Source organism: Coprobacillus sp., from assembly GCF_984815275.1.
The window spans coordinates 57,672-110,350 of sequence record NZ_CFJNYH010000004.1 but is presented as its reverse complement, the minus strand read 5'-3'; the positions used below and the strand labels follow the sequence as shown (position 1 = coordinate 110,350).

Annotated in this window: 43 protein-coding genes (1 of these 43 only partly in view); 5 read left to right on the top strand and 38 right to left on the bottom strand. The window is 31.2% G+C overall.

What is annotated here, in order from left to right; translation table 11 throughout:
- Positions 1 to 224 precede the first annotated feature (224 nt).
- The 22 genes from AC5M21_RS02895 to AC5M21_RS02790 all read right to left on the bottom strand — a co-directional run bounded on the left by AC5M21_RS02895 (position 225) and on the right by AC5M21_RS02790 (position 29,921).
- Positions 225 to 1,415 carry an alginate O-acetyltransferase AlgX-related protein gene (locus tag AC5M21_RS02895; protein ID WP_008787342.1) on the bottom strand — a complete coding sequence of 397 codons (1,191 nt, stop codon included), beginning with the start codon at positions 1,413 to 1,415 and terminating at the stop codon, positions 225 to 227.
- A gap of 9 nt (positions 1,416 to 1,424) precedes the next feature.
- Positions 1,425 to 2,852, bottom strand: coding sequence for an MBOAT family O-acyltransferase (locus tag AC5M21_RS02890; RefSeq protein WP_008787341.1), 1,428 nt, complete (start codon positions 2,850 to 2,852; stop codon positions 1,425 to 1,427).
- Complete coding sequence (locus AC5M21_RS02885) at positions 2,852 to 3,328, bottom strand: hypothetical protein (RefSeq protein ID WP_008787340.1); 477 nt, start codon at positions 3,326 to 3,328, stop codon at positions 2,852 to 2,854. Before AC5M21_RS02885 ends, AC5M21_RS02890 begins: the two co-directional genes overlap by 1 nt.
- 8 nt (positions 3,329 to 3,336) lie before the next feature.
- Positions 3,337 to 5,505 carry a glycosyltransferase family 2 protein gene (locus tag AC5M21_RS02880; RefSeq protein WP_236916421.1) on the bottom strand — a complete coding sequence of 723 codons (2,169 nt, stop codon included), beginning with the start codon at positions 5,503 to 5,505 and terminating at the stop codon, positions 3,337 to 3,339.
- Between the two features lie 286 nt (positions 5,506 to 5,791).
- Positions 5,792 to 6,610, bottom strand: a complete 819-nt coding sequence (locus tag AC5M21_RS02875; RefSeq protein WP_008787338.1) for an HAD family hydrolase — start codon at positions 6,608 to 6,610, stop codon at positions 5,792 to 5,794.
- Positions 6,611 to 6,686: 76 nt separating this feature from the next.
- Positions 6,687 to 7,349: a hypothetical protein gene (locus tag AC5M21_RS02870; RefSeq protein WP_008787337.1), complete on the bottom strand. Its 663-nt coding sequence runs from the start codon at positions 7,347 to 7,349 to the stop codon at positions 6,687 to 6,689.
- Positions 7,350 to 7,769 (bottom strand): hypothetical protein, encoded by a 420-nt coding sequence (locus AC5M21_RS02865; RefSeq protein ID WP_008787336.1) that lies wholly within the window; start codon positions 7,767 to 7,769, stop codon positions 7,350 to 7,352.
- Positions 7,770 to 7,829: 60 nt separating this feature from the next.
- Positions 7,830 to 8,387: a TetR/AcrR family transcriptional regulator gene (locus AC5M21_RS02860; RefSeq protein WP_017143933.1), complete on the bottom strand. Its 558-nt coding sequence runs from the start codon at positions 8,385 to 8,387 to the stop codon at positions 7,830 to 7,832.
- 108 nt (positions 8,388 to 8,495) lie between these two features.
- Complete coding sequence (locus AC5M21_RS02855) at positions 8,496 to 9,359, bottom strand: MurR/RpiR family transcriptional regulator (protein ID WP_008787334.1); 864 nt, start codon at positions 9,357 to 9,359, stop codon at positions 8,496 to 8,498.
- 100 nt (positions 9,360 to 9,459) lie between these two features.
- Complete coding sequence (locus AC5M21_RS02850) at positions 9,460 to 10,356, bottom strand: ROK family protein (RefSeq protein ID WP_008787333.1); 897 nt, start codon at positions 10,354 to 10,356, stop codon at positions 9,460 to 9,462.
- A 36-nt stretch (positions 10,357 to 10,392) separates the two neighbouring features.
- Positions 10,393 to 11,715, bottom strand: coding sequence for an FAD-dependent oxidoreductase (locus tag AC5M21_RS02845; RefSeq protein WP_054325311.1), 1,323 nt, complete (start codon positions 11,713 to 11,715; stop codon positions 10,393 to 10,395).
- 3 nt (positions 11,716 to 11,718) lie between these two features.
- Positions 11,719 to 12,366, bottom strand: coding sequence for a hypothetical protein (locus tag AC5M21_RS02840; RefSeq protein ID WP_008787331.1), 648 nt, complete (start codon positions 12,364 to 12,366; stop codon positions 11,719 to 11,721).
- A gap of 16 nt (positions 12,367 to 12,382) precedes the next feature.
- On the bottom strand, positions 12,383 to 14,527 hold the full coding sequence (locus tag AC5M21_RS02835) for a hydantoinase/oxoprolinase family protein (RefSeq protein WP_008787330.1): 2,145 nt from the start codon (positions 14,525 to 14,527) through the stop codon (positions 12,383 to 12,385).
- A 21-nt stretch (positions 14,528 to 14,548) separates the two neighbouring features.
- Positions 14,549 to 15,829 (bottom strand): TRAP transporter large permease, encoded by a 1,281-nt coding sequence (locus AC5M21_RS02830; RefSeq protein WP_008787329.1) that lies wholly within the window; start codon positions 15,827 to 15,829, stop codon positions 14,549 to 14,551.
- Between the two features lies 1 nt (position 15,830).
- Positions 15,831 to 17,195 (bottom strand): FAD-dependent oxidoreductase, encoded by a 1,365-nt coding sequence (locus AC5M21_RS02825; protein WP_008787328.1) that lies wholly within the window; start codon positions 17,193 to 17,195, stop codon positions 15,831 to 15,833.
- A gap of 180 nt (positions 17,196 to 17,375) precedes the next feature.
- Entirely contained in the window at positions 17,376 to 20,801 is a 3,426-nt protein-coding gene (gene mfd / locus AC5M21_RS02820) for a transcription-repair coupling factor (protein ID WP_008787327.1), read from the bottom strand.
- A gap of 11 nt (positions 20,802 to 20,812) precedes the next feature.
- Positions 20,813 to 21,367: an aminoacyl-tRNA hydrolase gene (gene pth, locus AC5M21_RS02815; RefSeq protein WP_008787326.1), complete on the bottom strand. Its 555-nt coding sequence runs from the start codon at positions 21,365 to 21,367 to the stop codon at positions 20,813 to 20,815.
- Between the two features lie 8 nt (positions 21,368 to 21,375).
- Entirely contained in the window at positions 21,376 to 23,469 is a 2,094-nt protein-coding gene (gene pulA / locus AC5M21_RS02810; RefSeq protein ID WP_008787325.1) for a type I pullulanase, read from the bottom strand.
- A 691-nt stretch (positions 23,470 to 24,160) separates the two neighbouring features.
- The gene (locus AC5M21_RS02805; RefSeq protein WP_008787324.1) at positions 24,161 to 26,557 is read right to left on the bottom strand and encodes a glycogen/starch/alpha-glucan phosphorylase; all 2,397 of its coding nucleotides are present in this window, start codon (positions 26,555 to 26,557) and stop codon (positions 24,161 to 24,163) included.
- Positions 26,558 to 26,571: 14 nt separating this feature from the next.
- Complete coding sequence (glgB, locus tag AC5M21_RS02800) at positions 26,572 to 28,443, bottom strand: 1,4-alpha-glucan branching protein GlgB (protein ID WP_008787323.1); 1,872 nt, start codon at positions 28,441 to 28,443, stop codon at positions 26,572 to 26,574.
- A gap of 144 nt (positions 28,444 to 28,587) precedes the next feature.
- Positions 28,588 to 28,791 carry a helix-turn-helix domain-containing protein gene (locus AC5M21_RS02795; RefSeq protein WP_008787322.1) on the bottom strand — a complete coding sequence of 68 codons (204 nt, stop codon included), beginning with the start codon at positions 28,789 to 28,791 and terminating at the stop codon, positions 28,588 to 28,590.
- A gap of 146 nt (positions 28,792 to 28,937) precedes the next feature.
- Entirely contained in the window at positions 28,938 to 29,921 is a 984-nt protein-coding gene (locus AC5M21_RS02790) for a nucleoid-associated protein (protein ID WP_008787321.1), read from the bottom strand.
- A gap of 82 nt (positions 29,922 to 30,003) precedes the next feature.
- On the opposite strand from AC5M21_RS02790, the gene AC5M21_RS02785 reads away from it, so the two are divergent.
- Together AC5M21_RS02785 and AC5M21_RS02780 are read left to right on the top strand one after the other, a co-directional pair.
- Positions 30,004 to 30,702, top strand: a complete 699-nt coding sequence (locus AC5M21_RS02785) for a YaaA family protein (RefSeq protein ID WP_017143935.1) — start codon at positions 30,004 to 30,006, stop codon at positions 30,700 to 30,702.
- Positions 30,703 to 30,854: 152 nt separating this feature from the next.
- On the top strand, positions 30,855 to 32,186 hold the full coding sequence (locus AC5M21_RS02780; protein WP_008787319.1) for an MATE family efflux transporter: 1,332 nt from the start codon (positions 30,855 to 30,857) through the stop codon (positions 32,184 to 32,186).
- A 724-nt stretch (positions 32,187 to 32,910) separates the two neighbouring features.
- On the opposite strand, the gene AC5M21_RS02775 is transcribed toward AC5M21_RS02780, so the two are convergent.
- The 3 genes from AC5M21_RS02775 to AC5M21_RS02765 all read right to left on the bottom strand — a co-directional run bounded on the left by AC5M21_RS02775 (position 32,911) and on the right by AC5M21_RS02765 (position 34,578).
- Positions 32,911 to 33,456 carry a DJ-1 family glyoxalase III gene (locus AC5M21_RS02775; RefSeq protein WP_008787318.1) on the bottom strand — a complete coding sequence of 182 codons (546 nt, stop codon included), beginning with the start codon at positions 33,454 to 33,456 and terminating at the stop codon, positions 32,911 to 32,913.
- Entirely contained in the window at positions 33,434 to 33,877 is a 444-nt protein-coding gene (locus AC5M21_RS02770; protein ID WP_008787317.1) for a DUF2871 domain-containing protein, read from the bottom strand. Before AC5M21_RS02770 ends, AC5M21_RS02775 begins: the two co-directional genes overlap by 23 nt.
- 95 nt (positions 33,878 to 33,972) lie before the next feature.
- Positions 33,973 to 34,578 carry a hypothetical protein gene (locus AC5M21_RS02765; RefSeq protein ID WP_017143936.1) on the bottom strand — a complete coding sequence of 202 codons (606 nt, stop codon included), beginning with the start codon at positions 34,576 to 34,578 and terminating at the stop codon, positions 33,973 to 33,975.
- A 110-nt stretch (positions 34,579 to 34,688) separates the two neighbouring features.
- On the opposite strand from AC5M21_RS02765, the gene AC5M21_RS02760 reads away from it, so the two are divergent.
- On the top strand, positions 34,689 to 35,870 hold the full coding sequence (locus tag AC5M21_RS02760) for an AI-2E family transporter (protein ID WP_008787315.1): 1,182 nt from the start codon (positions 34,689 to 34,691) through the stop codon (positions 35,868 to 35,870).
- A 151-nt stretch (positions 35,871 to 36,021) separates the two neighbouring features.
- On the opposite strand, the gene AC5M21_RS02755 is transcribed toward AC5M21_RS02760, so the two are convergent.
- The 6 genes from AC5M21_RS02755 to AC5M21_RS02730 form a co-directional block, all read right to left on the bottom strand.
- Positions 36,022 to 36,966, bottom strand: coding sequence for an ABC transporter ATP-binding protein (locus AC5M21_RS02755; RefSeq protein WP_008787314.1), 945 nt, complete (start codon positions 36,964 to 36,966; stop codon positions 36,022 to 36,024).
- A complete protein-coding gene (locus AC5M21_RS02750; protein WP_008787313.1) occupies positions 36,956 to 38,050 on the bottom strand; it encodes an ABC transporter ATP-binding protein in 1,095 nt (364 codons plus the stop codon). The genes AC5M21_RS02755 and AC5M21_RS02750 overlap by 11 nt, the downstream gene beginning before the upstream one ends.
- A gap of 3 nt (positions 38,051 to 38,053) precedes the next feature.
- Positions 38,054 to 38,980, bottom strand: coding sequence for an ABC transporter permease (locus AC5M21_RS02745; RefSeq protein ID WP_008787312.1), 927 nt, complete (start codon positions 38,978 to 38,980; stop codon positions 38,054 to 38,056).
- Between the two features lie 2 nt (positions 38,981 to 38,982).
- A complete protein-coding gene (locus tag AC5M21_RS02740; protein WP_008787311.1) occupies positions 38,983 to 39,927 on the bottom strand; it encodes an ABC transporter permease in 945 nt (314 codons plus the stop codon).
- An 81-nt stretch (positions 39,928 to 40,008) separates the two neighbouring features.
- A complete protein-coding gene (locus AC5M21_RS02735; protein ID WP_008787310.1) occupies positions 40,009 to 41,637 on the bottom strand; it encodes a peptide ABC transporter substrate-binding protein in 1,629 nt (542 codons plus the stop codon).
- A 309-nt stretch (positions 41,638 to 41,946) separates the two neighbouring features.
- On the bottom strand, positions 41,947 to 42,681 hold the full coding sequence (locus AC5M21_RS02730; RefSeq protein ID WP_017143937.1) for a nitroreductase family protein: 735 nt from the start codon (positions 42,679 to 42,681) through the stop codon (positions 41,947 to 41,949).
- 112 nt (positions 42,682 to 42,793) lie between these two features.
- Between AC5M21_RS02730 and AC5M21_RS02725 the strand changes: the two genes are divergently transcribed.
- The gene (locus tag AC5M21_RS02725) at positions 42,794 to 44,161 is read left to right on the top strand and encodes an aminopeptidase (RefSeq protein ID WP_008787308.1); all 1,368 of its coding nucleotides are present in this window, start codon (positions 42,794 to 42,796) and stop codon (positions 44,159 to 44,161) included.
- A gap of 32 nt (positions 44,162 to 44,193) precedes the next feature.
- Here the strand turns inward: AC5M21_RS02725 and AC5M21_RS02720 are convergent, their stop codons facing one another.
- From AC5M21_RS02720 to AC5M21_RS02690, 7 genes are all read right to left on the bottom strand, one after another.
- Complete coding sequence (locus AC5M21_RS02720; protein ID WP_008787307.1) at positions 44,194 to 45,435, bottom strand: MFS transporter; 1,242 nt, start codon at positions 45,433 to 45,435, stop codon at positions 44,194 to 44,196.
- Between the two features lie 2 nt (positions 45,436 to 45,437).
- Positions 45,438 to 46,397 (bottom strand): ABC transporter ATP-binding protein, encoded by a 960-nt coding sequence (locus AC5M21_RS02715; RefSeq protein WP_008787306.1) that lies wholly within the window; start codon positions 46,395 to 46,397, stop codon positions 45,438 to 45,440.
- Entirely contained in the window at positions 46,397 to 47,401 is a 1,005-nt protein-coding gene (locus tag AC5M21_RS02710) for an ABC transporter ATP-binding protein (RefSeq protein ID WP_008787305.1), read from the bottom strand. The genes AC5M21_RS02715 and AC5M21_RS02710 overlap by 1 nt, the downstream gene beginning before the upstream one ends.
- Before the next feature lie 6 nt (positions 47,402 to 47,407).
- Complete coding sequence (locus AC5M21_RS02705) at positions 47,408 to 48,376, bottom strand: ABC transporter permease (RefSeq protein ID WP_008787304.1); 969 nt, start codon at positions 48,374 to 48,376, stop codon at positions 47,408 to 47,410.
- Between the two features lie 4 nt (positions 48,377 to 48,380).
- Entirely contained in the window at positions 48,381 to 49,325 is a 945-nt protein-coding gene (locus AC5M21_RS02700) for an ABC transporter permease (RefSeq protein WP_008787303.1), read from the bottom strand.
- 196 nt (positions 49,326 to 49,521) lie between these two features.
- Positions 49,522 to 51,168, bottom strand: a complete 1,647-nt coding sequence (locus AC5M21_RS02695) for a peptide ABC transporter substrate-binding protein (RefSeq protein WP_117598750.1) — start codon at positions 51,166 to 51,168, stop codon at positions 49,522 to 49,524.
- Between the two features lie 221 nt (positions 51,169 to 51,389).
- On the bottom strand, positions 51,390 to 52,211 hold the full coding sequence (locus AC5M21_RS02690; RefSeq protein ID WP_008787301.1) for a mechanosensitive ion channel family protein: 822 nt from the start codon (positions 52,209 to 52,211) through the stop codon (positions 51,390 to 51,392).
- Positions 52,212 to 52,348: 137 nt separating this feature from the next.
- Here AC5M21_RS02690 and AC5M21_RS02685 point away from each other — a divergent pair, with 137 nt between their 5' ends.
- Positions 52,349 to 52,679, top strand: partial view of a DegV family protein gene (locus AC5M21_RS02685; RefSeq protein WP_008787300.1) — the 5' end (the start) only. The gene runs 542 nt beyond the window's last position; the window shows 331 of its 873 coding nt (coding positions 1–331); it begins with the start codon at positions 52,349 to 52,351; its stop codon lies beyond the right edge, outside the window.

The window sequence follows — 52,679 nt, the reverse complement described above, 5'->3', positions numbered from 1 at the left end:
TAAGCAGAGATAGTATCTATAAACAATATACCACAACAATTGCTTAAAGTAAACACTCAAAAAGATTCCCCTACTTATATATTCATCATTTCTTTGCTATTTTTCTTCTATTATTTATAAAAAAGTGAATTTTATTTAATTGAGATGTGATCTTGACAAAGGCCAAACAAAAAGAAACTATTGTTGCCAATAGTTTCAAGAAATAACTTTTTCTGGATTTATAATTATTCTTGATAAAACAGAAATGAATCTTCATAAATAAGATCGGGAGATATAGATACAAAAACGTAATCAAACGCATTTTCATGAAAATATTTATCTATATTTCCATCATAATAACGTGGATCAATAATCTCAATCTCACTACATACTTGACTAAAGAATGTGATTAATGGTAATGAGTAAGAATCTTTATAAAATGCTACCTTCAATCCAGTAGGATTATTATTATTCACAATTTTTGCATAGCTACAATTATAATCCAAATAAGCGGCATAAAAATCATATTGTGGGCTTAGATAATCTTTTCTAATGTTTACAAAATAAGATGGGTTAATTAAGGTATCATCCATTCTTCCCTCTCGATGAGTCGTTTGACCATAATGATTCATATCATACACAAATGAAGTTTCATATTTTGGATATATGAGTGTAAAGTCCTCAACACCACTATATAGTTTACCCGTCTTTCGCCCTAATGAACCTATATAACTCTTCTTATATGTCATTTGATTGTAGTTGTTTATATCACGATAATAATACTCTGGATCTAAATTTAATGAATCCTTTTCATTTAAGTAATTAATGAGTTCATGAGTCGCTAAGAATGCAGACTCTATTTTCCAATGATGGTCTGTTTGATAAAAAATATCTTGAATAGATAAAGAACTTTTTTGAAAATATTCTCTATAATCTAAGACTTCAATCCCTTTATCTTTTAAACCTTGTACATATCTATCAGCTGTCTCATTATTAAATGAAGATGGATATCCATCTAAAGAAGCTGACTTCCCTTCTAAATATTTATCTGGAGGTACTAAAGTCACAAGTTGTCCATTATTATTCTCAACAGCATCTTGTAGACGTTTCATTCTTTCCACAATGATGGAGGTATCCCGTGGCTTAGTCTGCTGACTTGTTAAATATAACATGTTATCAGTACCTTTTATCACTTCAAAATTATTAAATTCTCTTTTTCCTAATACGGATTGTATAAATCCATAACTCTCTATGTATGAATTTTTTTGATAAAGATCATTATTCATTTTTGTTTCAATATCTTGGGTTGATATTGTTGATGTCAATTCTTCTTTTAAAAAAGGCCATGAATAGATACAATTTATAACTGAAAAAGTAACAAGACTAATGATAAAAATAACTGCAGTTATTTCTTTTTTTATAAAAAACTGTTTCATAGGGACCTCCTAAAAATGAAAATAAATAAAGGGATTGTATGTTCCCTTAATAATATAAGTGACTGAAACATAAAAGAGAAGCATAATAACAAGAGGATACATAATACTAAATAATTTTTCTAAATGATACCATTTCTTATAAACCAAAAAGTAATTTATTCTTTTAGCAATAGGAGTACTGAATATTATACCTGCAACAATAAAAATCCAAAACTCTTGAATAATCATTATTGTAGAAGAACATATCAAACCGATAGTTCGAAAGCCAAACATTTGTGATATATAAACACCTGCATCATATATATCTGGTGCTCTAAAAATAACCAATCCAATCGTAATAATAAATAAAGCATAGAAATGTTTCAATAAAGGATACTTTTTTCTTTTTTCAAAATGAATAAGTTTTTCAGCAAAGATAAATATGAAATTATATAACCCCCAAATAATAAAAGTCCAATTAGCTCCATGCCATAAACCTGTTAAACTCCAAACAACCAAAAGATTACGCACCATTATACTGCTATTGGCTACTCTAGAACCTCCCAATGGGAAATAAACATAATCTTTAAACCATGTTGATAATGAAATATGCCAGCGTCTCCAAAACTCTGATATAGATTTTGATATAAAGGGATAATTGAAATTCTCTTCAAACTCAAAGCCAAACATTAACCCTAATCCAATCGCCATGTCTGAATATCCACTAAAGTCATAGTAGAGTTGTAAACAATAGCAGATTGCTCCTATCCAAGCCAAAGTCACTGATATATCTAAATTTGCAGATGCTTTGAAACAATAATCCACAACAATGGCTAATGAATTAGATAATAAAACTTTTTTAGCTAACCCAACAATAAAACGACAGACTCCAACAGCAAACTTTCGCATATTGATTTTTCGATTTTCGATTTGATCTGCAATGCTTGTATATCTCACAATTGGTCCAGCAATAAGCTGAGCAAAGAATGCTATATACAATCCAACATATATAATATTTTTTTGTGCCTTTGCTTGTTGACGATAGATATCTATCACATATGATAGTGCTTGAAATGTAAAAAATGATATTCCAATCGGTAATATTATTGGCTGTAATGAATAAGAAAAACCAAAAAGATGACTCATTGTTGAAATAGTGAAATATAAATATTTAAAAACAAACAATAATCCAGTATTCAAAAGACATGCAATCATTAAATAAAACTTTTTTCTTTTAACTCGTTCATGATTTCTTTGAATAAGTAATCCTAAAATATAATTAAAAACAATTGAACATAATAACAAAAGAACATAATAAGGCTCTCCCCATGCATAGAAAAAGATACTAACAATAAATAAGAATATATTCTGTAATTTTCTTGAAAAAGATAATAAATAATTTATACAGAAAACAAAAGGAAGAAAATAAAACAAAAAGATTGTACTAGAAAATAACATTAATCTTTCTTCCTCCTTTTCATGAGATATGCGATAAAAACAAATGCACTTATCCCTAAAATCAAATATCTAACACTTTGAATAAAAAATGTATTGGTTAATAATTGAGGTAACGTTATTGGTTCAATCGAAGATTTCATTTGATACTTTTTAAAATCAGCATTTTGTCTAGACCATGAATAGCGAAGATGAATTTCTTTTTGATATTTTTTCTCTTGATAAGTTGAAGAAATTATTAAGGTCTGTTCAGTTGCTTCACTTGTGATAGTTAATAAACCATTATCATCTAATTGGATTCCTGGTAATGTGAATGTTTCAAATATATATCCCTCTAAAGTTTTGTATTGAGATATACTTTCTCCAGCATTAGGAATAAGAACCTCATCTGCACCTTGAATAGCTTCTTGAGCATGTAGATATGAAAATGTAAAGAGAATTGTTATGATGAGAGTGACTGATATAACTATTTTTTTCATTATTCCACCTAATAATATAACCTTTCATCGAATTCTTTTTCATCTTGTTTGATTTTATCTTTTTGCTTCTTGATCTGCATAAAATGTTCCTGTGACCAGTCATTTATTATTGTTTGAAACTCTGGATTTTTAACTAATGATAAATAATTAATCACTTTATACAATGTACCTTGTTCATATTCTTTCTTCCTTTCACACTGAAGAAAAAGATTATCATTCATTCTTATTTCTAAATAATTCTCTAAATGCTTACCTTCAATCAATAAATATTCATAGTTAAAGTTCTTACATATAACTTTCTGGAATGTGCTTGTTTCCAATATTTTATTTAACTCAAGTCTGGCGAGTTTTCTATTATATGTTATGCCTTTTTGAGTACGTCGAATAATATTATGGGATAACTCGTCAAAGAAACTATGGTTTTTGGATATCCTCGAAGGTAATGTTGGTTCTCTATCATATAGAAGATGAATATACTCCTGCTTCATTCCTGGCAAAAAGGAAGTTATTTCAACTCCATATTTCCATTGAGAATGACAACAAGATACATGTTTAATTTGACCTTTAAAAATAATATTATTGATTTGAAACTGTATTATTTGATCTGGAGATAAATAGTGTGGATAATCACAGACAAAAGATAATCCCATATCTGATAAATCTTTTGTAATGCACTGATTTTGAATACCTTCAACTTGAATTGGCAATTCTATTGAAAAACGTTCTGAATCTCTTAGATACTTTCTCCCTAACATAAAAAATATAGCCATTAACAAAGAATACATATTAACAACTGTCCAAAAGAAAACAATAATATAAGCATTCTCATTCCCTAAGAATATCTCTCTTATACAATTGATTAAAGAGATAAGACTTAATATAAATAAAAGGATATGTACAAGAGAATGTTTCAACTGATAGCTACTATCACTATCAACTTTCTCTTTACTTGTGACAGAGAATTTCCTTTGAGATATCCCAAATGTTTCAAGGAATACAGCCGGTAACAATGAGGGAAAAAGAATCGTATCATAGATATTACTTAATCGATTTGTTCTAATATTTTTAGAAAATTGTTTAATAGCATATTGATATACCAAATATTGTGGTAACCACCATAAAAGCAAGTCCAAAAACGAGCATTTCACAACCTGAATACCAAAAACAGCAAATAAAATTGGAGACAATATATACATAGCCCTTCTTAAAGGGGTATACCAATAGAGCAGAGATGAAAGATAACTGATTTTTTGTCCAATTGATAAACCTTTCCTTGTTAAGACATTGACTTTTCTTAATGTTTGTATACAACCACGAGCCCATCTTTCTCTTTGTTTAATCAAACTTTTCAAATCAGTCGGAGACAACCCTACTGCCAGAACATCTCTAATAGCATAACAAGTATATCCTTTCGCCTGAATTGAGATACCTGTGGCAAAATCTTCTGTAATAACACCCGTAAAAAAGCCTCCTATTTCATCTAATGCAGCTCTTGAAATGACAGTATTTGATCCACCATAAATTGCTGAGTTTGTTTTATTTCTAGCAAGTTGAACATCGCGATAAAAATAATCTTGTTCATTCGGAACATTCTGTTCTGAAAAAAGATTATATTGAAATAAATCAGGATTATAAAAGCATTGTGGAGATTGGATAAATCCAATTTTAATACTCTTTTTCTTTTCACGTCTTTGCCATTGATTATTAATATATTCATAGTCTGGTAAAAGAAAATAAGGAACAGTTTTCAAAAGAAAATCAGATAAAGGAATCATATCAGCATCAAAAGTTGCAACAAGTGGAGAATGCGTATGTTGTAAAGCATTATTCAAATTACCTGCCTTTGCATGTAAATGCTCTTCACGTGTGATATATCCTACTCCCATTCTTTGTGCCAATTCTTGAACTTCTTGACGATTGCCATCATCTAACAGATAAATATGAACCTTACTTTTATCTGGATACTCCATATATAGACACCCATTCACTGTTTTATATAATAATTCACAAGGTTCATTATAAGTAGCAATAAAGACATCAATATCTGGATAGTCTTCATCTTTTATTTTTGGCAACTCAGGAACAAGTTCCTCGCCCATTCCATAACAATGCTGAATGGTTTCAATAGCTCCAAGGGTTTCTGAAAAAAACAGCAGTAACCCAAATATACAATTCAAAATACCTAGCTCTAATGGTATAGTGAAAAGCGCTCGCCATATAATATATGTGAGCGTCGTTACAACAACCGCTATATATAAAAGTGTTGTTCGATTCATCTTTTTTTGAGTTTGTATATTTACCCACTCCTTCTATAAACGATATATGTCCTACTACGTACAAGGTTTATATTACCATATATTGGTATAAAAATTCAACCTATGATTCATAACTAACATATAAAGTATTGCCATGCTTTTCTATACAATACATGTATTTTTTTATGTAAAATAAAAAAGAAAGCATTTATCTGCCCTCTTCTACTGGTATTTCAAAATATTTCTCAAATGTCTTTGCAATACCATCATGATCTACAGTATCTGTAATCTCCGATGCTACTTTTTTGAGTTCATCAATAGCGTTTCCCATTGCTATACCATGCTGAACAAGTTGTAACATCTCAACATCATTAATACCATCGCCAAAAGCATAAGTATTTTCATATTCAATACCTAATTTCTTATAAAGATATTCACATGCTGTTCCTTTGGTAAATCCTTTGCAATAGACATCCATACGAATCAAACCTGTTTCATAAGGAACCATAGTGAACTCATTTTCTAATTCATGATAAGCTGACCACATGTCTTCTGCATTATCAAACAATACGCAGCAACTCACAGCCTCAATATCCTTTGCATCAAATTTTTCATAAACATTTTGAGGTCTTTCACTTGTTCCTTGGAACATTTCACGATGTTTAACGACAAGTTCATCGTCTAAACATGAACACCACTCTCCATTATGTCCATAAAACATACTGCGTCCATTATACTTTTGATAGATATCTAATTGTTTTTGAACTTGTTGATTATTAAAAAGTTCATCAATCAATATTTCTCCTTCAAAACGAATATAATGTCCATCACTACAAATATATCCATCAAATTCAATATCCTGTACACTCTGAGGAACCTCTCCTCTTGCCGTTGCAATCACTATCTTATGTCCTTGATTTTTAAATTCATTTAATGCATGTATTGTCTGATTTGTTGGATGCATCAATCCATTAGGAACATTGACTAATGTTCCATCAATATCAAAGAAAGCTATTTTTGTATCCATAATAAAAACCTCCTATGCCTATTATAAACAAAATTTTGATAATTTCTAAAAAATATCAAAATATGAAAAAAGGCAATTACTCATTACTTTTCATAGCACTATAGCCAATCCATACAGTCCATACATATGCACAGGTTTTTGGAATCATTAACATGCCTACTGCTGGAATTGTATCTGCAAACAAGACAACTGGAATATAAAATGCAAAACTCAAAACAATAGTTAACCACATATAACGAAAAGAATGATCATTCTTCTGTTGACTACTTTGAAAAAATAAAACGATAACTAACAATCCCAACAAGGCAAACGGAATATTTCGATAAATCCCCCAAGATAATGGTGCATGAGCACTTAGCCATTCATTTTGTGGGAACATACATAAAACAATACGAATGATTGCAAATATATATACTGCAAATGTTAATCCTTTATGTTCTGTCACCTGATAGCGAATTCTCCATACATAATATAAAATGACATAGAAAACAGTCATTGTAATAGAAGTTATCCATTTTCCAATTCCTAATGCCACTGTATAATCTTGTAAACCTGTTGTACATAGTGCTATAGCACGTGGAACCAAATGGAACGAATCACCTAACCCTAATAGTACTGCCATAATCCCAAATAAGAAATATTGTTTATTACCACGATTTCCTTTCATCATTAAAATTCCTAATGTGATAACAGTTGTTAAATAAACAATATCAAATAATGTTTCTACTATTGCCTGCATCTATTTTTCCTCCTTTATATTTAGATAAAATTGAACTAAAAATAATATTCCTGCACACAGCAAAGATACACCTAACCCTGTATAAAATACAGCGATAAATATATCTGGGACAAGATGAAAAGCTCTCAAACTTATACCCATTGTCATCATAAATGCCATAATACAAAATGCCTGAATATCAAAAAATCTGATAAATAATTGTAATTCTTCTTCATAGGATATAATTCTATTGGTATGTTTTTGTACCATTTTATAGAATACAAACTTCATAAAAATCCCAAATACCAATAAAGATAATATAAAATTAATAACACTTATGTATGGAGGATAAGCTTCAAGCCCTAATTTTAGGATATTAAAACCAGCAACTGCCCACACAAAACCAGCTATTAATAATAAATATTTCTTTTGAACTTTCATAATTCAACTCCAATCTGAACAATGTTCATTTTAAATCGTTTATAAACCCACTCATGTGGGCTAATAAATAACTTTTTTGATGATTTCAATTAAGACCTGACAAGATGCTTGGCGATGTGACAAAGCAGTTATCATATTTGAAAAAACAAATTCAATAAAATCTTCTTCTTTTAAAGAATCATCAAATATATGTCTTTTAACCAGATGATCTTGTCTTAATACAGTATGTAAGTTTTGATACATATGTTCAAAATATTTCAGCATTTCCTGTTTTCCTAATTCTTTATTTTCTTTCTCAAAAGCATCAGAATGAATAAAGAAAAAATCAGGATACTCCTTTGTTCCTCTTAACATTTGTTGATATAACCATTCTATACACTCTATGAAGTTCTTAAAACGCAAACAGTCATGTGTATTATGGAATATAATTAACCAAATAGATTCAACAGTAGCTGTTATAAGTTCTCCTTTAGAAGGAAAATAATTATAAATTGAACCAACTGCAACATTGCATTCTTTAGCAACATTACGCATATTTATTGCTTTTAACCCTTGGGTTGCAGCTATATTACGACTCACATCTAAGATTGCTTCTTTAGAGGTCACCACTTTATTCATCTTATCACCACCAAACTGAACAATGTTCATATTACAACTTTTTTATCTCATTGTCAAATTATAAATAGAAAAAGTTGACTTTCTAAAGTCAACTCTAAGAAATGATTATTACATATTAAAATAATAACTATTAGAAATCTGATCAATTTCAAATACTGCATCACTATTCTTTTTCTCATTCATAAAATCTTCATCTTGTAATAAATAAGAAAATAATAAATCAATAATAAATACAAAAGCCATCTGGTCAGTAAAAGCATCTTTATTTTTAATATATAATTTATCAGCACTTACAATTTTAACATCTGATACTTCTGCCATCTTTTGAGAATCATAACTTGTTATGACAATATTTCTCCCTGATTTTTGATTAATATTAGATAATGCATCTATCATGGCAGTTGAACACATTGTATTAAAGAAAGTTATAAAGACATCTTGACTTTGACATTTTGAACAATATAATTTCATTGAAGTCCAATCATTAATAATGATTGCATCAACCCCTATTGTTTTTAATTTTTGCTGTAAACATTTTCCAATATTTAAAGGGCTATGATTGTCAAAGATATAAATTTGACGACTTTCTTTTATATATTTAACAATTTGTATAAAACTCTCTTCTTTCATCATGGCAAATGTATTATCTAGAACTTTTTTATAATCAGAAAGCATTGATACAAATAAAGATTGTGGGGCATCAGTATGATCAGATTGGATATCTCGATAAAGACTTCCCTGCACCATAGCAATTTTAAAATCTTGAAACCCTTTATAACCTATCTTCTTACAGAATCTATTAATACTTGTTTCAGAAACACCCACTTCATTTGCAATATTAGTAATTGTATTATTGACAATAAATTCTGGATTCTTTAAAACAAAATTTGCAATCTCGTTTTCTCTTAATGTCATATCATTTCGTCTTGATGCAATATATGAAAAGACTGCTGGAATTTTATTATCATTCATTACATACCACTCCCCTTATTTTCTTTCTATATGCATACATTTGTATACATTATACAATACTTTCCTACTATTAATCTATAAAAATTAGAAATATTTAACATTATACACTTGTTGACTTTGTAAGATAATGAAATAAAGCACCTATTAAATTAGCATCATTATGATACTGACAAGTAAGAATAATTGGTCTCACATGCGCATGTGTAAAAGTTTTGAATATAACATCTAATCGTTGATTGATTTCATCAATCAGATCATCTCGCATACTAATTCCACCGCCAATGACAATTTTTTCAGGATCATATGCATACTGTAAATTATATATTCCATTAGCCATACTCCAATAATATTCATTTATATATTTTTCATAAATAGGATCATTATGATAATGATCAAAAATATCTTTAGCATCTAATAAATGAAAATCTATATTTTTTTCTTTAGCTATATCTTTTAAAATATTCACTGTTGATGCATCAGACCATGTTTTTATTGGTCTTTCATGTGCATCTAACTTAGAAATCATATAACCAAATTCACCACCATGGAGGTGAACACCTTTATGAATTTTTTTATTCTTCACAATTGCTCCACCAATGCCTGTTCCACTGACAATAAAACAACAATCATTCACATCACTAGCCGCACCTTTCCAGACTTCTGCCAAAGCTGCACAATTTGCATCATTCTCTATTTCAACTGGAATCTTAAACTTTTCTTCTAAATCTTTTTTTATGTTTGGACCGTGAATATAATCATAGGCACTTGAACCTCCAATCACTCCTGATTCACTATCAACTGCCCCTGGCATACTTAATGCAATTCCTTGAAGATGAAAGTCCTGATATTGATAATAAGCATTTGCAAAGACTTCATACATTTCCAGCAATGATAAAGGTGCTTTCACAGATTGTGTTTGAATAATATGTCCTTCTTCATCTAATAATCCGTATTTGATTGATGTTCCACCAACATCTATACATAAATAATGTTTCATTACTCTCTCCTTACCAAAAAGAGGTGTTGATAACACCTACTTCTTTCTTAAAATCCAAGCTCCTTGACTTATTAATAAATCTTGAAGTTGTTGAATATCAATACTTCTATAACCAACATTTTTTAAAGCAGCTAAATAAGCTGCAACACCTGCTGCCTGCCCCATTGTAAAACAATTAGGCATCACACGCAAAGCACTATTTATAAGACGATCAGAGCCAATAGTTCGACCTGCTACAATTAGATTTTCCATTCCCTGAGGCAATAAACTGCGATAAGAAATCCCATGAGATTCACCCTCTGGTAAATATTCCATCACCATTGTACTCTCCTTATTAGGTAAATGAACATCAATAAAGTAACAATTTCTAGCAATTTCATCTTCAAAACTTCTTCTCTTTTTAAAATCTTCAACACTCATCATATAGTCAGCAACAATCCTACGACTTTCTCTAATCCCCACCTGATCACCTGTTGAAATCAACTGTGCATTTTCAAATCCAGGTACATATTTTCTCAAAAAATCTGTATATACTTTAGCCAATTGACGACCTTTAATATTTCCTTTCGTTAATGAAATTGCATCTGTTCCATCAACGCCAAAGACATGACCAAAATTAAATGATGCAGTCGTATCTGTTAACCAAGAGAAAGATGAGACACGTTTTCTTCCTTCAGGAATATCGCCTTTCTCTTGTGCCAATGTAACAAGTTGAGAAAATTGATCATCATCTTGAGAAGCTATATAACTTAACGTTTTATCTTTATCAATACCTGATACAACAAAACACATTGTTCCAGGCTGAACTGTAGGATCATCTTGATCACCTTTTAGAGTAGGAACTCCAGCCATATATGCAATATCGGCATCTCCAGTTGCATCAATATAAGCCTTTGCTTTAATAATACTGCGTCCATTTTTATTAGCAATAACCAACCCTTTCATAAAACCATCTTCACATAAAACTTGTGTACACAATGTATGAAATAAAATCTCAACTCCACTTGATGTTAACATTTCATCACAAACACGTTTATACACTTCAGTATCAATTGTAACCCAGTCTAATTTATCCTTATTCATTCGTTGGCACTCAGCATTGCTTTGTTTCTTAACCTTATCTAATATCTCATAAGCAATTCCTTGGCTTACAATATGAACACCATCTGTATATGGACAAAAAGCAGGAATAGGCATAAATGCACCTGTTCCACCAGCAAAACCACGTTGTTCTATAAGCAATGTTTGTGCACCATTTCTACTGGCTGCAATTGCAGCACTTATCCCTGCTGCACCACCACCGATAACAACAACATCTACATCATAAATAACCTTGAGTTCTTCTTGAGGTATTAACATTTTTTATTCTCCTATTTCTCGACGCCATTGTTCTTGTAATGTTTGGAAACCATCTATAGTCATTTCTTTTTGATGAATGAGTAGTATATAATCATAAACGTTTGGGAGGTCATTTAAATGAAGCAGTTCTTTTGCAAAAGCATGTGCTGCTATTTCACAACTACTCATAACAGTAGAATGTAACTTTATTGGTCCTAAATGAAAACGAACAATGCGATCTAATCTTTCATTTGTGGGTTGTTGATCAATATATTCATAGAAATGAAAGAGCTCATGTGCTAAATGAATTTGAACAATATCTTCAAATGTTATTTGCTCATCAATATATTTTTGACTTGCCTCTAACATCTCGCATAGCGAATCCGTATACAAGATTATTTTTCTATAATCTTTTTTTAATTCAATTTGAGCTCGAAATTGAACTCCATAAAATTTTCCACTTTGCTTATTATAGGATATTTCAATATGATTTTTTTGACAGAGTTCTTCAACACTCAAATATTTATATGTTTTCGCTTTTTGTTTTCCTAATTTTAATGATTCATTAATATAATAGAGATAATTTTCTTTAGGTATTTTATGAAACAATAAATCATTCTTAAGGGTTCCATAAGCTAACAGTTGATCATCCACATGAGTCCATTCAATCACTTTTCATTTCTCCTTTCTATTGATATGCAACAGCTATAATCTGGTCATCTTCTAAAACAAATTCTAACTCTACTTCCATAATTGATAAAATTTGTTGAAGAGATTGTATCCCAGTTAAATCTAACATTTTTTCTTTATAAAACAAGAATAATTTAGGTATTGTATCATTCGCATCTGAATAAACTGTATAATCATTCATAAAATCTATAAAATCACTCTGAATTGCTGATTTAGGAAAAACGAGATAATAAGCACCTTCTTTTCGTAAACGTGCAACACCTTCTCTATCTAAGACACAGAGACGATTCATATTTTTTTTCATCAAGCCAAATAAACTCTTTTTTTCTATTGGTGCATTAAAGAGATTCCATCTAGCTACATTCTGAATAAATTGCATAGAATCTGTATCAATATTCATAGCTTCACTAGCTTTTTTGGTCATTTGTTCTATGGTTAAAGCTGCTTGATTTAAGTCTTTAGAACGCATTTCTGTTGAACCAGTTGCTATGGCAGAAAGAATATTCTTTTGTGCATCAATTTCAATCATAACATCAACTGTATCTTCATTTGCACCTGATTTAACAATTTTTTCAATAACTTCTGCTCTTATTTTTTTTATATCTTCATCAGTTGGGTTGACAACAGTTTTTTCTATCTGTTCTCTAACCATTGCTAAAGCTACTCCTATAGTTGAAATATAAGGAGCATTTTTAGCAATCTGTACTTTATGCCCAGATATTTTTCCTAATGCATATGTTAAAACAGATGCACTTCCACCGCCTCCAACGAGAGTTACATAATTCCTATCCAATTCATATTCATCAATTAACATATTGACAACTGTCATAACTTTTTCACAAGCAATTTTGATAACTTGTTGAGCAGCTTCTTCAGCAGTCATACCACAATAATTGCCTAATGCATTCCAAGCTTTATAATTCGCTTCTTTATGACCATAAGCATAATCACCTTCAGGAACATAACCTAATAAATTAGCAGCACCTGCTAATGTAAATGAATATTCTTGACCTGTTTCGCTTACAACAATAGCATGATCTTTTGAATCTCCTTCTTTTGGTGAAATAAATTGAATTGTTGGATTAACTAAATTTTTGGCATCTGTAAAACATTCATACTCTTTTCCAGCTATGTGAGCACTTCTTGGTCCAACGTCTACAATTTGAGCATCTTTCACAATAACCATACTACCACCAGCAATCCCCAATGTTCTGACATCAAGTGATTGTAAATAAGTATGATGTCCACCAACTTGAGCATTTTTAATCATAACTTTTCCATCTTTAATAACAGAAATATCTACACTTGTTCCACCAACTTCAAAGAAGATACCATCAGTGACTTTCTCATACATGAGTGCTCCTGCAACTCCTGCTGCCAATCCTGACAACATTGTTAAAATAGGACGTTTTCTAACCTCATCAATACTCATAACACCACCATCACAGCGCATAATCATTAATTGTGTTTGAATATTTGCATCTTTTACTGCCTGTTCTGTCATATTTGCTGTTTCCATCATCTTTGGAATTAAACTTGCATTAACAACAGCTGTTCTGGTTCTGACCTTAAGTCCATAAAGTTGTGAAATCTCATGTCCACCAGTCGCAAACATTTCTTTTTGATTCGCTTTTTCTATTACCTTTAACTCATTGGTAGGATCATCAACACTATAAGCCTCAGAAGCAACAATGACTTCTGCTCCTTCTGATTTTAATTCTTCAATTGATTGCTCAATAAGAGCTTCATTTAACTTCTTTGAGTCTACAAAACGATTATAAACTTTTAAAAATTTTCCTTGTGCTAACTCAATATCTTCTGTATGTGTTCCACTCTTAGCAGTACTGCTATCAATACCAGTTCCCATTCCAAGAACTCCTACTTTTGCAACATCACCTTCTAATAGCGCATTTGTTGCCTGTGTTGTTCCATGGGCTATAAAGTTAACATCAAGAGGTGAAATGTTATTATCTTGTAAAATTTCATTGATGATATTAACGATACCTGTGGCAACTCCACCAACTGCATCATGTGTTGTTGGTATTTTCTTTTTTGCAATAATTTCATAGGTATCATTGTCAATAACAACCGCATCGGTGAATGTTCCACCTACGTCTATACCAATTCTTACTTTTTTACTCATTTCTTATTTCCTTCCTATTTTTTAAAAGAACTGGAAGCTAGCAATTGTTAGTGAAACAATAACAGCTGCAACTGTCCATAAAATAGTTCCTTTTGTTAAATCATTAACTTCTGTCTTTGTAAAGTCTGCTGACCATACATTATGTGTATTTGTTGGATCACATGTCCCTTGAACCATTCCTTCAACTCTCAATGCAACCATTGCAGCCATTGGATTCATTCCAGATGCAACTAAGATAGCACCAATTCCACTTCCGAGTCCCCACATATTCATAGGTCCACGATATAAAGCCAGTGGTGCTAAAACAGTAAAAATCAATACATAAGCAATAGGTGAAGTTGGAATAATCATCTTAATAACAGGTTGAATAATTGTTGCAACTTGTGGAGCCATAACAGCATTTAATAAAATACCAATTCCAATCATCAATCCCATTGCACCTGCAACATCTTTTAAACCTTCAACAAATGAAGCTGAAATAACTTGTAGTGGTTTTCTTGGCAATGTTAATAATAAAGCAACTGCAATTCCAATAATAACTGCTGGAACAATTGATAAATTCATCGTAAAAACTAAAACAACTGGAACAATTGGGCTTAATAATGCCAATGGATTTACATTTTTTTGTCCACGTGCACCATCACCTGTAGGCATAGCCCATGATTTCTTTAAAATACTTTTTCCTTTGACATGGTAAAGTATAAATGCTAAATATGCAACAATCATCGGTACCATAATTAATAAGTTTGTTGATAAAATCTTTTGAATATCTAAATTGAATAAATCTACATACATAGCTAAACCTGAAACATTTAATGTTCCTCCAGTCGTATTCGCTAATAATAAGATTGAAGCACTTGCAAAAGGACTTATTCCTGCTGTTAACATGATTGGAATAATAATTGTACCAACTAAGATAACCATTCCTAAGCCATTTGAACCTGCAAAGATAACTGATGCAGCTACATATAAAACCAATGCAATAATTAAAGGCTTATCACCAGCCAATTCAGCTGCCTTTTTAATAATACCTTTCACTATCCCAACACGATTTAAAACCTGTCCAAAAAATGAACCAAATACCAAACCAGCAATAGCTGAACTTAATCTCATTGCTCCTTGTTCTAAAACATTATTAGCAATTGTATAAGTCTCTGGATTATTTGAAATCAAAGGGACTCCAGCTACCAATGCAATTAAAATTCCCATTAAAGGCAATGCTATAATTGTCTGCATTTTCTTTGTCATCATTAAAGCTGCAAATGCAAAGAAAATAACTAAAATCAAAATTCCTTGTACCATCTTACTTCTCCTTTATATTTAAATATGCATTTTGTTTTAATAATTCTTTTTGTATCAAATGAACATTAATTTCATCTGGATATTGATTATATCTTGCTGATAAAGCTGCAGCAATACCAACACTATGTCCAATTGCCCCCACCGTTGGTGTTGTACGAATCGCTGCTTGTGCTTCAAAAGTTGCACTCACACATCTCCCCGTTACCAATAAATTGTGAATAACTGGATTAATAACTATTCTATAAGGAATAGAATAATACTTTCCATCTTGTAATCTTTGATGATATGTTCCTTCTCCATCAGGACTATGTACATCAATAGGATATGCTGAATGGGCAATCACATCATCAAATATTTTCGCCAGAAGAATATCTTCTGAAGTGAATTGATAATATCCTTTGATTTGTCTTGATTCTCGAACGCCAATACTTGGGCCCGTAGAGATCATATGAATATTCTGAAAACCTTCTAAATCACTTTTCATGAACTTTTCTAACTCTTGGCATTGCTTTCTACCCTCAATTTCTGCTAAACTAAGACTGTAAGGATCATTTGGATCACAATCTCGTATTCTTGTCGTATTCACAATGAACTCACCAGGTTCATTTGTTTCAAAAAGCAATACATCTTCGCGTTGAATATGAATTCTACCTTCTTGTTTTGCACATTCAAATTCCTTTTCAAAACCAATAACAGATAGCCTTGGAACTTTTGTTATGGTTGAAATATCATTGTGCATACGCTTGAAGTTATCAGGATGTGTTTGAATGTAGTGGACGAGCTTTTCTCTATTCACTCCATTAATTTTCATATTTAATGTCATAGGTTGTGTCTTATGATCTTTTTTTCTACCAACATCACAGGGAACACCAGATTTATATGCCAAATCTGCATCTCCAGTTCCATCAATATAGACACGGCCAGCAATTCTTTCTAATCCTGCTTTATGGCAAACAGTTACACTTTGAATACATCCATCCATAACTTCTACATCCGCCAGCATAGCATGATAAAGAATTTTTCCCTGACTTTCTAAATACATCGTTTCTAATTCATACTTCATTGCTTCACTATCAAAAGGTGTTACTGAATATGTGTAATTTGTAGAGTCATAAATATGACCTACTGATTTGTCTTTTGCTTGTAAACGTTCAATTAATTCACCAGTAATACCTTTAATAATTTGTTGTTCATTAACATGAAAAGTCATCATCGGCCCTACACCTGCAGATGTTAAAGCACCACCTAAATAACCATTCTTTTCAATAATGAGAGTTGAAGCTCCTGTTCTTGCAGCCGCTATCGCAGCGATAGTCCCAGAAAATCCTCCTCCCATAATAACAACATCATAAATTATTTTCCTCACCCTCCTTTGCAACCGTTTACAACCATTATTATAAATATCATTTTCATAAATGTAAATAGTTTTAGAATATTTTTTTCATTATTTTCTGAAAATATTGGATATTTATAGTTTTAATATATAATATTTCAATAAAAAAGAAGTCAATTATTCATCATTTTGACAAATTATGACTTCTTTTTCTTATACCATTTTCTTTAATTCACTTAATAATTCTAAAGCATGAGGTAACCAATGTCCAACTGTTGGAAACATAATGACAATTTCATTTTTCATATACTTCAATTGTGGTTTTGTAAATAACCTATGAACAAGTTCAAATAAAACATCTCCTTGAATATGAGCAGAGAATTCAGATGTTAACATAATCTGGATGTTTTCTCCTGTATCCTTGACCACATCAATAAATGGTTCTGTACATAAAATCTCATACTTACGTTTCAATACAATATTATTAACTTCTCTTGGTAATGTCCCATACAAATCTTTTAAATCACTTTCTAATGATTGAATTTGAGAAAGATGCTGAGCTTTATAAATCCTTTGATAAAGATTCAATTTCTCTATATCACTCTCAACGTAGTTTTCAGGAATATAACCCTCAATATTAATATTTTGAATTGGAACTTCTTTTTCTTCAGGTTTTTCACCTGTCTTTTCGTCTATTGCTTCTTGCAAGATTTTCATATACATATCAAATCCCACACTATCAATAAATCCTGCCTGTTCCCCACCAAGAATATCTCCCGAACCACGTATAGATAAATCTCGCATAGCAATCTTATAACCACTCCCTAATTGTGCAAACTCTTTAATTGCTTTTAAACGCTTTGATGCTTCCTCATTCATTTGCTTGTTTTTAGCATATAATAAATATGCATATGCAACCCGTTCACTTCGACCTACACGACCTTTTATTTGATAGAGTTGTGATAATCCGAATCTATCGGCGTCTTCAATAATAATCGTATTAGCATTAGGAATATCAATACCTGTCTCAATAATTGTTGTACATACTAAAACATCATATTCTTTATCTACAAAGGCTTGCATAACATCCTCTAATTGTTCTTTATTCATCTTCCCATGACCAATGCCTACTTTCGCTTCTGGTACCATGCGAGCAATATGATTAGCAACTGATTCAATATTTGATGTTTTGTTATAGAGATAGAAGACTTGTCCTTTTCTTCCTAACTCTCTTTCAATAACTTGCTTGATTAACTGCTCACTTTTTTCCATAACATATGTTTGAACAGGTAATCTATTAAGTGGTGGTGTTTCAATTTGTGATAAACCTCTAATACCCATAAGTGACATTTGTAAAGTCCTTGGAATTGGAGTTGCAGTTAAAGTTAAAACATCGATTGTTTCTCTCAACTGTTTAATTTGTTCTTTTTGTCTTACACCAAATCTTTGTTCCTCATCAATACATAATAAGCCCAAATCCTTGAATACAACATCTTTTGATAAGATTCTATGTGTTCCTACTAAAAGATCGATTTTTCCATTTTTTAAATCTTCAAAAATAACTTTTTTTTGTTTCAATGTTGTAAAACGATTTAATAAAGCAATTCGAACTGGGAAATTTTCAAATCGTTTGATCATTGTATGATAATGTTGAGCGGAAAGAATTGTTGTGGGACATAAGAAAGCCACTTGTTTATTTGCAAGAATTGCCTTAAAACACGCACGTAATGCGACTTCCGTTTTTCCAAATCCTACATCCCCACATAAAAGACGATCCATTGGTCTTGGAAGTTCCATATCTGCTTTAATTTCTTTGACTGCTTCTTGTTGATCAGGAGTTAACTCATACCCAAAGCATTCTTCAAATTGAATCTGTAATGCATCATCTTTAGGATAAGCAAATCCAGCCTGTTTCATTCTTGCTGCATAAAGTTCAATAAGTTTATCAGCTAAATCATCAACCTTCTTACGAACACGTTGTTTTGTTTTTTGCCATTCGGAACTATTCAGAGAATGAATCTTAGGAGATTTTCCATCACGTGAAGCATATTTTCGAACCAATTTAAAGTTCTCTACTGGAATATATAAAGTATCATTACCTTTATATGCTATATACAGGTAATCTTTCTTTGCCCCTTTTGTTTCCAAAGTTTTAATACCCATATATTGTCCAATACCATGTGTATCATGAACAACATAATCACCAATATTTAATTCTGTATAATCATTAATGATTTTTGCATCTTTATATTTAATATAACCTTTCTTTTTCTGGGAATTAACTTTAAATAATTCCGTCTCTGTTAACAAAACAATATGTTCTTCATAGAAATCCATACCAGTTTTAAATGAACCCATATAAATATTAACACCATTGTAGATATTTTCATCATTTCCTACCATAGTATATGGGATAGCATTTTGATCTAATAACTCAATCATCATTTGTATTTGATGACTATTATCTAGACACATTAATACTTTGTTTTGAATTAAATAATCTTTAATCTGCTGAACCAATTGTTTTTCATTAAGTAAAGAGAGTTGAACTTCTCTTGTTAAAAAAGAAATTTGTTTATCATTTGTTCTAAAATCAAGAAAGTCAATTTGTTTTTGAGATAATAAAGGTATGATTTCCTGATAAAGAATCAAACCTTTTATCATTTTTCCAACACCTTGTAACTCGTGAGTATAATAAAATGTTTCTTCAACATATTGTTTGTAAACATTTGTAATTTTTTCATAGCTAGAGGTCATCAAAAGAACATGATCAAAATATGAAGATAGTGTTGTTGTTGAAGAAAATAAACTTAAATACTGATATAAACGAGTTGAATAATCATGGCCCTTTAATGCTTCTATATCAATAGAAATTTCTTCCTCTAAATTCTCTTTATACTCTTCACATTCTGTTTTATCTTTCAATGTTTCAATAACTTTTATAGCCTCTGGAATTTCCTCTTCTCTATAGAGAAGATCTGTTGCAGGCAAAATGGTCACTTCTTGAACTTTTTCTAGTGACCTCTGAGTATTTTTATCAAAGAATCTTAAACTTTCGATTTCATCATCAAAGAATTCAATACGAATTGGATTATCATATTGAATAGAATAAACATCAATAACACCACCACGTTTAGAATAATAAAAAGGTTCATCAACCCTTTGAATCATTTGATATCCACTATGTACTAAACGTTGACGTAACTCAATAGGTTCTATAACCATACCAGTTTTTAAAGACAAAGTATTCTCCATAAACAAATCACGATTAGGAATATGACGTATAACACTATGTGTATGACAGATAACGACCATATCTTGAGATTTACATAATGCTGCTAAAGCATTAATTCTTTCTCCCATGATTTCTTGGGAAGATGCAAGTGCCTCTATTCGCAAAGATTCATCACATGGAAAAAAAGCAACTTTGTTTTTTAGAATAGGATATAGTTCCTGATATAACAATTGAGCTTGGTATAAACTCTCTTTGACAATCAGCATTGGCCTTTCAGAACTGAAAAAAGCACTAGCAATGAGGATTGCCTCATCACTAGCGTGGGATACCACTATCTCGCCTTTTCCCTTCATTAAAGCAAGATAAGCTGGATTATCTTTTAATATTTGAATAATCTTTTTCATTTTTATCTCCTCTAATTATATACATTCATAGCAGCAACAAAACCTTTATTCAAGTATGTCTCAATAGCTTTGACTGCATCTTCAACTCCTTGATCAATCAGGGGCTGCTCATCTTTTTGAAAACGCCCTAAAACATAGTCGACAACCTTGATTCGAGGATGTTTATCAATACCTACACGAATACGCTGAAATGACTGTGTTCCAACATGGGCAATAATGCTTTTAACTCCATTATGTCCCCCAGCACTACCACTTTGTCTTAAACGCAATTTTCCTACTGGCATATCCATATCATCATAAACCACAAGTAAATCCTCAACATCAATCTTAAAATAATCCATAACTTGACGCACTGACTCTCCTGAATTATTCATATATGTCATAGGTTTCAACAAAATAACATCTTCCCCATGATATTTAAACTTAACATATTCACCTTTGAACTTTGTTGTAGAAATAGAAACATTCATCACATCAGACAAACGATCCATTACCATAAATCCAACATTATGTCTTGTATTTTCATAATCCTTACCAGGATTACCTAAACCAACAATTAATTTCATAAAAACTCCTATCTGACAAGTATAGCCATACAAACTCCATCTATACTTAATTTTCCATCAATTATTTTCCCTTTTTCAGTATGATGCAATACTGTATAACCATCTTCAACATCAACTTCTACTGAATCAGTCGAAGCATTAAAATAAACAATAATATCTTGATATTCTCCATCATCTTGATGTAATTTATATTGTATCATACGATGATCAATATTTTCTAATTGAACATTTGCTCGTATCATATCATAATCTGCATATCTAAAACAAGGATTATTCTTTCTTAAATGAATTAAAAACTGCACAAATTGTACTGTGTCTATTTCAAAATCCTTACGATTCCAATCAAGAGCATTAACCTGATCACCAGCATTGTAAGTATTTTGCAAACCACCTTTTGTTCTAAAGAACTCCTGACCACTATGAATAAAAGGAATACCTTGAGACAAAATGACAGCAGCTAATAATAATCTTAAACGCTTCTTCTTTGTTTCTTCATCTTCATCATAATTAGAAATCTGGAATTTATCATAACAAGTTGCATTATCGTGACATTCTACATAATTAATAGACTGTGAGATATATTCAAACATATCAAGATTACAAATCGCTTTCATAGCATCATTCGTCTTATATGTATCACCAGAAAAATATCCTTTTGTTTCCATTTGATTTGTTCCTCTTAAAGTATCTCTAAAGAAATCATTAAAGAATCCAATATGAGGAACTTTTCTATTATTTTGTATTGTTGTTCTTTTGTCTTCTGCTAAAGCTGTCATCATATTCCAGCCTTCTCCATAAATAAGAAATGAAGAATCTAGCGCTTTTCCCTGGGCATCTATAAGCTTCATTGTTTCAATATCTATAAGTCCCATAAGATCGAATCTAAAACCATCAACACCATACAAAACTTGCCATCGTTTACACATATCTAGAATATATTTACGACACATCTTTGCTGTTGTATTCAAATCATTTCCACACCATGATCCATTAGACAAACTGCCATCATCATTTCTTCTAAAGAAATAGTGTGGAACTGTTTTTTCTAAAGCATTCATGTTGACATCATGCATATGATTATACACAACATCTAGCACAACTCTCATTCCTCTTGAATGAATGAATTCAATCATTTGTTGTGCCTCATAGACACGTTTATACCCATCATTAGGGTCTGTTACATAACTTCCTTCTGTTACATTATATTGAGCAGGATCATAACCCCAATTGTATAATTCTGATGGGTTTTTCTCATCTACAGTTGCAAAATCATTAATAGGCATTAATTGTATATGAGTGACACCTAAACATGATAAATAATCTAAACCTGTAGGATTGCCACTGTCAGTTGATGTATGCGGCTCTGTAAATGCAGCAAATTTTCCTTTGTTCTTCATACCACTTGTAGAAGACATTGAAAAATCTCTAACACTTGTCTCATAAATAATTGCATCTGTTTTATGCTCAAGTGGTGGCAATTGATGTGGTGGCATAGATAATTTTTGTAAATCAACAATAATATTTGTCCGCCCATTTGATGATGCTGCATATGCATAAGGATCCATTGAGATATCATAATTTCCAGCATGTTTAATGAGATAAAAATAATGAGCATTTTCTAAATCCTCTTCAACAGTATAGCTATAAACACCTTTTAATCCTCTTACCATTGGATAAAGAAAATCTTTTCCATCCTTGATAATCTTTAAAATGACACCAGTTGATAGTGGTGCCCATACCTTAAAAGTTGTTTTTTCTCTTGTATAACAATTTCCTAAATCATCACCTTCATAAAAATAAAGTTCATCAAATTCTTTACACATAGAAAGATATGAAAAATCTAAAAAGCATGTCAATCCATAAGCATCAACGATCTTATAGACTCTTCCCATATGAAATGAAACATGAAAAGCATATTTTTGAAAATCAGGATCATCACTACTATCTAATGCATCTCCTGTTAAAAGAATTAATTCATCAGATTCTAAATCTTTTAAATAAAATTTACTACTTATTCCATTATAATAATTCTTAGAGAGATAAACTCTTATTTCATTAAAATTTATAGCGATAGCTTTCATTCTTATTGCATTAGGTTCCATATTTATATTCCTTTCTCAAACTAAAAAAGCGAGATAAAGCGAACACTTTTCCTCTATGTATAGAGTATAACATAAACTATCTTAAAAAACTATCAAAGTTTGTCAAACTAAAAACTCCTAAAAAATAAAATGACCTATATATAAAATATAAGTCATTTCTGTAGTTCTTTAATCATTTAATAAAATGATTTGTATGAAATTTTTTGACATTCACATTTATTAAAGTATTGGAATGCTTAAAAAACATTATGATTAAAATACCTTATTTATAACTTTTCTTTGAAAATCTTCATGTATTATCAATTTCCTTTCTATCTTTAAATGTTCTTCTGTACATACTTATAACCAACTCAAAGGACTAACCTCATATTTATAGACAATCTGTTCATCTAAAACAGCCATCTTACCTTGTTTAAACTCTTTTCCTATTCCCTCACCTATCTTAGATTCTGCCCATAAATCTATCCCTTTGTATCACTTTATAATAGATATACTCCTCTTAGAGATGTTCAAAATTCCTTATCGGATTTCCCGTAAAGAAACCTATTTTTATTTTTCACATACATTATACTTCAAATTGAATATATGTGTAATAAGCAAACAATTCATAAATATAAAAAAGATCTAAAACTATCTCAATGATAATATTAGATCTTTTAATATTTTTATTCTATGAAAGTGTGCTCGTCTTTTAACGTTTCACTCTATCTAGTTTCCAAATATCAGATACATATTCTTCAATTGTACGATCTGAAGAGAAATATCCAGACTGAGCAATATTAACTAAACACATTTTTGACCATTTAGCACGGTCACGATAATATGCATCAATCAATTCATGTGCTTTGACATACTCTTCAAAATCAGCAAATAAGAAATATTCATCATTTCTATTCATTAATTCATCAAAAATCATTCTAAATTCTTCTCTAGATTCATGGAATGTTCCATCAACAAGTGAATCCACAACACGTTTAATATGTGGATTATTATTATAATAATCCCATGCATTGTATTGTCCATGTTGTCTCAATGTTTCAACTTCATTATCTTTTAATCCAAAGATAATAATATTGTCATCTCCAACACGTTCAGCCATTTCAACATTTGCACCATCTAATGTTCCTATCGTAACTGCTCCATTCATCATGAATTTCATATTACCAGTACCACTTGCTTCTTTTCCAGCAGTTGAAATTTGTTCAGAAACATCTGCAGCTGGCATGATTTTCTCAGCAATTGTAACTCCATAGTTTTCAATAAAGACAACCTTTAAGTAATCACTCGTCTCTGGATCATTGTTTACAATATCAGCTACACTGTTAATCAATTTAATAACCTTTTTAGCAAAGTAATAGGCAGGAGCAGCTTTAGCACCAAAGATAAATGTTCTTGGATAAATTCTAAATTCAGGATTAACTTTCATTTCTTGATATAAGTAAATCACATGCATGATATTTAACAATTGTCGTTTATAAGCATGTAATCTCTTCACCTGAATATCAAAAATACTATTTGTATCTATACGAATTCCATTATGTTTATAGATATAATCAGCTAAAACTTGCTTTCTTTGTTGTTTCACATTATAGAATTTACCTTGGACAATTGAATCATCAACATATTCCATTAATTTTTCTAATTGTTCAGGATGCTTTAACCAATCAGTTCCAATTGTTTCATTTAACAATGCAGACAATTCTGGATTGGAATAAGCTAACCATCTTCTATGAGTAATACCATTTGTTTTATTATTAAATTTATTTGGATATAAGAAATTAAAATCTTTCATCTCTTGTTCCTTAAGAATTTGTGAATGTAGTCTAGCTACACCATTTACACTGAAGCTTCCAGCAATCGCTAAGTGAGCCATATAAACTTGTCCATCTTTAATAATCATAACTCTATTTAATAAGTCATCATCATGATCACTGACCTGTTTAACATAGCCAATAAATCTACGATTAATTTCCTCAATAATCTGATAAATTCTTGGTAATAATGATTCCATTGTAGATACAGGCCATTTTTCTAAAGCTTCAGCCAATATAGTATGATTTGTATAAGCACATGTGTGTGATGTAATATGCCATGCTTCATCCCACTCCATATCATATTCATCAACCAAAATTCTCATTAATTCTGGAATAGCTAAAACAGGGTGTGTATCATTTAACTGAATAACATTTTTTTCATGAAAATTACTTAACGAAGGATAAACCCTCAAATGATTTTTAATAATTGCACGAATACCTGCTGATACAAAGAAATATTGTTGTTTTAAACGCAATGTACGACCCGCCAATGTAGAATCATCAGGATAAAGTGTTTGACAAATATCACGCACTTCCTGAGCATATTGTCTAAAATCTTTATTTGAAGGAATCTCTTCACTTGGTTCAGCATGCCATAAACGAAGTGTATTTGTGACTGTTGTATCATTTCCAACAATAGGCATATCATATGGAACAGCACGAACGCATTCAGCATCTACATGTTCCCATTTTCCAGTTTCTTCATTCCAAACAACACGACCCCAGAATTTAACATCAACAGCATGTTTTGGTTTACGAACTTCCCACATATTCCCCAATCTTAACCATTGATCAGGAACTTCTACTTGATAACCGTTTTCAATTTTTTGTTTGAACAAACCATATTCATAACGAATTGTATTTCCAAAAGCAGGATATGAAAGAGATGCTAATGAGTCCATAAAACAGGCCGCTAACCTTCCTAAACCACCATTACCAAGTCCAGCATCTGATTCTAATTCCTCTAAATCATGAATATTGATTCCATAGTCCTCTAATCCATCTTTAGCAATTTCATAGATTCCTAAGTTCATCATATTGTTAACTAACAGACGACCAATTAAAAATTCCATTGAAAAATAATGAACTTGTTTTTGATAATTCGTTTTTGTTGCCATTTTTGTCATAGCCCAGTTGACAGAGGCATAATCTCTAACCATTGTTTCAAGAACCATAAATTTTTCAGTAATATGAGATTCTTCTACAGTTCTCCCATAAGACTCAATAATTCTTCTTGAAAATTCATATTTAAATTCTTCTTTTGTTTTGAACATACATTTCTCTCCCTTTAATTTCTTTTCAATTCAAAGACCATAGCTGAGAATGGTGCAATATTGACTGCAATTGAATTCTCTTTATGAACTGCTGGTACTTTCTTCGATTTGATTGCACGCTTGTTAATAAAATGACTACCCGTATAACAATCAGTATCAGTGTTAATGATCTCTTTATATGTTCCTGCAACAGGTACAGGAATTTTATACCCTTCATGAGTATTCCCCACAAAGTTCATAATACAAATTAAAACTTCACCATCTGGTGCATAACGTGCATAGGCAAATACACTTTGTTGATTGTCATCAACAACTAGCCACTCAAAACCTTCAGGATAATAATCATACTGATAAAGTGCAGGATGACTTAAAATCATATGATTTAAATCACTAAAATATTTATGGAAAGAATCATGTTGTGGATATTTTAGCAATACCCAGCCTAATGCTTTCTTTTCGTCCCATTCTTTATACTCAGCCAATTCATTACCCATAAAGTTTAATTTTTTACCTGGATGAGTCATCATATACAAGTAAAGAGTCTTACATTGAGCAAACTTCTGATCATTATTTCCCCACATCTTATCTAAGATTGTTCCCTTACTATGAACAACTTCATCATGTGATAAAGGTAAAATATAATTTTCTCTATAAAAGTACATCATAGAAAAAGTTAACTTGTTGTGAGTATCAGGATGTTGACGGAAAATAGGATCTTTCTTAAAATATGCCAATGTATCATTCATCCAACCTAAATCCCACTTATAATCAAAACCTAATCCGCCAGCATGTGGTGCTCTTGTGACATTAGGATAATCACTAGAATCTTCAGCAATTAACATTACACCAGGAAATAAGCCATTCATATGTGAATTCATGCGTTTCATAAATTCAATTGCACCATCATTAACGCCTCTTTCTTTATTTCCTTTCCAATAAATCAAATTACTAACAGCATCAAAACGAATACCATCAATATGAAAATAATGTGCCCAATAATGAACAGAAGACATCAAGAAACTACGCACTTCTTCTCTTCCTAAATCAAAATAACAACTATCCCATTCTGTATATCTCAAATTAATATCTGGATATTCATAAACATAACCACCATCAAATTGATGTAATCCATGTCCATCTTTTACAAAATGTGCAGGAACAAAATCCATAATCACACCAATATTATTTTTATGACAAGCATTAATAAATGCCATTAATTGTTTAGGATTTCCATAACGACTTGTTGCACTAAAATATCCTGTCGCCTGATATCCCCATGATCCATCAAATGGGAACTCAATCAAAGGCATTAACTCAATATGAGAAAATCCATTTTCAACAACATAAGGAATAATTTCATCAATCATTTCCTCATAACTATAATATTCACCATCTTCTTCATCAGTAAAATCTTTTTTCATCTTCCATGAACCAATATTGGCCTCATAAATATTTAAGACTTTATCAAAATTCTTTGTACGCTTATTCAACCAGCGCTTATCTGCCCACTTAAATCCATCAATATTATAGACCTTAGAAGCAGTTGCAGGACGAAGTTCACTAAAAAAAGCATAAGGGTCTGCACGATCTACCCATGAACCATTAGGTGTCTCAATGCGGTATTTATATGTAGCATACTGTTTTATATGTGGAATAAACAATGTAAAGATACCTCCATCAGTATATCTTTCCATATAATGTTCTTCCCCATTCCAGTTATTAAAATCCCCTACGACTTGAACACTCTTTGCATGAGGTGCATAAACACTAAAACGAACACCTTTGTCACCATCATTTTCTTCAAGATGTGCTCCAAAGACTTTGTACATCTCTAAGCAGTTACCTTCATGAAAGAGCTGAATTAAAAAATTATCTAATTTTGCCATGGTAAAACCCCTTTCGTATAGTTTTATTATACATGATATGATTTTAAAAAGCATTAAGATTTATCATTTGAAAAAATATAAATTGAAACACATATCCTCCCAAAAAGACAAAAAGTAACAAGTCTGTTTTTGAGACTTGTTACTTTATTCATCTTTGATAAACTCTATAATATCATTAGGAGTACATTCTAAAATATGACATAATTTCTCCAATGTATATGTTGAAATTCCTTTATTATGTTTGAGATTATGTACTGTTCTTGGGTTAATATCATGTTTATGAATTAATGCATATGAAGATATACCCTTTTCTTTCATTTTATCAAATAATGGTCTATAACTAATCATCTCTCATCACAACCTCTGCTATATTATCCCCTTTTCATTTCATAATGAATATACTGAAAAATGTATCTATATAGATAATTGACATTGTTAATGAGAGTATTCAAAAAACTAAAAATAAAAATAGTGAACTTTATAGTTCACTAAAATTATTTAACAACAACTTCATTAATATCTTTGAGTATTATAGAAAAACTTCCATCAGGTTGCTTAACCTTCTCTAAATGACTACCTGATAAATATTCTTCAATAGGCAAACGCACTTCAATCTCATCATCTAAGACAAGTTTACAAGTATCAATAGCTCCAGCTAATGCTTTAATTTGATCTTCCTCACCAATACCCAAATCCTTTAACATGACTTCACTTTCTTCCTGTGCCTGATAATCTCTTTCAAGTACTTTTTTAACAATTTCTAAAGGTTTGACTGGCTGATTACTTTCCATTTTTTCTTGAATTTCTTGTTTCATGAGTGGCAATGCCTTGCCATCATTAACATTATAAATATCATCCATCTTTTTAATAACTTTTTTCATAGTGGAAAACTTTTGTTTATCAGTTAATTTTTCTTCACCTTTTATCCATTGAGGATTTAAATAAAAGTCAGGCTTTCCATCTATCGTATATTTCTTTTCAATCAAAAACAATTGTTTTTGATCACAGTTCATAATAATGGCTTCATCAACTGCTGCTCCCATCATTGGTAAAACCTGCTGTTTCGTAATACGTACAATTCCATCTTCAACCACACTCATTGGAATCATTCGGTAATTCAGCTTTAAGACAGCGACATGTCTTTCTCCATTTTTATAACAATCCACAAAAAGAACATTACTATTTGGCATCTCTTCAATCACTGAACCTAATGCAAATAGTTTATCTGTCATTTCATTAGCTTGCTTTATAAATTCTTCATCACTTTCAATTAACTTTTCACTTCTTAACATCATTTCATGTAAAGAACCTACAGTTAACTCTTTCATAACTGGAGAATTCAAGGCTTTCTCAACCTTTTTTCGATAATAATCAATTGATGTCTCATTCAAATCAACAAATGATGCTGAATGAAAAATTTTACGATGTTCAAAATCTAACATATGCATTAATATTTTATTAATAATGATTGTATTCATATTCTTCACCTGCCGATGTGATTATATCATATTTCTTTTCACATTATAAGAAATACTTTATAATATTATCGAGGTGAAAACAATGAAGATTATTATCGCACCAAGTAAAACAATGAAGTATAAAGACAGTGGCTTTGAATTAACTGAACAATTCTTTCCTGAGCAAACACAATATCTCCAGACACTCTTAAAACAATATAACGATGAAACTCTATGTGAGCTTATGAAAATATCATATAAACAAGCAACTCAAGTTTATCATTATTTTCATCAAACATACCCGTCTTATCCTGCATTATCCTTATATCAAGGAACTGTTTTTAAACAACTAGAACTTGATCAATATAAAAATCATTTAGATTATCTTAACTCACATCTTAGAATCATGTCTGCTTACTATGGAACATTAAAGTACAATACAGGTATAACGCCATATCGTTTAGATATGACAATGAAACTTCCACATGTAAATCTCTATGAATATTGGTATACCCCTCTCTATCAGCATTTTGAGAATGAAGATTTTATTATTTCATTAGCATCAAAAGAATTCACAATGATGTTGCATCATCCTCATATTTACTTTATTGATTTTATGGAAAGAAAAGATAATCAATTCAAAAGAAATGCAATGATTATTAAAAAAGCGAGAGGTCAGATGCTTAATCAAATGATATTACAAGAAGTACATACTTTAGAGGATATTCAAAAACTAAATATTGATGGCTTTACATACAATCCAATATATAATCAAGAAGGTACACTTGCTTTTGTGAGATAAAAATATAGAAACATAATTGACATTCATATATGCTCTGCTATAATGGGTATTGCTCGGAGGGCAAATCATTAAAATGATTAGCTGGACAAGGGTATAGATCTTTAGAATCTATTCCTTTGTCCAGTTTTTTATGTTTAGAGGAGGAAACGAATATGGATTTCATAAATGGAAAACTAAAACCAATTTATTTCAAATATCTTGCTGCAGCCTTTGGGAGTGCATTAATCACATCCATTTATTCTATTGTTGATATGGCTATTGTTGGACAATATCAAGGACCTGATGGAACAGCTGCATTAGCAGTTGTGGCACCTATATGGAATATTATATTTAGTTTAGGACTGCTTATGGGTATAGGTGGTTCTATCATATTTAGCACTTTAAAAGGAAGTTCAGATCAAAACACTCACAGTCAAAATGAATATTTTTCAACTGCTGTCATAGGTTCTCTTCTTTTGGCTGTCATATTTTGGATTGTCATTATCTTCTTTGACAAACAACTCCTTACATTTTTTGGAGCCAAAGACAATTTAATGCCATTAGCCTTAGAATACTTAATTCCCATAAAATTTGTTATTCCATGTTTTTTATTCACACAAATGTTAGCTGCATTTTTAAGAAATGATAACAGTCCTACATTGGCGACTGTAGCTGTCCTCTTAGGTGGCGTTTTCAATATATTTGGTGATTATACTTTTGTCTTTCTTTTTGATATGGGTATCTTTGGAGCGGGATTGGCAACTGCTATTGGATCAGTTATCTCATGTTTCATCATGTTATTACATTTCTTATCAAAGTCGAATACATTATATCTTGTGAAACCTACACATATCTTTCTTAAATTCAAAAAGATTTGTGTCACTGGATTTTCGACGTTCTTTATAGATATAGCAATGGGCATTCTTACAATTCTTTTCAATCGACAAATCATGAAATATCTAGGTACAAATGCTCTTTCAATTTATGGCATTATTGTTAATATAAGCACTTTTGTTCAATGCTGTGCTTACAGTGTTGGACAAGCTTCACAACCTATTATTTCTATGAACTATGGTGCAAAACAAGGGGATAGAATCAAGGAAACCTTAAAGTATGCGCTCTGTTCAGTCGCTTTCTTTAGCATCTTATGGAGTGCATTATCGCTTTGCATACCCAACATATTTGTTACATTTTTTATGAAACCAACTGATGAAATACTTGCAATGGCTCCAGCTATTATAAGCATATATGGACTTTCATTTATATTACTGCCATTCAATATTTTTTCTACTTATTATTTTCAGGCATTATTAAAACCGCAAATATCTTTTATTATTTCCATAACAAGAGGATTAATTGTTAGTGGTATTTTGATTTTCTTACTCCCACTATTGAATGTTCATTATATTTGGTTCACTATGTTATTTACAGAGATAATTGTCGCATTCTTCTCAGTTATCTCAATGATATACTACACAAAATCTTTACCTGCTAAAACCCACTAAAGTAACGCTGATAAAAAAGTATTATTCTCACTTTTCAGTTTGAATGATACTTTTTTATAAATATATAGACTAAGTTCAATAAACTTAAATTCATTTATAGCCGTTTTTCATTATATATTATTAAGCATTAAAATATTTACGCAATTTAGAATCACCATTTTTGATAATAATCGGTTCATTGGAAGCATTCATAAATAGGAAATGCAATAATCCTATTCTTCAACTAGAACATTGCATTAATTCTTGAAAATTAAAAACAAAATATTTATATTCAATATCCTGATTTGTATATAATGTGATTATTTTGATTTCTGGTGATTGATTATATAAGTCATCAAATATGAGTTCTTTGAGTCATTGCTTAAAATCAGAGATAGGTATTGATAACCTTTATTCACAAACACATTAATCATAACTTCCATTCATTTAAGCAACTGATCCAATTAATAATGGTCTAAGCAACATCTGTGGATCTTAATCATCATAAGTACAATAACCCGCCTAAAGAACCAGTCATAATACTTGAAATCAATTCATTCTTTTTCCACCTCAATTTATTATTATAAATAAATGATATGATACATTTGTATTGACCTCAATGTTAACTATTCATATTGAAATTCACATATTTATACTTGCAAATTAATAAAGAAAGTTTTCACAAAAAAATAGGACAAAAAACAATATAGTTTCTTGCCCTATCATTATCACTTTTAAAATGTCTTTATTTCTTTAAATAATGATACTGCATTGCCTGGGAAATATTTGTCGAACTTACACCTAATTTCTCAAGTATTGTATATGCAAACTCCAATGCAGCAGCTGGTCCTCTACCTGTAATAATATTTTGATCAATACAAGTGAATGAATCTTGATAAATACCTGAAGGTATTTCATTTTCAAATCCAGGATAACACGTAAACTGCTTATTTTCTATAATACCTGCTTTTTCTAAAGAGATTGGCCCAGCACAAATTGCTGCAATCCATTTTCCTTTTTGGTTAAAATCCTTTAAAATATCAATAACTCTTTGATCACTTCTCAACGAAGATGCTCCTGGCATACCACCTGGCAATACAACAACATCTGCCTCATATGCTGATTCATCAAATAAACAATCCATTGTCACTTTAACACCATGTGAACTTATAACTTCCATACTGTCCATACCTAACATATCACATTTTACATCAGCACGCCTTAACACGTCCACAACACTCAACGCCTCTAATTCTTCAAAACCTTCTTTAAATAACACTATTGCTTTCATGTTCATTCTCCTTTTCACTTAATTTGAGTAAAATTACCATTAGTATTATAAGTCCAACACCTAATAAAATATGTCCAATTCCAGCAATACCAGAAATAGCTGCATTCATCCCTGAACTTACTGATGTTCCTAATACCTGTAGAACACCTCTCATCATCAGCATTATAACAGTTATAAGAAGTCCACCATTATATACAATCATAAAATATTTAAACTTCTTTTCAGAAATCAAATTTGTACGTTGACTAAATAATGCCAAAATCATAAACATAAAAGTTCCTAAAACCATAAGATGAACGTGGATATTCGCTAAAACTGTTGTTCCAGTAAAACCATTTAATTTCGTAAATTCACGATAAAAAACACCACCTACTAAAGCAAGTATAACATATATAAATGAAACTTTAATCATTTTCTTCATGACTATTCCTCCTATTTTCAAGATATATTATAGAAATCATGACATATTTTTTCAACTCATGTGCTCTCAAATGAGAAAAGCTATCTTATGATAGCCTACCATGAAATCACTTTATTTCTTTTATCTATATCTTTTAATGTATTAATAAAGTCTTGAAGGTTCATTATTTTTTCTTTTGTCTTTTTCTTATTAGCAAGGGAAACACTATTAGCATCACTTAAAAGAACCATTGGAACCTTATCATAAGTAATGCGTGCATTTATAATTTCATATGATTTTTCTTTTGTTTTCAGATTTGTTTTCTCTTGTATATCACCTATTAGCAACATTGAATATGCATAATGAGTCACAACCTCTTTAGATTGAGAAGATAAAATTTCTTTACCATCTGGTCCTTCAGGTTTTATATATTTAGAAAATACTTGATTTTTTGAGAGGCTATAATTACCAATCTTTGTACCCTTCTCTAATTCAATTTTAAATTCTTTATAGGCTGAAGATGATTGTTCTTTTGAAATAGCATTTATGTATGTTGAAACAATTTTCTGATTTTCTGCAACAAGGCTTATACTATATTGATCTGATTGGGTAACTTTCTTCTCTTCTGAAGTTGGTTTGAATAATAAAAATGCAGCAATCAGAAATATGACAATCATGATAGCAAATATAAGAACTTGCGCCTGTCTTGTTATTTTTTTCATATAATCCATCACCTCTTTGTCTTATTTTATCATGTTTTGAAGACTTACACAATCAACTACACTTTTTCTATAAATTATGTTATGATTAAAAAGTCAAAGAAGGTGAAAAAGTGATAGATAAAACTCATATTGTCAAGAACAATAAAACCATGCTTTATATAACATATGCAATATTATTAGCCTTTGTTGTCTTTAACTATGAAACAGTCTTTTCAGTTGTTGGATATTTATTATCTTTAGCAACACCGCTATATATTGCTATTATTATTGCGTTTATCTTAAATATTCCAATGCGAAAGATTGAGCATTTATATGGTAAAAAGATTAAGAAAAAAGGATTAAAAAGAGGACTGTCCATTACGACAACTTTAATCCTTGCTATTATTTTACTTGTTCTCTTCTCTTCATTTATTATTCCAAAATTAGGAGAGAGTATTAGTTTAATCATTACCAATATATTTAATTATTCTAATCGTTTAGTTACTTTAGTGAATGATGCATTGGCACAATTCAATGTGAATTATGCCATTAATTATGATTCTATTCAACAAGCATTAACCAATATGGATTTGAATAGTTTTCTTTCTAAAAGTGGAGACTTATTAGGAAATGCAGGTATTAATTTAATATTTCAATCTATTGGTATTTTTGGAACATTTATCAATGCTATTACATCGTTTATTATGGCTTTATATTTATTAGCTAATAAAGAAACACATTTAAGACAATTGAAGAAGATAGTTACATTCTTCTTTGGTTATAAAGAATCTCTTGTTATCTTTGATATTGGTGCTGAAGCCAATCATTATTTTAATGGCTTTGTATCTGGTCAGCTTTTAGAATGTTGTATTCTGACATCATTGATGTATGCTGGTTTTAAGATTTCCGGTATGCCTTTCCCTGAATTATTAGCCTTTATCATAGGAATTGCAAGTTTAGTTCCAATGTTTGGAGGTTTTGTGGGATTTGGTATCAGTTTTGTATTGGTTTTAGCTGTTGAACCAACTCAAGCTATTATCTTTACTCTTTGCTTTGTTATTATTCAACAGTTTGAAGCAAATATTATTTATCCAAGAGTTGTTGGTGGTGCTGTTGGGATATCTGGTGTTTATGTACTTCTTTCTTTAGTTATCTTTGGAAATCTCCTTGGTTTCTTTGGACTCTTAATTGCAGTTCCAAGTATGGCTTTGATTTATGCAGTTGGTAGCCGTGTTGTCAATATTGCACTTTATCGAAAACATATTGAAGTCACAGATCATTCAATTACAAAGATTGATCCAGATAATCTTTAAATGAACATCATATATATTTAAAATTATTTTTATAAAAGTTCTTATCATCATTAAAGATAGGAACTTTTTTATTATAAAATAGTCTTCTTAAATAAAATAAACATGCAAAAGGCTAATGAGTTCAATGAAGAATTTCATTAGCCTTATTTCATCAAATTTTATCATTTTGATGTTCAATAAATGATTTCAATTCTTTTTCTGTCCCAAGTACATAATGTGTTTCAGTGACTTTGTTTTGGATACCAGCTTCATAATCCAATCCACTTTTATTATAATCATATGTCAAAGAAGTTCTTGTCTTTTCAACAGTTGGATTTGGATGAGGAATTGCTGATAATAATGATTTGGTATATGGATGGAGTGGATTATTAAATATTTCTTCAGCAGTTCCTGTTTCTACTAAATGTCCTAAATGTAAAACACCTATACGGTCACTAATATATTTGACCATTGATAAGTCATGGGCAATAAACAAATAAGCAATATTTGTTTCCTTTTGAATCTTTTTCATTAAATTGACAACTTGAGCTTGAATAGAAACATCCAAAGCTGAAATAGCTTCATCAGCTATAATTAAATCGGGATTCATAATTAATGCTCTTGCTATGCCAATACGTTGACGTTGTCCCCCTGAGAATTGATGTGGATAACGTGAAGCATGTTCTCTAGAAAGACCGACAAGTTCTAAGATTTCATAAACTTTCTCATTTCTTTCTTGAATTGAAGAATAAGCTTTATGAATATCTAATCCCTCTGCAATAATATCAAGAACCTTTTTTCTAGGGTTTAAACATGCCATTGGATCTTGAAATATCATTTGCATATTAGTACGTAAATCTTTTAAAGCATTCTTACTCATTTTCCCTGAAATATCTTCACCATTAAAGATAATGGAACCATCAGTTGGTTTATATAAACGAATAATACTTCTCCCCGTTGTTGATTTTCCTGAACCAGATTCTCCAACAAGTCCATATGTTTCTCCTGGCATAATTTCAAAAGAAATACCATCAACTGCTTTAACTGTAAAATTACGATTAATCTTAAAATGTTGTTTTAAATCTTTAACAACAAGGATAGGTTGTTTACTTTCCATTTGCTAACCCCTCCTCTTTCATTTTCTCTATACGTTTCTTCAGCGTTTCAGGCATTTCTACCTTAGGTGCTTTTTCATGCATTAACCAGCTTGCAACTTTATGACTGTTTGAACCAGGAACATCAAACATTGGTGGTTCAACCCTTAAATCAATGTTTAAGGCAAACTGATTTCTTGGTGCAAAAGCATCTCCTTTAATCTCATGAGCAAGATTAGGTGGTGTGCCAGGAATTGTATAAAGTTCATCATCATCTGTATCCAAATCTGGCATTGATGATAATAACCCCCAAGTATAAGGATGACGTGGATCATAGAAAATTTCATTAATCGTTCCAGTCTCAATAATTTTACCTGCATACATAACATTAACAAAATCAGCTACCTTTGCTACGACACCTAAATCATGAGTAATGTAAATAACTGACAAATCTTTTTTTCTTTGTATATCTTGAATCAATTCAAGGATTGTTGCTTGAATTGTTACATCCAAAGCAGTCGTTGGTTCATCACAAATCAATACATATGGATCACAAGATAAAGCAATGGCAATGACAACTCTCTGTCTCATTCCTCCTGAGAGTTGATGAGGATAATTCTTCATACGCTTTTCAGCATCTGTAATCCCAACTTCTTGTAACAGTTCAACTGCTTTTTGATATGCTTCTTCTTTAGACTTTCCATAATGATAAATCATTGGTTCCATAACTTGCTTTCCAATTGTCATAGTAGGATTTAATGAAGTCATAGGATCTTGAAAAACCATTGCGATTTTACGTCCACGGATTTCTTTTTGCATTTCACGTTCACTTAATTTAACAATATCTCGTTCTTGTCTTTCTCCAGTATTTTCATCATGCCAAACATATTCAATTGAACCACTTTCAATCTTTCCATTGTTCGCCAATATCCCCATAATAGCTTTTGTTGTAACTGATTTCCCAGAACCAGACTCACCTACAATGGCAATTGTTTCACCTTTATATAAATCAAGATCAACTCCACGAATAGCATTGACTTGTCCAGCATCAGTTTGAAATGAGATACTTAAATCTCTGATTTTTAAAATTCTTTCTCTATCAGCCATACCCTACATCTCCTTCATTGTTGGATCTAATGCATCACGAAGTCCATCTCCAAATAAGTTAAAACTTAACATTAAAATTGATAACACAACTGCTGGAATAATCATCATATATGGATATACCAAAAAACTATTAAAACCATCATTAATTAATGTTCCAAGTGAAGCCATTGGAATTGGTAATCCTAAACCAACAAAAGATAAATATGCTTCATAAAAAATTGCATTTGGAATAGACATCATAACCATGATAATCATTTGACTATAAATATTTGGTAAAATTTCTTTAAAGATAATAAAGAAATCACTTGCACCAAGAGTACGTGAAGCCAAAACAAACTCATCTTCTTTCACTTTAAGAACCTGTGCTCTTGTAATACGACTCATTCCAATCCATTCTGTAAATGCCAAAGCAATAATAATTGTTGTTAAAGATGCTTTCATAACCATCATTAATAAAATTAAGACAACCAATGTTGGTATAGAATTCATAATTTCCTGGAAACGCTGCATAATCGCATCAACCTTCCCACCAAAATATCCTGAAATCAAACCATATGTCATTCCAATAACAACATCAATAAAAATAGCTGCAACTGCAATAAACAATGAATAACGTGTCCCTGTCCACAAACGAACCCATAAATCTCTACCATAAGCATCAGTTCCAAACCAATGTGTTGCATTTGGTTCTACATTCTTTATAGCTGTATTAATATCATCAAATTTCCAATGAGACAACATTGGTGCAAAAATAGCCAATAGAATCACAACAACAATAAATGCAAAACCAATAACTGCTCCTTTATTCTTAGAGAAACGACGCATTGCATCTTTCCATGCAGGAACTGCAGGTGCTACAACATCTTTAGTGATGTCTTGCTTGTCGCCAACAAATTCAAAATCAGTTTCTAAAAACTCAAACTTATCCATCACTAATCATCCTTTCCTAATCTAATTCTTGGATCGATGATACCATAAGAAACATCAATCACTAACATCATAATAATATACATTGCTGCATATAAAAATGAACATGCCATAATTATGTTATAATCATTTGTTAAAATACTTCCAATTAATAATGTTCCTAATCCAGGGACACTACAAATCTTTTCGACAACCATTGTTCCCGTCATTAAGTTGACTAGGATTGGTGCTAAAATTGTGATGACTGGAATCAATGCATTTCTAAGTGCATGTTTCATAATCAATGTATTTTTATCTAAACCTTTTGCCTTAGCCAAGGTCATATATTCGCTTCCCAGAACTGAAATCATCTCTGTTCTCGTAAAACGGGCGACATTGGCAATAACCCCTACTGATAGAGCAAGAACAGGCATAATCGAAGAATAGATAGCATCATTGGAATCATACATGGTTGGTAATATATGCAATTGACTGCCTAAGAATATTAAAATCAGTAAGGCAAAAACAAACGATGGAACTGATACCCCTATAACGGATAAAATTGTTGCAAATGTATCCCAAAAGGTATTTTTATGCAATGCTGCAAATACACCTAATGCCATGCCAATAACTGTTCCAAAAATAACAGCTGAAATTCCTAAACTAAATGATATTTGTGCAGCATCTCCTACCAGTGTTGCAACTGGCATATCTTTATACATATTAAAAGAAACACCAAAATCTCCTGTTAACATATTTTTTAAATAAGTGAAAAACTGTACGATAATTGGCTGATCCAAACCATACTTTGCCATGATTGCTGCTCTTTGTGCTGGACTTAACTTTTCATTGTTAAATGGTGTCCCTGGCAAAAACTTAATCATGATAAATAAGACAGCCAAGATGACAAGCAAAGTAATGATTGAGATAATCACACGTTTTCCAATATATTTGAGTGTTGACTTATTCATCAAATTCCTCCTTTTAAAAGATAAACACAATACAGATACCTATATTGTGTTTATCATGCTTTCATTCTTTATTTAATTGAACTATTCAGCAATGTCTACATAAGTAAATGTATAAGGTACACCTACTGGTTTATGAACCAATCCAGAAACCTTTGTATTTTGAAGAACTGCTGTTCCTTTTTCAAATACAGGAATGTATGCATAATCATCCATTGCAATCTTTTCTGCTTCTTGTAAATAAGTCCAACGTTGTGTATCATCACTAGCTTGTTTTGCTTGATCCATTTTTCCATCAAATGCTGAACTTGTATATTTACCATAGTTGTTAGAATTATTAGTTAATAACAAGTTAAGGTAAGTTGTTGGATCTCCATAGTCTGGTCCCCAACGAGTACAACAAATATCATAGTCTCCATTTTTTTGTTTTGTATAGATTCTATCTTGTTTTGTTGTTGCAACCATTTCAATTTCTAAACCTTTTAATTTAGAGAATGAATTTTGTAAATAAGTTGCTAATTGATCCATTGGTGATTCATCTGTACCATAAGTTAATCTTAATTTAATACTTGAAACTCCTAATTCTTTTAATCCTGCATCTAATGCTTCTTGAGCTTTTGTTGTATCATAAGCAGTAAATGTTGCGGCAGTATCGCGGAAATCTTTACCATCTGGTCCAGTTGACAATTCAGCAGGAATAAATCCTCTTGCGGCTTTAGAACCATCTTTTAAGATATTTGCTGTAAAGTCTTCTCTATTAATAGCTAATGATAATGCTTTTCTCACATTTGCATTTGCTAATTCTTTTGTTTTAAAGTTTAAACTTAAATAGAATAAATATCCTTCATTAAAAGTTTGATAAGAATCATCATCTTTATATTTATCTACTAAATCAGAATTGATTGGTGCAAAATCATTTTTTCCACCTTCAAAGTTTGTTGCAGCTGCTTTTGGTTCTTGAACCAAATTCATAACTAAGTTATCAATCTTCACAGCATCAGCATTCCAATAATCTTTATTCTTTTCATAAGTTGCCTTATTTCCAGGTTTCCATGTTTTCATCACAAAAGCACCACAAGATAATACATTTTCAGCACTCTTAGCATATTGGTCACCTTTTTCTTCACAGAACTTTTGATTAATTGGATAATAGCAAGGGAAAGTCATTAATTCTTTAAAATAAGAAATCTTACGTGTGATTTTTACTTCTAATGTTTTTTCATCAGTAGCTTTTACACCCATCTTATCTAAATCAGCCTGAGTAATATCTTGTTTGTTATCCATTTTTGCAAGAATTTCATCAGCACCAACTAATGCCGCACCATCACTACCTAACATATAAGCATAGTTACCATTCTTTTTCATAATTCTTTGCCATGCATAAACAAAATCATTTGCTGTCACAGCATCCCCGTTTGACCACTTTGCATCTCTTAAATGGAAAGTGTAAGTTAAACCATCATCACTTACATCAACTTTCTCTGCTAATGCTTCAGTAATTTTTCCGTCTTTATCTAACCCCATTAATCCATCAATACAAGCATGCATTGCATTAAATGACATACCATCATCTGCATCTGATGAATCTAAATTTTTGATGTCTAATTCACTAGCAAAAGTAAATGTTTTACCACTTGTTCCACTATCTGAACCACATCCAACTAACATTGCTACTGCTAACCCTGCAGCAACTAAAGCTTTTAGTTTTTTCATGTTTTCTCCCTCCATAAACATATTTAATAAACAAGTTTCCTTGTATATGCATTAAGTATATACACACAAACACTTGTTGTCAAACAGTTTTTAATTATTTTTGTTTAATTTTTATTAATTGTCTAAATTTTACAAATATTTTTAGATATTTATTAAAGATATCCTAAATATTATTTATTGTGTATACAATGATACAATAAATAAGCGACTTTTATTGACAAAATAATTAGATTGTCTTTACAATTCATATGTATATAAATAATCATTTATGATATTTCAAAATAAAGAAAAAAAGACAATAATGTCTCTTTATTTTATCCAATGCTCAAGAATTGCTCTTACTGACCTATTCATTTCATGACGAAATTCAGCAAAAAACTTTCTTTTTGCAAATGCCTGAATATATTGTTCTAATGCTTTTTCATCTTTATTTGATTGTTTCATAAACATTGATTTTGTTTCTGTTATATCCTTTTGATGATAATAATCAATATGAACTAAATCCTCTAATTCAAATCGTTTTGGTTTCATACGATCTTTTTGTTGCTGTGTTGGTTTTCCAAACACAACCATAATATATGGTACAGTATATTTAGGTAATCGAAACAGTTCTTGATGGACTTCAAAGTTTTCTAAAATATCTCCAATATAACACGATCCTATTCCTAGTGATTGGGCAGCAACAACAGCATTATGGGCAGCAATTGTACAATCTTGTCCAGCTAATATAAAATCAGACTCTTCTAATTTTGGCATATCATCTGTATATTCATTAAAGATATCATACCATTTTTGATAATCAGCTAAAAATATCAAGATCATGGGTGCCTTTGCTATAAATGGTTGATGATCACATAAAACTGCTAAACGCTCTTTAAGTTCCTGATCCTGAACATCTATAATCGAATATAAGGCCATATTTCCTGCCGTAGGTGCCTGTAATGCTGCTTCTAATATCATTCTTTTTTCTTCTTCTGTAATTGGTTCATCACGAAAATCTCTTACAGATTTACGTAGACATAGTTCTTCAAATGTTTTATTCATGAAAAGTCCTCCATTTCCATACTTTATTTTGATTATAACATAGATTATCTTGGCTTTTCCATGTATAATAGAGAATATAAGTAACTAAAATATATAAGTAAAGGAGAATAAAATGTACGCTAAAAATACTTGGAGTAAATACAAAGACAATCAATATAAAGATGTCATGGATTTCAACGAAGGATATAAACATTATATCTCAGCTGGAAAAACAGAAAGAGCTTGTGTTAAAGAATCAATTGCTTTAGCAACAGCAAAAGGATTTAAAGATATTAATGAATATTCTTCATTAAAAACTGGTGATAAGGTTTATGTTGTTAATAAAGATAAAAATATTGCTTTATTTGTGATGGGTGAAAAGCCATTAACAGAGGGAATGAGAATTCTTGGAGCACATATTGACTCACCACGTTTAGACTTAAAACAAAATCCGCTTTATGAGAGTGATGGTTTTGCAATGATGGATACGCATTACTATGGTGGTGTTAAGAAATATCAATGGGTAACAATTCCTTTATCACTTTATGGAGTTGTTGTCAAAAAAGATGGAACAGTTGTAGATGTTATGATTGGTGAAGACGAAAATGATCCAGTTGTTGGTGTGACAGACTTATTGATTCATTTATCTGCTGATCAATTACAAAAGACAGCTGCTAAAGTTATTGAAGGTGAAAATCTTGATCTTAATGTAGGAAGTATTCCTTTAGATGATGAGGAAAAAGAAACTGTTAAAAGAAATATTTTAAAATTGTTACAAGAAAAATATGATATTGAGGAAGAAGACTTCTTAAGTGCTGAAATTGAAGTTGTTCCAACTGGTAAAGCAAGAGATTTTGGAATTGATAGAAGTATGGTCATGGGTTATGGACATGATGATCGTGTATGTGCATATACTTCATTAATGGCTATCCTTGATATCGATACACCTGAATATACTTCATGCTGTATCTTAGTTGATAAAGAAGAAATTGGAAGTGTTGGGGCAACTGGTGCTCAATCTTTATTCTTTGAAAATACAATTGCTGAATTATTACACTTATGTGGTGATGATAACTATTTGTCATTAAAACGTGCAATGACAAACTCTAAGATGTTATCAAGTGATGTGAGTGCTGGATTTGATCCTCTCTATAAAGAAGTTAATGATGCAAAAAATGCTGCATATTTAGGAAATGGTATTTGTTTTAATAAATATACTGGCTCTAGAGGAAAAAGTGGAAGTAATGATGCAAATCCTGAATATATGGCTGAGTTAAGAAAGATTATGGATGAAGCACAAATTCATTTCCAAACAGCTGAATTAGGTAAAGTAGATCAAGGTGGTGGAGGTACAATTGCCTACATTCTTGGGAACTATAACATGAATGTCATTGATGCAGGTATTGCTGTTTTAAATATGCATGCACCTTATGAAATTGTTTCTAAAGTTGATGTTTATGAAGGCTATTTAGCTTATAAAGTTTTCTTACAAAAAGCTTAAAATAAAAAACCTATAGCATTTAAAGAATTTTCTTACTTGCTATAGGTTTTTTCATATAATCGTGGATAATCTTTTTTATCTATAATTCGTAATATCATGACCATACCAACAGTTAAACACCCCACAATTGTTATCACTATCCACATAAAAATCATAGAATGATGATCAATTAAAAATCCAACACCATTTTGGACAATTGCAACACTTAAACTCGTAAAAATATTTCTCACACTTGATATGCGTCCACGATGTGTCACAGGAATACGCCTAGTTAAATATGGTTGTGAGCCTAAGGTATTATATATTTCCCCTAGTGTAAAGATAATAATTGATACATAATACAAAGACATTATACCTTGAATGAATATATACATTCCAAATCCTATTGTCATAAGGAATACACCAACAACGATTTTATTTAAATCTTTCAACTTCTCACTCACTGTTGTCAAAATTGGTGTTGCAAAAATCACAACAAAGGCATTTACACTTGTAATTGTTCCAAAAATAAAAGCTCCCTGTTCTCCATATAAGCGCTCAAAATTTAATGGCATTAAAAAATTAAACTGGCTATATACAATCTGTATCATCATTGAACAAATCATAAAATAAACAATAGCTTTACGGGCTTTCAAAACTTTAAATACAGAATTCTCTTCTTCACTTTCTTCATAAAAATCTTGACCATTTGTACTTTTTGTCACAGATATATCTTTAATAAATATAAAAATAAGAATCGTTGATAACAAAGTAGATATAGCATCAATAAGAAATGCAACATTTAAATAATTAGCAAAAAGTAATCCCCCTATGCTTGGTGCTAACACCAATCCTAAATTCATCCCTAGATAACTTAAACTATACGCATTCTCTCGATCTTCATAACTGCTTAAATCAGCAACCAACGCATCATATACTGGGTGCTCTACTGTTGCAAATAAACTCGCAATAAATAACAAGCCAACAGTTATCATAGAAAGTGGAATCATACCCGCAAGAAAATAACACACAACCGTTATGAAATCACAGATAATAATTATATTTCTTTTGTTATAATGATCCGCTAAATATCCTGCAATATATATTGTTGGAAACTGTGCAATACTCATAAATAACAATAAAGATGCAATAGAAGCTGCATCCATGTGCAGCTTGTTTGATAATATAAGCGTTAATAAGGGAAAAACCATTGATCCCAAATTTGTCACAATACGACCAAAGAAGAGAACATACATTTCTCTTCTTAGACCTGAATATTGCTTAAATACATTCATTTTTATTTTTCAATGTTATGGCATGCTACAAAATGATTAGGCTCAACCTCTACTAATTGAGGTTTGTCACTATGACATTTGTCACAAGCTCTAGAACATCTTCCAACAAAAGGACATCCATCAGGCAAATTAATTGGACTAGGAACATCCCCTTGTAAAATAATTCTTTGTTTTTGTGATTCCAAATCAGGATCTGGAATTGGAACCGCAGATAATAATGCTTGGCTATAAGGATGCAATGCATGATTATAAACTTCATTTGCTTCAGCAATTTCTACAACATGTCCTAAATACATAACAACAATACGATCAGAAATATAACGAACGATATCTAAATCATGAGCAATAAATAAATATGTTAATCCCAATTCTTTCTGTAAATCTATCAACAAATTGATGACTTGTGATTGGATAGAAACATCCAATGCTGAGATTGGTTCATCACATACTAAGAATTCTGGTTCAATTGCTAAAGCTCTCGCAATACCAATTCTTTGACGTTGTCCACCAGAGAACTCATGAGGAAATCTATTTGCATGTTCTTTATTTAAACCAACAAGCTCTAAAAGTTCTTGAACTTTTTTCTTGCGTTTATCAGCATCATACATTTTATGAATTTCCATACCCTCAGCAATAATATCTCCTACTGTCATACGCGGATTTAAAGAGGCATATGGATCTTGGAAAATCATTTGTGCTTTCTTTGCATAGTCTAAACGATCTTTTGCTGATTTGACATGCAATTCTTCACCATCATATAATATCTTACCAGATGTTGGGGAATAAATTCCCATAACTGTACGACCTAATGTTGATTTTCCACATCCTGATTCACCAACAAGCCCAACCGTTTCACCTTTTTTAATATCAAAGTTTACATGATTAACAGCTTTTAATGTTCCACCGTTGACATGGAAATTTTTAGATAAATCCTGTAGAGAAAGTAAAACTTTATCTTCCATTATTTTGCCTCCTTTCTTTCACTTGGACAATCTTTATGCAATAACCAGCATGAAGACTCATGTCCTTCATCAACCTTAAAGACTGGAGGTTGTTTTTCTTTACATATTTTCATACACTTTGTACATCTACTTGCAAATGCACATCCCTTAGGCGGCTGAATCAAATCGGGGGGGGTACCAGGAATAGATACTAACACATCCCCTTTATCTGTATCATGCTTAGGCAATGAACTCAATAAAGCTTCTGTATATGGATGACTTGGTCGATAGAAGATATCTTTTGCAGTTCCTGTTTCAACAACTTTCCCCGCATACATAACAGCAACACGATCCGCTAAGTTAGCAACAACCCCTAAGTCATGTGTAATCAAAATAATTGCTGTATTCAATTCTTTTCTAATATCTGATAACAAATCAATAATCTGTGCTTGAATTGTAACATCTAGTGCTGTTGTTGGTTCATCTGCAATTAACAACTTTGGATTACATGACAATGCCATAGCAATCATCGCACGTTGTCTCATCCCACCTGAATATTGGTGAGGATATTGTTTTGCACGTTCTTCAGCATTAGGAATTTGAACTTTCTTCAACATTTCAATTGCTAAAGCTTGAGCTTCATCATCTTTCATATTTTGATGATGTTTAATAGCCTCAACAATTTGTTTACCAACTTGCATTGTTGGATTTAAAGATGTCATTGGATCTTGGAAGATCATGCTGACTTCTTTTCCACGAATCTTTTGCATAGCATCTTCAGGTGTTGCAACAATGTCAATACCATCTAATGTTAATTCACCACTTTTAATACGAGCAGGTGGCATAGGATTTAATTTCATGATTGTTTGAGCTGTCACAGACTTTCCACAACCAGATTCACCTACAACTGCAAGAACTTCACCTGCATCTACGTGATATGAAACACCTCTAACCGCTTGAACCTCACCTGCGTAAGTATCAAACGACACATATAAATCTTTTATATCTAATATTCTTTCTGCCATTATCTCTTACCTCCTTAATTTTGGATCAAACGCATCTCTCAATTTGTCACCCAATAAATTAAAGCTCAACATTGTAATACTAATAAAGAATGCTGGAATAATTAATTGGATTGGCTGAGTTTGGAAAACAACAACTCCTTCATTTGCTAATGTTCCCCAAGAAGCAAGTGGAATAGGAACTCCTAAACCAATAAAAGATAAGAATGCTTCATTGAAGATAGCACTTGGAATTGATAATGTTAAATTAACAACAACAATTGATAAAATATTAGGAACTAAGTGTTTAGAAATAATTCTTGTTGCACTCGCACCCATTGTTCTCGCTGAAATCACAAACTCCTGTTCTTTCAAACGCATAACTTCACCACGTACCAAACGAGCCATTCCAACCCATCCTACAGCCACTAATGCTGTAATGATTGTCATTGTCCCTCTTGGTAATACCATCATCAATAAAATAACAATTAATAAGTATGGAATACCATTAATAATTTCAACAATACGCATCATAACATTATCAATTGTTCCACCAAAATAACCTGAGATTCCACCATAGACAATCCCAATAAAACAATTGGCAATAACTGCAGCAAATGCGATAAACAATGAAACTCTTGCACCCTCAAAAATACGTACAAAAATATCACGCCCTAAATTGTCTGTTCCAAAAATATGGAAACATGTTGCATCACTAAAGAACATGCCCTGATTAGTATGTTGTAAATGTTGTTCAGCCATATTGTATGGCGAAACCATTGGAACAATAATTGCTAAAACAGCAATAACAGCCAATGTACATACAAGTGTAATTGCAACTTTATCTCTTTTGATACGACCAAACGCATCTTTCCAGAAACTTGTACTTGGTCGTACTATTTCATTTAAACTTCCTAAATCTTGTCCAATATGCTCAAATTCACTCGCATCAATAGGACTATTGACTAATAGTTCTTCATTCATTTTATATTCTTCCATCATACTACTCCTTACTATCGGCAATGTTGACACGAGGGTCAATCACTCCATATAAAATATCTACGATTAAAGTTGCAATAATCAAAAAGACACCGTAAAACAATGTACTACCTGCAATCATTGGATAATCTGCTTGTGTAATTGCATCAACAAAGAATTTACCCATACCAGGAATTGCAAATACTTTTTCAACAACGAAAGCTCCTGTTAACACAGAGGCAGCAATTGGCCCTAAAACTGTAATAACTGGCATAATCGCATTTCTAATAGCATGTCTCCATACTATCGTTTTGTTTGATAGCCCTTTGGCTTTCGCAGTCTTAATATAATCAGAACTCAAAACGTCTAACATACTCGTTCTCATCAAACGTGAAATTGTTGCTAACGATCCAAATGCAAGTGCCAATGATGGTAACCATTTTGAAAATTCATCTGACCAACCTGAAATGGCAAAAATTTGAATACCTATAGCCTGTTGTAATTTTAAAGATACAAAATATTGTAACAAAGCTGCAACAATAAAACTTGGGACAGAAACACCAATAACTGCAATTAACATTGCAATTGTATCACCTTTTTTACCACGTTTTACAGCAGCGAATGCTCCTAAACCAACTCCACCAACTGTGGCAAAAATGAGTGAACGAATTCCTAACTCAAATGAATATGGAAAAGCTTCTGTAACAATTGTAAGAACAGGACGATTAGAACCTAATGATGTTCCTAAATCTCCTTGAAAAACATTCATGACATACATAAAAAATTGTTCAATAACAGATTTGTCTAACCCATATTTAATTCTTAATGCTTCTCGGGTTGCTTCGCTTACTGCCTTCTCTCCTACAAAAGGATCACCAGGCAATGCATGCATCATAAAATATGTTAATAGCATTAACAAAAATATAGTGATCACTGCGTAAACAATTCTTTTTAGAATATATTTTTTCATGACTCCACTCCTTATCTTCTTTATAACTTTACCTACGCCAAATATAAAGTTATATATAACACAACTATATTGTCATAGTAATGTTATATATAACTTCAACCATTAAGTCAAATATTATTTATCATAAAAATACATTTTTAGACAATATAACAAAATATAAGGGCTATTTTTCAATAGCCCTTAACGCGCCATTTAATTATCCTTCAATATAGCATCCAGTGATATCAATATCTTGGAAAGCAGTTCTTAACATTCCTTTTAATTTAGGAGAAACTGCGTAATCTCTCACACGGCAATAGATAGGACCAACAGGCATTTCTTCCATTAATAATTTTTCAGCATCAACTAATAATTGAGTACGTTTTGCTGTATCAGCTTCTTTTCTTGCATCTTCAATTAATTTGTCATATTTAGCATTTGACCATGATGTGTGGTTGTTTCCACCATCTGTAACCCATAAATCCATGAAAGTCATTGGGTCATTATAATCTGGACCCCAACCAGCCATAACTACAGAGAATTGTTTATCTGTCATAGCTTGAAGTCTAGCTTTGTATGTTAATTGGTTAATTTCCATCTTAACACCTAAGTTTTGTTTTAATTGTTCTTGCACATAAGCACACATACGAGCAACACTGTCACCTTCATCAGCAATCATAGTGATTTTGAAAGTTTCTAATGTTAATCCTTCTTCTCTTAAACCTTCTTCTAATAATTTCTTAGTCTCAGTGTAATCATTATTAGCAGGTCTTTCAATTAAATCACCAACAGCTTTTTTGAATTCTCCTTGAGCAATAGCTTCTGGTGTAAATGAAGTTGCTACAGTAGAATCGTTTTGTAAGATACTCTTAACAAATCCTTCAGCACCCATACCAATTGTTAAGGCTTTACGCACTTTTGCATTGTTTAAACCTTTTTCTTTTGTATTAAACTCTAAATAGAAATTAGAACCATCATTGTATTGTAACACTTCAGTTCCTTCTTTTTTCAATTGTTGAGTTTGTTCACCAGTAAATCCAGCCATATCAAGATTTCCAGCTTTGAATTCATTCATAATAGTATTTGTATCAGTGATCATTCTCATTGTACATTTATTAATTTTAATACTGTCTGCATCCCAGTATTTATCATTCTTTTCTAAGACAATATTGTCTTGGTGAGTCCAAGAAGTTAAATTGAATGCACCATTAGTTACAATTTTATCTGCTTCTGTTGCATATTTATCATATCCACCAGCATCATTAAATCCTTTTTCATTAACTGGGAAGAAACTTTGATAAGCAGTTAAACCTACGAAGTAATCATAAGGTCCAGTTAATTTAAATTCTAAAGTATAATCATCTAAAGCTTTATATCCAGCATTTTTCTTTGCTTTCTCCCATCCAGCTTTATCTTTTTGTTTTAAAATGTTTGAAGCACCTTCAATTAATGGAGCCCAAGTTCCAGCATATTCAGCACCGTTTTTTAAATAGAATAATTGATCAAGAGCGAAAACAAAGTCATGTGCAGTTACTTTTTCTCCGTTTGACCATACAGCATTGTCTCTTAAATTGAAAGTAACAGTTAATTTATCATCTGATACTTTCCAATCTTTAGCAACACCTGGTTCAGGTTTATCATTTTCATCTAAAACAACTAACCCTTCCATACATTGTCTTAATACGTTCCCGTCAATTGAACCAGTTGCTTTAATTGAGTTTAATGTTTTAGGTTCAGTTTGTAAGTTGATAACAATGTCTTTGCTAGCAGAACCAGTCTTACCTTTGTCGCCTCCACAGCCAGCTAATAAGGTTACTGACATTGCTACGCCTAATACACCGACAAGCAATTTTTTGAATTTCATATTCTTCCTCCTCTTTTTTCCCCTAAAAGTCAAACTTTTAGTATATGAGTATTCTATCATAAGATTGTATTCAATTCTATACATTTTTTATTTTTTTGTATAAAAAAGACAAATTAACACTTTAAAATTCTAAATATAAGAATTTTCTACCAAAATAATGAATGTTTCATTGTTTAAACAATTGCATCTTGTGAAATAATTTTGAAATTTGCTAAATTTAGTTAATTTTGTGTCTCATCAGAGTTATGAACGTGGACATCTAATTGTGAGTATGGAATGACTATTCCCTCACGATCAAAGGCCTTTTTAATCTGCTCTGTAAGATCATCTTTAAGATCATAATAGTGTTCTGTTTCTGTCCAAACTCGCAATGAAATTGCAATTGAATTTTCACGATATTCACTGACTCTTACATACACCAAAGGTTCTTTTAAAGTATATGGATGTTGATTAATGACATTCATAATCAATTTTTTAGCAAGTTCGACATCATTATGATAATGGATATCTATAGTCATATCGACTCGACGTTTATCTTCATGTGAATAATTGACGAAAGTTGACGAAGCCAATTCATTATTAGGAATGACAACCATCTTATTATCAAATGTCATTAGAATAGTATATAATAATTGAATTTCCTGTATTTTCCCAATATATGTATTCACTTCAATAATGTCACCTTTCACAAAAGGTTTAGCAAACAAAATAACAATCCCCGAAACAATACCTTTCATAGAATCTTGCAACCCTAAAACAATTGCAGCTCCAGCTGTTGTGAGGACAGCAACAAAAGAAGTTACAGGAACACCTAATTGAGCAATAACAGTAATTAACAAAATAATTTTTAAGCCGATATGAATAATAGATTTCACAAAATTAATCACAATAGGATCAATATGTGAACGATTCATCATCTTGACAATAAAATGTATTAAAATCTTTATACCATACCATCCAAATAAAAAAATCAAAAAAGCATCAATAAAGTTTTTGCCTACTCCACTATACTTATCTATTAAATATGAAAAGATTTTTTCCATAAAATCACTCCTTTTCTCCTTATTATATACAAGTTCCTTGAATAATCCAACATCCCTAATACAAAAAGGTTGCATTATTTTATAAATAAGATAAAATAGTAATGTCAAATTACATACAATAAATAAGGAGGAATCTCATGAAAGTCGCTATATTGACTGATAGTAATAGTGGTATCACTCAAGACGAAGCCAATAAACTCGGCGTTTTCGTCCTACCTATGCCTTTTACTATTGATGGTCAAGAATATAAAGAAGATATCAATCTCTCGCAAGAGGAGTTTTATGATAAATTAATGAATAATGCAGAAGTATTTACTTCTCAACCTGCAGTTGGTGAAGTCACTCAACTTTTTGATAATATTTTAAAAGATTATGATCAGATTGTACACATTCCAATGTCTAGTGGTCTAAGTGGTTCGTGTCAAACAGCATTGATGTTAGCAGAAGAGGATGAATACAAAGGAAAAG

What these genes read in the sequence shown, in the direction of transcription:
- AC5M21_RS02885 (WP_008787340.1), bottom strand. Translation starts at nt 3,328, where the DNA reads ATGAAAAAAATAGTTATATCAGTCACTCTCATCATAACAATTCTCTTT.
- AC5M21_RS02770 (WP_008787317.1), bottom strand. Translation starts at nt 33,877, where the DNA reads ATGAAGAAAATGATTAAAGTTTCATTTATATATGTTATACTTGCTTTA.
- AC5M21_RS02730 (WP_017143937.1), bottom strand. Translation starts at nt 42,681, where the DNA reads ATGAATAAAACATTTGAAGAACTATGTCTACGTAAATCTGTAAGAGAT.
- AC5M21_RS02765 (WP_017143936.1), bottom strand. Translation starts at nt 34,578, where the DNA reads ATGAAAAAAATAACAAGACAGGCGCAAGTTCTTATATTTGCTATCATG.
- AC5M21_RS02870 (WP_008787337.1), bottom strand. Translation starts at nt 7,349, where the DNA reads ATGCAGGCAATAGTAGAAACATTATTTGATATTGTTTATTTAACAACT.
- AC5M21_RS02750 (WP_008787313.1), bottom strand. Translation starts at nt 38,050, where the DNA reads ATGGCTGATAGAGAAAGAATTTTAAAAATCAGAGATTTAAGTATCTCA.
- AC5M21_RS02725 (WP_008787308.1), top strand. Translation starts at nt 42,794, where the DNA reads ATGTACGCTAAAAATACTTGGAGTAAATACAAAGACAATCAATATAAA.
- AC5M21_RS02845 (WP_054325311.1), bottom strand. Translation starts at nt 11,715, where the DNA reads ATGTTAATACCTCAAGAAGAACTCAAGGTTATTTATGATGTAGATGTT.
- AC5M21_RS02740 (WP_008787311.1), bottom strand. Translation starts at nt 39,927, where the DNA reads ATGAATAAGTCAACACTCAAATATATTGGAAAACGTGTGATTATCTCA.
- AC5M21_RS02705 (WP_008787304.1), bottom strand. Translation starts at nt 48,376, where the DNA reads ATGGAAGAATATAAAATGAATGAAGAACTATTAGTCAATAGTCCTATT.
- AC5M21_RS02805 (WP_008787324.1), bottom strand. Translation starts at nt 26,557, where the DNA reads ATGTTCAAAACAAAAGAAGAATTTAAATATGAATTTTCAAGAAGAATT.
- AC5M21_RS02695 (WP_117598750.1), bottom strand. Translation starts at nt 51,168, where the DNA reads ATGAAATTCAAAAAATTGCTTGTCGGTGTATTAGGCGTAGCAATGTCA.
- AC5M21_RS02860 (WP_017143933.1), bottom strand. Translation starts at nt 8,387, where the DNA reads ATGAATAAAGTGGTGACCTCTAAAGAAGCAATCTTAGATGTGAGTCGT.
- AC5M21_RS02865 (WP_008787336.1), bottom strand. Translation starts at nt 7,769, where the DNA reads ATGAAAGTTCAAAAGAAATATTTATTATTAATAGCTGGTTTTGTGTGG.
- pulA (WP_008787325.1), bottom strand. Translation starts at nt 23,469, where the DNA reads ATGGAACCTAATGCAATAAGAATGAAAGCTATCGCTATAAATTTTAAT.
- AC5M21_RS02780 (WP_008787319.1), top strand. Translation starts at nt 30,855, where the DNA reads ATGGATTTCATAAATGGAAAACTAAAACCAATTTATTTCAAATATCTT.
- AC5M21_RS02835 (WP_008787330.1), bottom strand. Translation starts at nt 14,527, where the DNA reads ATGAGTAAAAAAGTAAGAATTGGTATAGACGTAGGTGGAACATTCACC.
- AC5M21_RS02855 (WP_008787334.1), bottom strand. Translation starts at nt 9,359, where the DNA reads ATGAATGATAATAAAATTCCAGCAGTCTTTTCATATATTGCATCAAGA.
- AC5M21_RS02755 (WP_008787314.1), bottom strand. Translation starts at nt 36,966, where the DNA reads ATGGAAAGTAAACAACCTATCCTTGTTGTTAAAGATTTAAAACAACAT.
- AC5M21_RS02875 (WP_008787338.1), bottom strand. Translation starts at nt 6,610, where the DNA reads ATGGATACAAAAATAGCTTTCTTTGATATTGATGGAACATTAGTCAAT.
- glgB (WP_008787323.1), bottom strand. Translation starts at nt 28,443, where the DNA reads ATGGCAAAATTAGATAATTTTTTAATTCAGCTCTTTCATGAAGGTAAC.
- AC5M21_RS02890 (WP_008787341.1), bottom strand. Translation starts at nt 2,852, where the DNA reads ATGTTATTTTCTAGTACAATCTTTTTGTTTTATTTTCTTCCTTTTGTT.
- AC5M21_RS02775 (WP_008787318.1), bottom strand. Translation starts at nt 33,456, where the DNA reads ATGAAAGCAATAGTGTTATTTAAAGAAGGTTTTGAAGAATTAGAGGCG.
- AC5M21_RS02720 (WP_008787307.1), bottom strand. Translation starts at nt 45,435, where the DNA reads ATGAATGTATTTAAGCAATATTCAGGTCTAAGAAGAGAAATGTATGTT.
- AC5M21_RS02745 (WP_008787312.1), bottom strand. Translation starts at nt 38,980, where the DNA reads ATGGATAAGTTTGAGTTTTTAGAAACTGATTTTGAATTTGTTGGCGAC.
- AC5M21_RS02735 (WP_008787310.1), bottom strand. Translation starts at nt 41,637, where the DNA reads ATGAAAAAACTAAAAGCTTTAGTTGCTGCAGGGTTAGCAGTAGCAATG.
- AC5M21_RS02830 (WP_008787329.1), bottom strand. Translation starts at nt 15,829, where the DNA reads ATGGTACAAGGAATTTTGATTTTAGTTATTTTCTTTGCATTTGCAGCT.
- AC5M21_RS02690 (WP_008787301.1), bottom strand. Translation starts at nt 52,211, where the DNA reads ATGGAAAAAATCTTTTCATATTTAATAGATAAGTATAGTGGAGTAGGC.
- AC5M21_RS02895 (WP_008787342.1), bottom strand. Translation starts at nt 1,415, where the DNA reads ATGAAACAGTTTTTTATAAAAAAAGAAATAACTGCAGTTATTTTTATC.
- mfd (WP_008787327.1), bottom strand. Translation starts at nt 20,801, where the DNA reads ATGAAAAAGATTATTCAAATATTAAAAGATAATCCAGCTTATCTTGCT.
- AC5M21_RS02795 (WP_008787322.1), bottom strand. Translation starts at nt 28,791, where the DNA reads ATGATTAGTTATAGACCATTATTTGATAAAATGAAAGAAAAGGGTATA.
- AC5M21_RS02850 (WP_008787333.1), bottom strand. Translation starts at nt 10,356, where the DNA reads ATGAAACATTATTTATGTATAGATGTTGGTGGAACATCAATCAAATAC.
- pth (WP_008787326.1), bottom strand. Translation starts at nt 21,367, where the DNA reads ATGAAATTAATTGTTGGTTTAGGTAATCCTGGTAAGGATTATGAAAAT.
- AC5M21_RS02700 (WP_008787303.1), bottom strand. Translation starts at nt 49,325, where the DNA reads ATGAAAAAATATATTCTAAAAAGAATTGTTTACGCAGTGATCACTATA.
- AC5M21_RS02710 (WP_008787305.1), bottom strand. Translation starts at nt 47,401, where the DNA reads ATGGCAGAAAGAATATTAGATATAAAAGATTTATATGTGTCGTTTGAT.
- AC5M21_RS02785 (WP_017143935.1), top strand. Translation starts at nt 30,004, where the DNA reads ATGAAGATTATTATCGCACCAAGTAAAACAATGAAGTATAAAGACAGT.
- AC5M21_RS02790 (WP_008787321.1), bottom strand. Translation starts at nt 29,921, where the DNA reads ATGAATACAATCATTATTAATAAAATATTAATGCATATGTTAGATTTT.
- AC5M21_RS02715 (WP_008787306.1), bottom strand. Translation starts at nt 46,397, where the DNA reads ATGGAAGATAAAGTTTTACTTTCTCTACAGGATTTATCTAAAAATTTC.